Below are 45,439 nucleotides of genomic sequence, written 5' to 3'. Positions count from 1 at the left end.
AGAGGAATATGAGCAGACATATTATGATCTACAAACCGGCCCGTTACCCGACGACGCCGCCAACAAACAGGCGGCATGATTCCCGGGACGGTTCAGGCTGCCGAACATTGTTCCAGTGGACAACGCGCTGGCAGAGGCTCACCCTTGGAGTATCCGCACCGACTGCGCATCGCGCTGACCTCGGGCGGTCGCGTGCCGCCGGTGTCGGGCACCCATGAGATGTCGACTCCGTCGGGTTCGCTTGAATGGCTCCGTGACGAGTGGAGGACCGACGACATGACGAACAGCAACGCTTACGATCATCGCAGGCGACCATCGCGGACTTCGAGGAACGGTGCGCGCCGACGGTGGGCGCTCTGCTTGATCCCGGCATTGACCGCCGCACTCGTTGTGCCGGGAGTGTCGAGCGCCGGCGCCTCGAACGCTCGGAGCGCGGCGCCGGCGAATACGGACGTCCTCATCGAGTGGAGCGCCATCGCCCAAGACCACGTCATCCCACTGCGTCCCACGGCTCACGGCCAGCTCCGCGGCATGGCGATGGTTCAAGGCGCGGTGTACGACGCAGTGAACGCCATCGACCGCGGGTACCAACCGTATCTGCTCGACGGCGAATCGGTCGGCGTCGGGCCGGAGGCATCGTTCGATGCGGCGATCTCGACCGCCGCACACCACATGCTCGTCACTCTGGTCCCGTCGGACCAAGTAGCTGGCCTCGACGCTGCGTACGAAACAACGCTCGGAGGCGTCACCGACGGCCCGAGCAAGGACGAAGGCGTCGCCGCCGGTGAGGCCGCCGCGGCGGCGATGATCCTCGCGCGCACCGATGATGGGTTCATGGCGCCGTTCGAGTTCGACATCGGAGCCGATCCCGGCGATTGGCGGCCCGTCGCGCCCGCTGCGCTCGATCCGGACGCCTGGGTGGCCAATCTCCAACCGTTCATCATCGCGAGTCCCGACCAATTCCGCTCGGAGGGTCCCAACCCGCTGAGGAGCGCCGAGTACACGGCGGACTTCAACGAGGTCAAGGAGATCGGTGCGCTCGTGAGTACCACTCGAACCGACGACCAGACCAATGCGGCCATCTTCTGGCAAGCCTCGCCGGTGGCACTCTGGAACGGCGTGTTCCGCAGTCTCGCCGTGGAGCACGGACTCGACCTGGCCGGCGCGGCTCGGCTCTTCGCGATGACCAACCTCGCCGCCGTTGATGGCGCGGTCGCTTGCTGGAACGACAAGTACTACTGGAACTTCTGGCGTCCGATGGCGGCGATCCGCGAAGCCGACACCGACGGCAATCCGGAGACGGAAGCCGATCCGACGTGGAAACCGCTCTTCGATCCATCGACAGCGACCGTCCCGCCGCTCGGCACACCGCCGTTCCCGGACCACCCGTCCGGTCATGGCTGCGTCAGCGGTGCCATTCTCTATGCGGCGCAGGAGTTTTTCGGCAGGGACGAGGTCGCCTTCGACGTGAACTCCGGTCGGTTCCCGGGCGCGCCACGGCACTTCGACGGATTCTCCGCGGCGATACAGGAGATCGTTGATGCTCGCGTCTGGGGCGGCATTCACTTCCGCACCGCCGACGTACAGGGCGCCGAGATCGGCAACGAGGTGGCGTTGTGGCTCAGCGCTCACTACTTCCAGCCGGCGCCGTGTCAGTCGCAGGGTCGCGACTGACCCGATCATTTTCCCAACCGATTTAATTCATTTGAGGTCAGGATCGGTTGGGGAAATCTGAATCAGACGTCGGTGGCGACCGCCTTGACGTGGGCCATGCGCTCGTCGAGCCCATCGGCGACGCGCTCGTCGCTGCCATCTCGGCAGACCATGAGGGTGTCGCCGTGCCGGAGGGATTTAAGACGGGCGGCCAGCTGGGGGCGGTCGTCTTTCTTCCCGGAAGTCCGGTCTTCGTAGTGGGAGTCCGCGGCACCAGAGTGGGCTCTCGCTAGCTTCTCGGCACGATGCCAGTTCGCACTTGCGTGTCAGGGGCCAACTCCTCGCCAAAAAAAGCAGACGTAAGTGTGGACACTGTCCACACCCCTCTTTGGTAGGACAAAGTCCTTCAGGCGGCTTGCCCGGGCCGGATTGCGTGCCGCTTCCCCGAACGCCTGCACATGGCATGGCCCCGGTCATGTTGTTCTCGCTCCCCCAGCCCATGAAGGGGTGTAGGCCACCCGGCCCACCCGACAGAACCGGAACGAGGAACCACCAAACCCCAATTCAGCAGGCGGAATTCCTACCAGCCAAGGACTTGAACCCGCTACCCACACACCTGCATAGGCTCCAGCGGCAGCCAGGCCAGAGCCCGCACCCTTAGCTTCAGAGGGACGCCACCACTTTGTCAACACGCCAAAGCAAAAACCCCTCTGACGAGGGGTTATGCGTGCCCGAGGTGGGACTCGAACTGCATTCCAGCCCCTTCAAACACTGGGCACCCGCGCAAACATAAGCAATCCGAGCCAGTCCAACCGAAATACGGCCCAGTCCGAAGCCAAAAGTGTTGACACTGTCAACATCCCCAAATTCGCCGATTCAGGATTTTCACCACCGACCGCACCGCGCAACGAAGGGGCCTCGGTTCTTCTTTGCGCCGACATTGCGCTCCTGGGGATGGCCCGCCTGGATTGAGCTTCCAGGCGGCCATTCTCGTTCGGCGGATCGTCGGTGCTGAGTTGACCTGAGATAGTCCTTTGAACATGGACATCCAAAGCTCACTGTGCTGATGCAACGTCGGTCACAACGGGGATTGTCACTAGTCAAGGATGACATCGGTCGCCGTTGAAGAAGGGCGGACGGACGGCTACCGCCTGACCAAGGGGAAACCTAACCCCGGCGTCTACGGCGTCGCGGCACCCATTCTTACCAACCAGAAACAGCCCTGGGCAGTTTGGGGTTCGCGTGGAATGGAGACGAACGGCGCGATGTCGATGTTCAGCATGCGGTGCTCGCCGTCAAGCAGGCGGCAGCGACCATATCGGAGCGCCTGCTGGAGAAGCAGCGCCATTTGTCAATGGCCAACACGTTCTGCCCACCGGCGGCCGGCTGATGTGCCCCAGCGGGCATTTTCCTGGCCGCCTATGGGCAGTTTTTCATGGCCGCTAACACCATTCATGACACGGAAGGGACGGCATGGTAGCGCCAGTCCATTCGCGATGTACTTCAACTCGAAGTATTCCTCGAAGCGCCGGGCCACGCAGCCTTCCTCGATGCAAGGCAATTGTTCACCGTCCGTCTGCGACGGCCTACCCGTTCCCGGCATGGGGTAGGTCCGGCGACACGGTGCGCGGCCCATATTCGATGGGGCAGAAATCGTCTCCGTCGGCTTCTCAGCTGACGCCAAAATTCACCTTCATGCCACGGGGCTGATACACATCAGAAATCAGCAAAGTATGTACTTATCGACACCAAGTGCTGTACAAATGAAACATAGCGGCACATTCTGTCCGACTAGTCCACCTTTTAGACATCCCATCAGTGGGGTGTTCCTCACATCTCGCAAGGGAGCGCACGTGGCTGTTGCAGCTGTCGATCCAGGTTCCACAGACATCACCCCTCTCATTCACCATCCGGTCCTTTGGGCTGCGGCAGTGGGAGTCTTTGCAGTGATCATCCTCCAGTCGGTCATCTACTTCAGGGCCATCCGGAAGGCGGCGCCGGCCGTCAGCCTCACTCCGGCCCAGGTCAGCAGCTCAGTCCGTTCCGGTGCTGTTGCCGCCATCGGTCCCTCGCTCGCCGTGGCGCTGATTGCAGTTTCCCTGCTCCCGCTTTTCGGAACACCTGCGGTGCTCGCCCGGATAGGCCTCGTCGGTTCGGCGGCGTTCGACGTCGCCGCCGCCGGCATTTCTGCCGGCACGCAGGGCGCGCAGCTGGGCGGGCCCACCTACACCCAGAAGATTTTCGCCCTCGCGTTTGCCGCCATGACCATCGGCGGCCTCGCCTGGATGCTGTCCGCCCTGATCCTGACACCCATCCTGAGCAAGGGGGACGCGAAACTCCGCAAGGTCAACCCTGCAGTCATGGCCGTTGTTCCTACGGCAGCGCTGCTGGGTGCATTCTTCACACTGGCATTCACGGAGGTAGTCAAGTCCCCCGCGCACTTGGTCACCATGATCGTGTCAGCGGCCGCAATGGGTCTCTGCCTCCTGCTGGCCCACAGGTTGCGGCGGCCCTGGCTGCGTGAGTGGGGGCTGGGGTTCGCCATCATCGTGGCGCTTGCCGCCGCATTTCTCATGACCGCAGCCTGAAAACCTCCCGAAAGGAGCCAATCCGATGTCCACAACGACTTCATCTGACACATCCGCAGGACTTGCAGCATTTGACCGCACCACATCCGTCTGGGGCCCTATAACGCTGGGGCTTGGGTTGCTCGTTTCCCTGGCTGCTGCCCTGTACGCCGCTTTCGGTTCTGGCATGGGCATCACCGGCGTGGAGCTGGTCACCGCCGTCGTCGCCGTGCTGGCTACCTTCGGCGTCATCGCAATCATTGAGCCCATCTCCTACTTCCCGATTCTGGGCCGGTCGGCAATGTACCAGGCGTTCCTGATCGGCAACATCGCCAACAAGCTCCTCCCCGCAGCCGTCGTGGCCCAGGCCAACCTTGGTGAAAGGCCGGGCACCCGCCGGGCCGAACTCATTGCCGGCAGTGCCATCATCGGCGCGGTGCTGATCCACATCACCACCCTGATTCTCTTTGTGGGCATCCTAGGAACCTGGCTGGTGGGGATGCTCCCCGCGCCGCTGATTGCTACCGCCCGCGGCTATATCCTGCCTGCAGTCTTCGGTGCCGTGGTCCTGCAAAGCGTGGTGGCCATGAAGAGCCGCCGCACTACCATCGTGGCCGTTGTGGTCGCCGCGCTCATCGTTTTCGTGGTGGTGCCGTTAGTCCCGGCGCTGACGTTCTACGCCACCGCACTGGCCGTCATCATCACCATCGTCGTCTCTTGGTTCGCACGGTCCAAAACCCCGCCGTCCGCCGCCGCCACAGCTGACAGCGAAGCCAGCCCGGCGGCCCACATCTCCAAACCGACCCACTGAAAGGGAAACCAGACATGACCACCACCACGAGCGTGCGGCTGACCGCCGCCATAGATGTCCCCGAATCATTTGTGGACGAATACATCACCGTGTACGAGCACCTGCATGCCCATCCCGAACTCTCGGGCCAGGAATTCGCAACAGCCGCGTACATCGAAGCCCGCCTGGCAGACCTGGGGATTGAATCCTTCCGCTGCGGAGTCACGGGGGTTGTAGCTATCCTGAGGAACGGCGACGGGCCCGTCGTCGGCTTCAGGGCAGACACCGACGGACTGCCCATAGCCGAGCAGACAGGCCTGGCTTACTCCAGCGAGACGACTGTCACCCAGCCGGACGGTTCCACGATCCCTGTAATGCACGGCTGCGGGCATGACACCCACATCACGGCAGCACTCGCACTTGCCAACGTCCTCACGGAACGCAGGGAACTGTGGGCGGGAACCCTGGTCCTGATCTTCCAGCCCGGCGAGGAGACCGCGTACGGCGCCAGGGCGATGATCAACGACGGCCTGTGGGACCGGGCGCCAAAACCCGAAGTGGTGCTGGCCCAACACGTCTTGCCCGCGGCCAAGGGCACCCTCTTCATCCGGGACGGCCACATGGCCACCCTGGCAGACTCCTGGAAGATCACAGTCCACGGCAGGCAGGCACACGGCTCCCAGCCGGAGAACTCAATTGACCCGATTGTTGCCGCTTCGGCCATGGTCCTCCGGCTCCAGACCATCGTCTCGCGCGAACTGGCACCGTCCACGCCTGCCGTCATCACCGTGGGCACGTTCCACGCGGGCCTGAAAGAAAACATCATCCCCGACACGGCAGAGTTTTCCATCAACGTGCGGACCCCGGATGAAGACACCCGCGCCAACGTCCTCGCAGCAATCCGCCGGATCATCTCCGCCGAAGCCGCTGCCTCCGCAGCCCCCGAACCAACCATCACGGAACTGAACAATTTCCCCCGCTGCTACAACGATCCGGCGGCTACCAGCCGCATCATCGAAGCGTTCACGGCAGATTTCGGCACGGACGCCCTAACCGAAGCTCCGCTCGGGATGGCTTCCGAAGATGCGGGCTGGCTCAGCGACGCCATTGGCGTTCCGGGTGTCTACTGGGCCTTTGGCGCCTTCTCCCCGGCACTCTTCCAGGACGGCACAACGCCTGCGGGCAACCATTCGCCGTTCTTCGCTCCGGAGGCACACGCAGCCATCGTCGGAGGAACAAGTGCAGCACTTTCCGGAGTGCTAGCCTATCTGGGCCGGAACTGAGATGCCGCGGGGCGACAGGAAAGCCTGCCGCCCCGCGCAGTTCAGGTACCCAGCCTGGCCTGCATCGACGGCCGAAACAGCAATGAAGGAACCAGACGTGGAGCAGCTTGATACGCTCGATCGGCAGATTATGGCCGCACTCGTGCGCAATGGCCGCGCCCCGTGGCGGCTGATCGCCGAAGTCCTCGGCCAACAGGAACGGACCGTGGCGCGCCGCGGAAACAAACTCCTCGAATCCGGGGCTATACGCATCAATGCCTTCATCAACCCCGCAGCAGTAAGTTCCCGTACCTCCTTCCTGCTCCGCGTGCAGGCAGCTCCCAGGGAGCTGCGCCAGATGTGTTCCTGGCTCGCTGACCAGGACGAGTCCTCGTGGGTCAGCGCCCTCTCTGGATCGAATGAGGCAGTGGCCGGAATGTTCCTCGCCCCCCATGCATTAGCGGACCTGCTATACCACCGCCTCGGAAAGGTGGACGGCATCCAGTCGTTCACCATGATGCCGTTGTTCGAGTACTTCCGCACACCCTCCGGCTGGACGCCGGATGTTCTCACCAAACAACAGTACGCAGCGCTCCACTCGGACGAGGACGGCCGCCTCGCCGGCAAGGCGACCGACCGCGCTCCGCTTGATGAGACCAGCCGCATGTTGGCCATGTTGCTGCACGGCAATGGCCGGGCCACCTTGGACGAACTCGCTTCTGAACTGTCAGTCTCCAAAGCAACCGTCAGCCGACGTCTGGATGCGATGACCGGATCCGGAACCTTGTTCATCAGGGCCGTGGCGGACCTAAGAGCGTTGGGCTTCCCCGTCGAATCCCTGATCACGATCACCTGCGCAAACGGATCGACGCGCAGACTGGGGAAATACCTCGCCGACCTCCCCGTCACGCGCTGGGCCGCTGCCTCCGGCGACCAGCTCGTGGCCCAGGTAGCGGTGGCCGCTCTGGAGGACCTCGGGTTACTGCTGGCCGACCTCCAAAAACGCGACGGCGTGGCCTCGGCCCGGTCCTCCATCTATGCGGAGATATTCAAGCGAAGCACCCTGCGCTACCACAACGGAATTCCGGAAGGGCCCACGGCGTGAACTGCTCCCCGAAAATTGGACTGAAAATCCAGTTCTGACTTACGTTATCGGAGGAGCAGCGCGAGGCCGCGGCGCCGTTGTTGCGACCGGTTGGGGATCCAGGGCTGTAGCGACCAGGCTTGGGGTTGGTCGGAAAGCTGTCCTCAGGGTGCACGACAGATGGCGTGTTCGTAGAGATACTGCTCTAGTGACCAAAACAAGGCAAGCGGCTGTATCCGTTCGAACTCAAGCTCAGCGCCGTTCAGCGATACATCTCCGGCGAGAACAGGGTCGGGTTCGATCTGCGGTGCCGGATTGACGTCTGGGTCGATCGACTCGGAACCGGGGACCGTAACTTCCTGAACGTTAATCAGGGAGTGCGGGTCCGGCTTGAGGCTGTCCCGCATGTTGTCATTTAAATCAGAAGCATAGGCCTGGTATAGCTATTCGGTCATGGCACCAATCCCGGGGGTCGGATTTCGTGGGTTAACCAGTGGCGGCTCGCTGGCGGCGTTGGCGGATAGTGGCACGACCTTGCCCCGGCTTCCCGGCCCTACGACCTGCACAGGTTCTTTTCGTGCAGTAGGCCATCGGTCGAACCGAATATCAACAATGAGGGGTAATCAATCAAAAATGATCTGAATGCATATGGGTGACGAACAAGGCCTCGAGCTGTTCAAGTCCATGAAACTCCTGTTGCTGGCCCAGGCCAGCCTGCAGGTATCGCCTAGGAGACTGCTGAATTAGTCACGGGATGTGGAGTCGCTGGCCGGGGAGTTGTTGGTTCCGGGCAGTGTATCGCTTTTCTGGCCAAACATCGGGGACGGTTGTTTCCGGATTCAATGATGGAGGACCTCTTTCCAACGCGGCGTGGCAGGCCGTCGGTTCCGGCGGCGGTGATCGGTTCGGTCCTGGTGCTGCAGGCACTGCAGGGTTTATCGGACCGGGAAACAGCCGAGGCTCTGACCTTCGATCTGCGCTGGAAAGCCGCGTGCGGATACGGGCTGACCGACTCAGCGTTTCAGCCCAGTACGCAGACCTATTGGCGACGGGCGAGCATGTCATAGCGGGTGGCGATGCTTCGCAATTGTTTGAAGAGGCTGAGGGATCTCGCCACCGTGTATCGGCCTTTGTAGGTTTCGGAGTCGAAGTTCACTGGTCGCCCGCCGCGTGAGCCGCGGCGTTTGCGGTGTCCGATCTGCACTGAGAAAGCTCGGAGGCAACGACTTGTGAGGCCCGGAGACGGATGGCCGTCTGTCGGCACTCACGCTAGCCCTGAATCGGGAGTGAAGATCTCTGTAACTGTGGATGAAGAGATCCAGGAAGATCTGCTCGGGCTGCAGCTCGAAGTCATGCCGCTTGATTCCTGGGCGTCGATGGACCAGTAGAAGTTCCATCCATCGCTGCTTGTCATTCTGATATGCCCCATGATCGCTGGGCGGGTCCTCCGCGCAACCAGGGCGCTACCGCGCCGACCCCGGGATCGAAAACTTCTCCAGAGCAGAGTTGAGCGCGCTGTACATGAAGTTTTCGATCCCGGCGCCGGTCCCCCAAGTTGCACTCCGGCCAATCAACGCCGAATTCATCTACCGCGGCAGCTTCATCCAACCCACCAACCACGTCACCCTCCCAACCAGCGGCCAAGAAACAGCCAAGGCCACCGCCGTCCAACACCACATGGAAACCATCAGGACCCAACCAACCGATGCCGCGCTCCAGCAGGCCCGGAAACTTTGGGCCGCCATGCTCGATTCCAAGAACCTCCCCAGCGATGACGACTGCCACGCTCTCGTCGCAAACCTGCAGTTCCCGGCAATCCGGGACAGGCTCATCGCCGACATACCCGGGGTGGACGAACCCATGCAACAGATCCTGTTCGCCCAAACCGACGAGGCCCCGAAATGGCCACGCATTGAATGGGCACAACAACTGCTCCTCCACGCCTACACCCGCACCAGCCCCCAACACGCAGCACCCGTCCTCACAGCCATCGGATACATCAACTGGTGGGAAGGCAGAGGCAGCAAAGCACACCAATTCCTCCAACTCGCCCTCGACACCGACCCCGCCTACCGCCTCGCCCGCCTCAGCGACCAAATGATCGGCTCCGGCATCGTCGCAGGCTGGAACATGAACAAAAACACCGCCTACAAAACACTGCGCTACGACATGCCGTGAGGTAGACGACTCGCTGGCCGAACCACAGCAGTTATGAATTCCGCGGTCACCGTAAATAAGCAAGGCCCTGTTCTCATTCGAATACGACGGAGAACAGGGCCTTCCTTCACTTGGCTCCGAGTTATATGTGAAGGATCGGCATTGCTTTTTCTACGAGGGGTGAGTTCACGACGACACCCGCCTCTCACGACTCGGCGATGAAGCCTTTTGGACGTGTCTAGTAGTCTGCGGACCAGACACGGCTAAGTGGCCTGCCTAGTGCTGTCGGAATCCATGCCAGGGCGCCACCTGCGCAGCGGGGTCCGCGACTCGTAGGCCTGCGGGGACGGATAGGTCACGAGTTCTACTGTGCTGCCCCACGGGGTGCGGGCGTAGAGATACTGGTTGCCCTCCCCTGCATCGCCCCCGGGAAGATCACCTGGCTTGCTCAGCAGTTGCCCGCCAGCCTTTTCCAGCCGGTTGGCGGCCCCCTCGATGTCGTCGACGTAGACGCAGAAGTGCTGAAGGCCGTGGTCGCTCGGCACTACGGGCTCGCGCTGTGCAGCACCGGAGTAAATGAACAGCTCCAGATTGGGTCCTTCGCCGAGACGAAGCATACGTATGGCCTCGATCCGCGCCCCTGTTGGGATACCCAGGCCGGACTCGACGGCGGGTCCTTCCAGGGGTTCGTCGAGCATGTCGTATATCTTTTCGGCACCGAAGGCGTCGGCGAAGAAGTTCGTAGCCTGCTCAAGGTCCGGCACCGTTATGCCGATGTGCTCAATACCGCGAATTGCCATCGTCACTCCTCCTAAACCTCAGCTGCAGCCCAGAAACCAGATTGCGTTGCCTCGTACATTCGGCCGCCCCTGAATCGTGTCCCGATGCTGTGCACCCGATCACCGTCGACTGCCGCCGCCATGACATCGCTGGCCGCGCGGTCCTGCGCCCACACGACTGTCCCACTGGCGGGAGCCGGCTGATCAGTAATAACGGTGACGTTCCGGACCGCGAGGAGCCCGTTCAGGTGGTTGCGCTGCATATCGTTCGTATCGAGTCCAACGTCCGCACTGGGAGAGCTGAGCGTAACCTTCCGACCCTGCTCGGCCAGCCACAAGGCCGCAAACATCGCCGTCTCCGTGTCACCGTGCACAGTCACCTCTTGCGATTCAGGGGCACGGCGGTCCGCCAACATTTGCACGGCGTCGACCGCCCCCTTGGGCGCACCGGAACTCTTAGTGCCGGTCGCGAGGAGGACCTTGTCGTATCCGTTCATGTCGGCTTCCGTGATCTCGGTACCGAGCCGCACCTCGACGCCGGTGCGCTGCAGCTCGGCGCGGTAGAACTCGAGGAATGTCGAGATCTCCTTATTCAAAACCTCAGCAGCCGACCAGGCCCGCAACTGGCCGCCGATCTCCTGCTCGCGTTCGACCAGCGTCACTTCATGGCCACGCTCCGCGGCCAAAATGGCAGCCTCGCAGCCGGCCGGGCCGGCTCCAACTATCAGGACCCGCTTGGCAAGGACGGCCAGTCGACGGGCCTCCGCGGCCCGTTTCTCCTGAGAGAGCGCCGGGTTGATGACGCACTGGGTGTGCTGGCCGTTAAACATCCAGCGCGAGATGCATTCGTTGACAGCCAGACAGCGGCGAATATTGGATGTATCACCACGCCGAGTCTTTTCAACGATCGCGGGATCGGCCAAACCTGCCCGACCCATGGCAACGAAGTCCAGTTCACCAGCGGCGACGTCGTTGTTGAGCTCATCCAGCAACCAGACAAGACGTCCGACGCCGATGACGGGTACGGAGACTCGCTTCTTCACCTCTTTGGCGTAGTGCAGGAGGTTGCCCGGCGGGACCATGGGCAGGAGAACGTCCGCTGTGTCGTAGTTGCCGGCTGAAACGTCCAGCGCATCGACGTACTTTTCCAACATCTGGCAGAACGCCAGCCCGTCTTCCAGTGAGAGCCCGCCCTCATACGGCTCCTCGACACTCAGCCGGTACAGCACCGGAAAATCCGGACCGACCTGTTCGCGTACCGCTTGGACCACCTCGAGAGCGAATCGGGCCCGATTTTCCAGCGAGCCTCCGTACCCATCAGTGCGCTTATTCGTCTTCGGTGAAAGGAACTGCCCCAGCAGGTACCCGTGCGCGCCGTGGAGCTCCACCGCGTCGAAGCCCACTTCCTTGGCGCGGCGGGCGCCTTGAGCATACAAATTAATCAGGCCGGGGATCTCCTCGAGCTCGATGGCCCGCGGCGCAGTCCCGAAGGCGCTGGTAATGCCGGCCGTCGGCGCTATCGGGGGAACGTTTCCTTCAGTATTGCCCTGCGAGTTCTGACGGCCAGTGTGATGCAACTGCACGGCAATCTTCGCGCCCTCATTGTGCACTGCCTCCACCAGGTCGGCCAGACCAGACCGGTAACGGTCGTGGTCGATGCGGATAGGGTGTCCGACCGTGCGGCCAACCTGCCAGTCAACAGAAGTGTTCTCCGTGATGAGAAGGCCCACTCCGCCGCGCGCCCGTTCCCGGAAATACTCGATGAGGCGGGGGCCCGCGTATCCATCGACCTCGGCGTACTGAGTGAAAATGGGTGACTGGACGAATCGGTTCTTCAGTGCCATCCGTCCGATTCGTCCAGGCTGGAATAAGGCGGCGTGCTTCTCAGCAAGCTCGCTAAGGGTGCTGGTCATTGGGACTCCTTCGTCACCGAGAGGTATCTCCTCGCTGCAACTATTATTTGAAACCCGAGGGAGCAAAACATGCCGTCGTGTGCACAGAAATGTTCCTGGTATGCACTAGCTCGCCTGAATCATATTCCGGGGCGGGTGCTCCGTGCTTCGCGGGGCGAAATTCCATAGGCGGCACGGAAGGCTCGGCTAAATGACGAAGGATTGTCGAATCCGCACCGGTGTGCGACCTCCGTGACCGATACACCTACGGGCGAAAGCAGTAGCCGGTAGGCCAATTCCCGACGGCGACGCATCAAAAACTCTCGGCAGGTCTCCCCTGTGCCCTCGAACAGTGCATGAAGGTACCGGTTCGATACTGCGTTAGCACGGGCAATGTCATCCACGGCGAGGCTAGAGTCGCCAAGCCGGGACTCGATGAAGGCCTTGATCTCCATGAGCCGAATGGTTCTACTGTCGAGCACGATGTTGGACGAAGCTCCAATTGCCGATGACAACAGATCGATGGCAATCCGTCCCGCCATCGCAGCTGCATCCTCGTCCAGGTCCGGCGTCTTCATCGACGTATGCAGCCAGTCAAACAGCAGCCGCAGGCTAGGATTCGTGGGCAGTGGTCGGGCGACAAGTAGGTCCAGGCGCGGCAGCGCCTCGAGGCAGAGCTGCCGCGGCAGAAAGAGTGTGGTTTTCACGAGCGGTCCTTCGCTGAAGCACTCTCCAGGCATCACTCCATCCCACATAACCGCTGTGCCGGGTCCCACAGCTGCCTGCCGACCGCCTTGTGAGAACACTTCCCGGCCTTGTCTGACCAACAAAACAGCTGCAAAATCACCGTCGGTATGGTTGATTTCCCGCTGGCCGCGGCGCCCGGACATGCCGCCAAGACGGCAATCCACAGCCCACGGCCCACCAAACCTCGCCGCCCGGTGCTTCAACGCGGCATCCCGAACTACATCCAGCTGCCACGGCAGATGGCTCGTCGAGAAGTCAGAAACCATCTCGTCGGTAACTGCTGGGATAGTCGTCGCGAGGTTCATGAGTCATTCCTTTCCGTGCAAAGTGCAGCAGCCGTTCTGTTCCGATCGAGAACCTCCCATGACAGATCGCGACGATGAAATAGTGGCCACATTCATGGACGGCTAAGGCGTGGACTGCCGGCGTTGATCAGGGTGAGATGGCTCGAAACCTGCAGCGCAGCTCTTTTGGCCAAGCCGTGGGTGGCGCCGATGCCGCCACCCACGGCTTAGTGGCTAAAGGGGCCATTTTCGGCTGGAACCGTTGGGTCAATCTTCAGGATCGAGGATGAAGTCGTACGTGACTTCACGTCCATTTCCGGCCCCGCGGTCTGTAGGAGCGAGGACCAGCTCCGGTTTGACGGCCGAAGCAATGTCGTCTGCAACGTGCTCATCGCCCTGGAAGTACAACTGGGTAGTGATGAGCTGGTGCCCGGGCGCGGAGACCTTCAGGTGCAGGTGGGCCGGCCGCCAGGCGTGCCAGCCGGAAGCGGCGATGAGCGCCCCGCAGGCGCCGTCGGTCGGAATCTGGTACGGGGCCGGCTGAATGGTGTTGACCTGGAACTTGCCCTCATCGTCGGCATTGACGGAGCCGCGAAGATTCCATTCCGGCAGGCCAGGGGCGAACTGGGAGTAGAAACCAAGGTCATCTGCGTGCCAAAGCTCAATCAACGCTCCCGGCAGGGGCTCCCCAGCAACGTTCTTAACCTGGCCTTGGAACAGTAGCGGCGTGCCCGGCTCGTCATCACGCATCGGCAGCGTTGCTGGCGTGTTCTGGGATGGCGCGTTTGGAATGTAATAAGGGCCTTCAATGGTTCCCTTAGAGCCGTGTCGGTTGGCATTGGCTACTTCTTCTACGGAGTGCTCAACCCAGACATCGAGGAACAGCGGCCACTCCCCATCCTCGCCAACTCTTATCAGCCACGACTTCAGCGCGTTGTATTCGTCATAGGTGACTTTTTCGTCGATCACAGTGTCGTTGATGGCCTTGATGATCCTGCCAGCAAGGGCGCTAACGCGCTCCTGGCTTGTGGCGGCAGAGACGTGCTTGTCTTCTCTGAATCGGGCTGTTGCACCCGCACCAGAGGCGGCTGCAGTTGCCTGGGATTCCGTTGTCACGGTGACTCCTTTGTCGTGAAAATTCCGTCGTAGTGTCGTGGACTGCCCGTTGGGGCAGAGCCCCCTTATGGCAGCGTATTCAAAGCTAGGCTTCCTATTCGATTAACAGAAATACCTATTTCAGAAGCATTGGAAGGTTTTCGGTATCAGTTACCTGGCTGGCGCTACGACGGCGGGTGCGTGTTTCGCCAGTGCGGTCACCCTGACGTCCATATACAGGACGAGCGGCAAGGAAAGAGAACAATGAACGAAGCTCGTCGTTGTCGGCAATCTCAATCCACGTATTGGTTTCGCTTGCTGGGGCTTCGGGCGGTCTCAATTTCTTCGGTGGGCTACGCGCACAGCAGGCTCCGCAGTTACACTACCGCGGGTCTTTCACTAGCTATGCTGCCCAAGATAGGCCCAGTGCTCTGCCCGGCCATCACGTTTCACTCCCCCGCGATCCCGGTTGCTACGACTTGTTATGTCCCCGTGAACCGGGGATTGCGTCGGGGCGAAGAAGGCGGCCTTGCCTTCGGCGAATCGTTCGAAAAGTAAAGCTCCCGCTGGGTCTTCCGCTCGGCCTCCAATGCGGAGTCGATATCCAGTCTCTCGCCCGCAAAGAATTCCTTGATGGCAGCCACTGATCGCGGCGCGGCCCGCGAGTACACCGGCGAGCTCCAATACCCGATGCAGGAGAATCCAGGCGGCGTGGCCTCGTCAGCGAGCCCAGCCTGAGCGCTTCTTCAGTGCGTGGTGTTCACAGGCAGCTACAAGGGGACGGCACAGGATTTCGTACAGCTACCTGCTGCCCCGGCATGAGGCTTCCCGGCAGGGGCACAAGGGAACTTCCGCGCTCCTTCCCACGGCTAGCCGCCACCCACACAAAAGGAGTGGCGAGGGTACTCGCGGTGGGGCGCTTACTTCGCGTCGTGGTCGGTTTCGAGGATCTTCACGAGCGTCTCCAAAGCCTGGTCGGCGCCCTCACCTTCTGCTCGGAGGACTACCACATCCCCGTGGGAGGCGCCCAGGCTCATGAGAGACAGGATGCTGGCAGCGTCCATGGCCTCGTCGGCCGGTTCGCCCGCATGGGCGATGGTGACCTCACATCTCAGTTCACCGGCGGCTTCAGCGAAGATGGCGGCGGGGCGGGCGTGCAGGCCGACGCGGCTGGCGATGGTGGCGGTACGTTCAGGCATTCAGGGCTCCTTTGGTGTTCGGTTCCGGTCCAACAAAAAAGGACCCGAGCCCCGGCCCTGGGAAAGCACAAGAGGGCTCGACGATCGGATCCTGCCTGGGAGACCAGTTACATATCCGGTCCCAGTGTGCAGAAATGTGCAGACGTGCGTCAAATCCGCCGGCGGCTCCGGCCTACGGCTGCCCGGACTCCAGCTCGTCCTCTCCGCACCTGTAGAATCCCGGATCATGAGCTCCACGCCAAGCACCCCCACAGCAACCATCCGCGCCGTCTTCCTCGATGTGGACGGCACCTACGCAGACTACGGAATTGTTCCTGAGGGCCATGTGCAGGCGGTCCGTGCTGCGCGGGCGGCAGGACACAAGGTCCTGCTGTGCACCGGACGTCCGGTGTCCATGCTGCCGGAGACCATTCGCGGGGCCGGCTTTGACGGCGTGGTGGCAAGTGCCGGAGCTTATGTAGAGGTGGATGGTGAAGTGCTGGTGGACCGCAGGTTCCCCGCTGACCTCGCTGCCAGGACAGTGGCTGCGCTGGACGCCCACGATGCCGTTTACATTCTTGAAGCCCAGGATTCACTCCATATGGCTCCGGAGGCCGAAGCACGGCTTCGCGCCATCATCGAAGAGCACTTCCGGCGCGCGCCGGACGGCCAGCCGAAGGGCGCCTCGGCGATCCTCGGATCCGTGCGCGTGACACCAAACCGTGCAGCGGCCGCGTTCGCCAAAGTCTCCGTCTTCGAGGCTCCCGTCCCCGTGCAGCGGATCGCTGAAGAAATCGGTCCGGACATCGCCGTCGTCGCGAACTCAATTGCCAATGAGGGGCGACACGCGGGCGAGCTGTTCCAGCGCGGCATCAGCAAGGCCGACGGCGTCGCGGCCGTCATAGCCCACTTCGGCATCGAACGCGAAGACACCGTTGCGATTGGCGACGGCCAGAACGACTTGGAAATGATCGCGTTCGCGGGTGTGGGCATTGCCATCGAGGGTTCCTCCCCGGAACTCCTTGCCTTGGCTGACCGAACGGCCGCGCCGCCGCACAGGGAGGGACTGGTTGGCGCGTTCGCTGAACTGGGCCTCATCTGAGCCACACCCCCTGTGTAATTCTTGAGCGATTTGCCTGTGACCCACATCATGGGATAGCTTATTCCAAGCAGGCGATGCAGCCTGAAGGATTGTTACTCGGACACGAGGCAAGACCTGAGACGTACGGAAACGTGCGGCTTGGGTCTTTTTTTATGCCCGAAAGACGGAATGGACAGAAAGGCCTGCCATGGCTTCCGTGGACTACACAACGTTGGCCGCAGACATCCTCGAGGGTGTCGGCGGCGAAAAGAACCTGGTGGGGGCCACCCACTGCGCAACGCGGCTCCGGCTCCGGCTGCGGGACGACGCAAAAGCCGACACCGCGGCCGTCGAGAAACTGCCCGGCGTCATCGCCGTGATGCAGGCCGGCGGCCAGTACCAGGTGGTCATCGGCAACGACGTCCCGCTGGTGTTTGCCGGGCTCGGCAAGATCAGCCGCTTCGGCAACGAGGACGGCAGCGATGATGCGCCGACCCAGGGCAACCTGTTCAACCGTTTCATCGAGATGGTGTCCGCCATCTTCTCCCCCATCCTGTGGCCGCTGGCCGGCTCCGGCCTGCTCAAGGCGTTCCTCAGCATGGCCGGCACGTTCGGCTGGGTGGCGCCGACCAACAACACGTACGTGATCCTCTCCGCTGCCGCGGATGCCCTCTTCTACTTCCTGCCCCTCTTCCTGGCAGTAACGGCAGCGCGACGCTTCAAGGTCAACCAGTTCACGTCCATGGCCATCGCCGGTGCACTGGTCTACCCAAGCATCGTGGCCCTCGGCACCGCCGGGCAGCCCGTGGACTTCGCCGGTATCCCGCTTGTCATGATGAACTACACCAGTTCAGTGATCCCCATCATCGTGGCCGTCTGGCTGCAGGGATACCTGGAGCGTTTCCTCCTGAAATTCCTGCCGTCCGCCGTCCGGAACTTCCTCACCCCGCTGCTCACCGTTGCCATCATGGTTCCGCTGACCCTCCTGACGGTTGGCCCGGCCACCACCCTGCTCTCGCAGGGCGTCTCCGCCGGTATCACCGCGATCTTCGGCTTCGCACCCTGGCTGGCCGGCGCCCTTATGGGTGCGTTCTGGCAGGTCTTTGTTCTCTTCGGCCTGCACTGGGGCTTCGTTCCGATCATGACGAACGACCTCGCAACCATCGGCTACTCACTCCTGATGGCGCCGCTGGTTCCCGCTGTCCTGGCCCAGGCCGCCGCCATGGTGGCCGTGGCCCTGCGTACCCGCAGCGCCGCCAGGCGCGGTGTAGCCGCTCCCGCTGCGATCTCCGGGTTCCTGGCCGGTGTCACCGAGCCCGGCATCTACGGTGTAAACCTGCCGCTGAAGAAGCCGTTCTACTTCGGCATCGCCGGTGGCGCCGTGGGCGGCGCCATCGCCGCCATGGGCGGCAGCGCATCCAACGCCTTCGTCTTCGCATCACTCCTTGCCCTCCCGGCTTTCACCGCCGTAGGCAACTTCGTGCTGCTCCTGATCGGCACGGCAGTTGCCATCCTCATCGCTTTCGTCCTGACGTTCATCTTCGGTCCCCGCGAAACGGCTGACGCTGTGAAGGACGACGCCGTTGCCAGCCCCGCTGCCGACGCGGAAACCGTTCCGGTTCCGGCCGCAGCAGACACGACGACGGGCGCACCAGCCGGCCAGCGCGCTACCAGCGTGAAGGTGCTCGCCCCCGTCTCTGGCCCGGTGATCGCCCTGGCAGATGTGCCGGACAAGGTCTTCTCCTCCGGTGCCATGGGTGCCGGCGTGGGCATCGTTCCCGAGGAAGACGCCGTCCACTCCCCCGTCTCAGGCACGGTCCACGCGGTCATGAAGACAGGGCATGCCTACGGCATCAAGACCGACGAAGGGGTGGAAGTCCTGGTGCACATCGGCATCGACACCGTCCAGATGAAGGGCGAGGGCTTCGAAGCCGCGGTGACCCGCGGCCAGCGCATTGAAGCCGGCGACCTCCTTGCCACTATTGACCGTGCCAGGATCCAGGCGGCCGGCTACGACGCCACAACGCTCATGGTGGTCACCAACACCCGCAACCTGACCGCCGTCGTGCCGTTGGGCGAAACGCGCCTGACGCGCGGCGCCCCGGCACTCGACGTCGAACTCTAGATTTCCCGCAACGAAAGGACAGCGCAGCATGACGCACGCAGCTACCACACCGGCCACCGGACCGTTTCCCCAGGGCTTCCTCTGGGGCGGTGCCACCGCGGCCAACCAGGTTGAAGGCGCCTACGCCGAAGGCGGCAAAGGCTTGTCCATCCAGGATGTGATGCCGCGGGGCATCACCGAGCAGCCCACCGAGGGCCCCACCCCGGACAACCTGAAGCAAACCGCCATCGACTTCTACAACCGCTACGCGGAGGACATTGCACTCTTCGCCGAAATGGGCTTCAAGGTCTACCGGTTCTCCATCGCGTGGAGCCGGATCTTCCCCAACGGCGACGACGCACAGCCCAACGAGGAAGGCCTGGCCTTCTACGGCCGGGTCCTCGACGAGCTGGAGAAACACGGCATCGAACCGATGGTAACCATCAGCCACTACGAGACGCCGCTGAACCTGGCGCGCGGCTACGGCGGCTGGACCAACCGGCAGCTGATCGGATTCTACGAGCGCTACTGCCGCGTGCTCTTCGAACGCTTCGGCAACCGCGTCAAGTACTGGCTGACCTTCAACGAGATCAACTCGGTCCTGCACGAGCCGTTCATGTCCGGCGGCATCCCCAGCCCGCGCGCCGAACTGACCGACACGGACCTGTACCAGGCCATCCACCATGAACTGGTCGCCTCCGCACGGGCGACGCGCCTGGCCCGGGAGATCATGCCGGCGGCGAAGGTGGGCTGCATGATCCTGGCCCTGCCGGTCTACCCGCTCACCCCGTCCCCGGACGATGTGGTCAGGACCATGGACACAGCGCATGCCAGCTACGCCTTCGGCGATATCCACTGCCGCGGCGCCTACCCGGGATACCTGCTGCGGTATTTCCGCGACAACGGCATTGACTTGGACATCACGGACCAGGACCGCGAAGACCTCAAGAACACCGTGGACTTCGTCTCCTTCAGCTACTACATGAGCATCTGCGAATCAGCGGACCCGGACGTGGAGAAGGGGCCCGGCAACATCATGGGCGGCGTCCCCAATCCCACGCTCGAGGCCTCCGAGTGGGGCTGGCAGATTGACCCGCAGGGCCTCCGCGTGGTGATGAACGACTACTGGGAACGCTGGCAGAAGCCGCTGTTCGTGGTGGAAAACGGCATCGGCGCCAAGGACGTCCTCGTGGAAGCCGACGGCGGACTGACCGTGGAAGACGACTACAGGATCGACTACCTGAATGACCATCTGGTGCAGGTGCGCGAGGCAATTGCGGACGGCGTTGAGGTCCTCGGCTACACCGCCTGGGGCTGCATCGACGTGGTCAGTGCCTCCACAGCGCAGCTGAGCAAACGCTACGGCTTCATCTACGTGGACCGCGACGACGACGGTTCCGGTACGCTCAACCGGTACCGCAAGAAGTCCTTCGGCTGGTACCAGGAAGTCATCTCGAGCAACGGCGCAGCGCTGCGCTGACGCTATTGTGGCGGGGCCCTCTTGGGCCCCGCCCGTCCACCCACCAAGGCAGGAGAAACAACGACGTGGAAGTCCTGCGCGTCTTTAACAACAACGTGGTCCTGGCGCGCGGGGCCGCGGGCCGTGAGGTGATCCTCACCGGCCGGGGGCTGGGTTTCCAGGCGAAACCTGGTCAGAAGGTGGACCCGGCGAAGGTGCTGCGCACGTTCGTTCCCGAAGACGGCCGCGACCCCGACAATCTCGGCGCCATGGTGGCCGCCATCCCGCCGGAACACCTCTTGTTGGCCGAGCAGGCACTTGAGGCCGGGCGCGCCGAACTACCCATTCCGAACAGCTCTGTCCTGTCCGTGGCCCTCGCGGACCACCTCAGCTTCGCCATTAAGCGGCTTCGCCAGGGTATCGCCTTCGATTACCCGCTCCGCGCCGAGGTTTCCCATCTCTATCCCGCAGAGCTGCGGGCAGCACGACTGATCCTCAAACACGTAAACGCTTCACTCGAGGCACCGCTGGCTGACGATGAGGCAGTGGCCATCGCGCTGCACCTTGTCAACGCCGGCTTCGCGACCGGCGATCTGTCGTTCACCTACCAAATGACGGGCGTGTTCACCCAGCTATTCGAGGTTCTTGAACAGGCTTCCGGATGCCCATTCGACCGGGACACCGTCAACGCAGCCCGGTTCATCACTCATCTGCGCTACTTCTTCGTGCGGGCAGGCTCCGGCAAGCAGCTGGAGGAAGGAGCCAACAAGCTGCGCATCGCCATCCGGGATTCCTATCCGGACGCCTATGCCACGGCCCTCAAGCTCCAGGCCGTCCTGGAACTCAGGCTCGGCGAACCGCTCACCGAGGACGAGGTCACGTATCTCACCCTGCATGTGGCACGTCTGGTGGACGAAGACCGTGGCCAAATCTGCTGAGACCAGACCGACTCGCTCCCTGACTCCCGTCACCGGACTGAAGGCGACGGTCGCGATCCCTCGACTAGGCAGCGGAGTCCTAACTTTGCTCTTCCACATGAGCAATTCAGGTGGACGAACTCGCACCTAGATCCGCACTTGGGTGCCGGGAACGGGGCGATCATAGCTTGGTACGACGACGGAGCCCTCGACAAAGATGATGCTGTCACTGCTCGCTGAGCCTCCGCACCGAAGAAGGCGCCTCACCGACCACCAATGGAGGGACATCGCGAACGACTTCGGCGGGCGCCATGGGGTGCACCCAGGGCCAGACGAAAGCCCCGTGCCGGTGGGTCGGGGTCAACCACGGCACGAGCGGCAGCGCGGGTAGCGTCGATACGCAAATCGTCCGAGTTTGCGACGAGGTGAGGACAAGACATTGGTGCAATCGTCCAGCGCCGCTGGATGCTTGCGCTCCGGGCTCCGGGCTCCGGGCTCCACTAATAGTCCACAGCCATGACAGGGCCGCCTGTCGTATTAGGGAGGAACCGGAGCCTCCGGGTGGGTCAACGCCCTGGTCATCTTCGACCATATTGTATTGAACTCTTCAGCGTCCTCCGCAGCGCCGCCCTTTCTCCCACGACCTGCGAGCCGCGGCGTTCGCACACGGTTAGCGGGCGGCACGTTCCATTCCGAAACCCTCGTGTAGAACGTTTTGCCGGCCAAGGTCGAGGGGGACCCGGGAACCCGGCGGCAAAGCGGCTGCAAGCCCAACGGCAGCGCCGCGCCCACAGGTGCGGGGGCGCGGCGCTGGCGGTGCTGCTTGTGCCTGTTTATGCTGCCGGTACTACCTTCAGGGCGGAGTTCCACTGGTATGCGGGGAGCTGGTCGTTGGCAGAGAGCAGGATGTGGAGGAAGCCGGTTTGTTCGAGCTGCTGGGCGCGGCGCTGGGGTCCTACGACGACGGGGTTGAGTCCGGCTGCGGCGGCAAAGTCGACAACGGCCTGGGTTGCGGCTTCGTCATCGCCGGCGATCAGGACGTCCAGGGTTTGCCCCGCTACGGCGCCTTCTCCCAGCGTGGCTGCGAAGGTGGTGTTGAATGCCTTGACGACCTTCGCGCCGGTGGCTTTCTGCAGCTCTTCAGCGGCTGAGCTGCCGGCGGGCACGGCGAGACCGTCGAAGGTGGAGGCCCCGAGGACAGGCGCGCCACCAACGCCCGCCTGGCCGAGGGGGGATGGCGCAAGACCAGCAGACCGCACCCGACACGTTATCGACGCCCTCACTCCCGAACAGCTCGGCCAGCTCAGCGGGATTACCGATGCGCTCCTGGCGCAACTGGACCCTAGTGCGGCCATGACGGCCCTGTATCACCGCCACGGCCCGACTGCATGAGCCCCCGCCTGCCACTCCGTTAGGCCTGATTGACGCGGGCTCAGCCATCAATAGCGCCCATCCCCAGAGAAGAATCACTAAATTGATTGACGCAACAACTAATTCGTCGTAAGCTGTTACTTGAAGATACAACTAACCGAATGGTGGGCACCCTGCTCCCTTCAACTACAGCCAAATACAGAAAAGGAATGATTAGATGACTTCCCAGGCCTTCACTCCCGCCACCCAGTCCACCATCGCACGCACCGTCCTGCGCTTTGCCCTGGGCGTTGTGTTCTTCGCCCACGGCTGGCAGAAGATCTTCGAGTACACCATTCCCGGCACTCAGGCGGCCTTCGCCCAAATGGGAGTTCCAGCAGCCCAGCTGGTGGCTCCTGCAATCGGCTTCCTCGAGTTGTTCGGCGGTGCCGCAATCATCCTCGGTGTTTTGGTCCGTCCGGTCGCCGCCCTCCTGGCGCTGGACATGCTCGGCGCCCTCTTCCTGGTACACGCCCCCGCTGGCCTCTTCGCGGACAAAGGCGGATACGAGCTGGTGCTTGTGCTCGCCGCCGGTGCAGCCGCACTCGCCCTGGCCGGCGCAGGCCGCTTTTCCATCGATGCCCTGGCCTTCGGACGCAGCCAGAACCGCATCCTTGGAGGCCTCGCCTGACACGTACTCGATTGCACTCGTTCGTGAGGAAGTGGTCCCAGCCAGAATGGCTGGGACCACTTCCTTTTGTCATGGCCTGCGGCTGGACTGTTTGCTATCACACGACAATATGATCGGCTGGAGCCTTCCGGTGGCCTGAAGCCGAACGTTGCTGCAGGTCGGGTCGCGGCAACGCTGCGCGGACGGCAAACACCTGCAGGCCTGACAGTTCGGCGTCAGTGCCGGGAGGAGGGTCAGGCCTCCGGATCGAGGCGGAAGTCATATGTTGTGACGCGCCCTTGACCGTCTTTTCGGTCTGCAAGGTCGAGCATGAGCTCTGGCTTTACGGCCGACGCTATGTCGTCCGCATTGTGGGGGTCACCTGGGAAATAGAGCTGCGTGGTGATCAGTTGGTGGCCCGGCGCAGAGACTTTGAGGTGCAGGTGTGCCGGGCGCCATGCGTGCCAGCCTGCGGCCTTGATGAGCTGGCCACAGGCACCGTCTGTGGGGATTTGGTACGGGGCAGGCTGCACTGTGTTGATTTCGAAGTGTCCTGTGTCATCGGCAATAACAGTGCCGCGAAGATTCCACTCGGGAAGGCCCGGAGCGAATTGTGAATAGAAGCCCAAATCATCTGCCTGCCAAATTTCGACTCTGGCGCCCTCCATCGGCGTACCCTCAACATCTGTGACCTGCCCTTGGAAAAGCAGTGGTGTGCCGGGCTCATCATCACGCATCGACAAGGTGGCGGGACTTTTCTGGATCGGGGAGTCCGGCACATAGTAGGGACCTTCGATGGTGCCCTTGGAGCCGTGACGGTCTTCGTTGGCCACTTCTTCGATTGAGTGCTCGAGCCAGACGTCAAGGAACAGCGGCCATTCACCGGTTTCACCAACCGTGATCAGCCAACTCTTCAGAGCGTTGTACTCGTCGTAGGTGACCTTTTCTTCAAGAATGACGTCGTTGAGGGCACGGATGGCGCGTCCTGCCAGCTGCGCAACACGTTCCTGGCTGGAGGTTGCCGACGCGGTCCGGGCGGCCAGGAAGCGGGCCGTTGCTCCGGCTCCGGCTTCAGCTGCTGTGCCAGCGGCTTCGGAGGGGGAAAGGGGGCTGTCAGTGCTCAAAATGACTCCTGTGTCATGCAGGCCGGGCGGAATCCGGCAGGTGTTTCCGCCATTGTCGGCGGAGGTGGGACTTGGGTAATTTGCAAGGTTTCAATTGACCATTATTAACTAGCCCTGTGGTTGCAACTTTCGTGCGGCGGCTGGCGTACTTTGATGCCAGAACGCCGGCGGGCAAAGACGGCTGTTTAGGCGCGTCCGCCACTGCCAAGGATGTCTACTAACGCGTCCGCTGCATCTTGACCCGGCTCAATCGTTTTGGGTTAGGTCTTCGGGGATGCTCGTCGCCGTGGACCTCAGGCTTTGTGACCTCCTTATCTGGGTTTCGTTGCCCTGTTTCCGCCGCGCCGACCAAGACAAGCACAGGGTGGCAGCATCTCGTTGCGGGAAGTCCCCCGACGCCAATGGCGAACTCCCTATTTTTCGAGATCGTCAGCGGTCGGTTCACCAGTGCTTGGTGTTGAGTCGAGGTGCATGGTGGCGCCCGTTGAGGCGGAGCGGTATGAAGCTTCGATGACGGCGCTCAGCTCGATTCCCAGGGCCACGTTTTCGGGGGCGGTGGTGCCGGATCGAATGTGGGTTACCCATTTGTCGAAGGCTTTGGGATGCGGTCCGGCCGGCAGCTCTTGGGGTTCCCAGTCGGTGGACTCCGGGTCGAGCAGATCACTGCGCAGGTACAGCTTGCCATCGGGTCCGTTTTGGGAAGTCGCCCGTTCCGGATGCGGGCTTCGCGAGCGTGCAACGAGTTCCCCGATTCCGTCTTCGCTGTAGAGCAGGCTTCCTTTCGTGCCGTGAGCCTCGATCGAGAACGGCGTGTAGGCGGAAACGTAGCTGGTCTCGGCGACGCCAATTGCCCCGTCTGGATAGTGGAAGGTTACGATCGCGTTGTCTTCGATCTCGCGGCGGGTTACGTAACCGAACGCGGCGCTGACGCTGCTCGGACGGCCGAGAAAATGAGCGAGCAGGTAGACGGGATGACAAAGGTCAATGAGCGCGCCGCCTAGGGATTCTTTGACGTTGTAAAACTGTTCGGGCAGGTAACCGCGTGGATGTTCCGGCGTCGGCACCCCGAGTGGGTGCCCGTCCCGGATGCGCAGCTGGGTGATCGTGCCGAGGAGGCCCCGGTTGAGTATGTTCGTGATCGCTTCGGTGTATGCCTCGTCGGAGCGCCACATCGAGACCATGAATGTCACTCCGGATGCTGCAACCTCGCGAACGATCTCCTGGGTGTCCTGCAGCGTCGGAGCAATCACTTTCTCGGTGAAGATGTGTTTGCCCGCTCTGGCTGCGGCGATGATGACGTCCTTGTGTGCGCTGGTCGGGGTGTCGACAACGACCGCGTCGATCTCCGGGTTGGCGAGCAATTCACCGAGGTCATCGTAGAAGCGGGCTCCCCAGCGAACTGCCTCCTCGCGTCCGCGGGCCGGGTCCTCATCCCAGACAGCGACGATCTTTGTGTCGGGATGTTCCTGGGCGGCCTGGGCGTAGTCCTTGCCATGCAGGTGCCAGAAACTGAGCATTGCCAAGCGGATCATGATTCGTCCTCCGGTACTGACTCCCAGGAGCCGCTGGTATTGGCCGCGAACGCGGTTTCGATGACCTGTTGGACTTTCCAGCCGTCGTAAAAGCTGGGCGTGATTGGTTCGTTGTTGAGGATGGCATCGATGAAGGCGCGGTCGCCGACCGAATGCACCTGGCCCACCATCCCGGGGTTGCTTGGATCGACGCCTTCCCACAGGTCTGCCGGTATTTCCAGAACCCGGAATTCATCCTCGTCCGACCTCGCCCCGCGCAGCACCGCACCGGCAAAGGTGTGCTGGAGTTCGAGGGTCCCGCCTTCTCCCTGCAGTACTACTGTGTTGGTCTGCTTGCGTTCGGCCTGGTGGGCCACAACATTGGTCGACATCGTTGCATGTGCACCGTTGCGGAACTCGACTCCGAGGATCGCCGAGTCGTTGGCCGGCTCGTAGGCGTCGCCTGCGCTGTGTGGCCGGCTGATGGTGTTGCGAAGGCTGGTGCTCACCCGCGCTATATCTCCCACGTACCACCGCGCCTGGTCGATGAGATAGCAACCCAGGTCGCCGAGCGCTCCGGTACCGCGCACGGCGTCAAAGCGCCACTGGTAGTCGTCTCCGCGGAAGAATCCGTGGGTGAGGCTGAACTGAGCCGAGTACACCTGCCCCAGGTACCCGTCCTCGACCAGGCTCCTGAGGTAGCGGTGGTGCATGGAGGTACGCAGCGCGAAAAAACTCATGTGCTTGAGCCCGGTTGTTTCCGCGCGTTCATACATGGCCTGGGCCGCCGCGGCGGTGGTCGCCAGGGGTTTCTCGCACAGGACGTGCAGCCCGGCGCCGAGCGCATCCATAGTGATCGGCAAGTGCATTTCATCAGGGGCCACAATGACGATGGCATCGATGTTCCCGGCGGAAATCATGTCCCGGTAGTCCGTGTAGACGTGCGGAATGCTGAAGCGCCCGGCGACCTCAGTCGCCTTGGCCCGGTCTCGGCCGGTGATCGCCACGAGTTCGGCACCGTGGTGGCTCTGGATGTTCTGCAGATGGGTTTCCGCGTACCAGGTAGTTCCGATCACGCCGAAGCGGACCTTAGATTCCGTCATGACAGTACTCTTCCTTGAGTTAAGGCCCGCGACCGGGCCGAAGTCCGCTCTAGGCGGCGATCATTGAGTCGATGCCCTCGGGTGAGAGCGCATGCTGGATCGAGAGTGTGGCGGCCCCGATGACGGCCGCGTTGGACCCGGCTTGTGACTGCACGATCGACAGATGTTCGGTGGCCAGCGGCGTCGAGCGGGTATAGACGACTTCGCGGACGCCCGCGAGAAGATGTTCGCCGGCCCGTGCCATCGATCCGCCGATCACGATAACGGAGGGATTGATGAAACTGATGCAAGTTGTAAGGACTTCGCCAATGTCCCTTCCCGCTTGACGTACCGCTTGGATCGCCAAAGTGTTGCCTTGCCTCACGAGGTCCAGGACATCCGAGCCTGAGGTCGCATCGAGTCCGAGACCGCGCAATGAAGCAGCTATTGCCGGCCCCGAGGCGATGGCTTCCAGGCAGCCCATATTTCCACAAGGACAGGCAGTCCCCGCCCCACGCTCCACGCGCACGTGACCGATATCCCCGGCAGTTCCCTGGGCACCGCGCTGCAACCTCCCACCGGAGATGATGCCGGCACCGATTCCGGTGGCTACCTTCACGAAGATGACGTCGTCGACCTCCGGGAAGAACAGGGCCCGTTCACCGATCGCCATGATATTCACATCGTTTTCTACGTGTACCGGGACGTGCAAATGGTGGTGTACCCACTCCGGCACGTCAAAACCGTTCCACCCGGGCATGATCGGCGGATTGCTGGGGCGGCCTGTCGTGAACTCCACAGGCCCAGGCAGCCCGATACCGACTGCGATGACGTCTGCAAGATCTCGACCCGCCAGTTCCAGCAGCCGTGCGGCGGAGTCCCGCATGTGGGACAAGACGTGCTCGGGCCCCAGCGCTATGTCCAGCTGTTCGCGGCTTTCCCGGAGGATTGAGCCGGCGAGGTCGGTGATTGCGATAGTGGAGTGGGATGCTCCGAGATCGGCGGCAATGACAACACGCCCGGTCGGGTTGAGCGCAAACTGCGAAGGTGGACGCCCACCGGTTGACATACCGTCCCGTACCGGAGCGACCAGCCCCAAAGTCATCAGACCATCGATTCGGGCAGCCACGGTCGACCGGGCCAGGCCGGTTAACGACGCGAGCTCCGCCCTTGTGCGAGGGCTGCCGTCCCGGAGGTGTTGGAAAAGCTCACTGACACCGGACGGCCCCAGCGCGGAATTACGAGCGATAAGAACCATCCCCACATCTAATCACAGCATCGCGAAACTTGTAAGCCAATAAATCAACTTACGTTGGAGGCGTACCCGAAAGACCTGGAGAACTGATTTTTATATTCCGACTTTTGATTGACATTCGTCACAAGTGCCGTAGAGTCAGCAGCATGCTCAATGACGAGGTGCCGTCGATCGGCGCAGATGCAACCCCTGACAGCACCACAGGCCACCGGGTCCCGATGGGCCCGTCTCCGCGGGTCGAACACGTCGGCATGATGGTCCCCCACTTGGACGAGGGCGTTGATTGGTATGTCGACAACCTTGGTTTCACGCTTCAGGACCGCTGGTCCAACCCGGATGCCGGGATGGAGTGGGCGCACTTGAAACTCGGCGATTTTATGCTCGAACTGGTGACCATGCCCGGACTGGAAGACCTGAAACAGGGCAGGGCCGGATACCACCACCTGGCCATCAGGGTCAGTGACTGCGCCGCAACCGTCGCCGCCTTGGAAGCACGCGGAGTAACCGTGATGTTCCAACCGTCGTACTTTGACCGTCACGACATGGATTGGTCCTTCATTCAGGACTTCCTGGGCAACGTGATCGAGATCGTCAGTTACCGGAATTCCGACAACAAGGCATCCGCCCACTAGCCCTAGTCATCCTCGGCAGAGGATACCGATGAGCCTGCCACCCACAACTCGTACCACTCAGAGCAGAGCGAGCAGCCTTGCCACAGCGATGTGGCTGGCAGCATACCAAGAGGAGAAGAATTTTGATGAAATCATCCAGAATGAGGCCGATGCGCTTCGCGGGGGCCGCAATCGCCGCCGCATTTGTGCTCTCCGCGTGTTCACCGGCGACGGCACCTGCTCCCACAGCTACCGCCGTCGGACCGATTGACAAGGCCGTGGTCTCACTGCCTGCACCCAACCTGAGCTTCGATCCGACTAAATCGGTCTCGGCCACGGACCGGGTCACTTGGTCGATGATCAACGGCTCGTTGATGTCCCTCGAATCCGACGGGACAGTGACTCCCGGCCTGGCCGAGAAGCATGAGTTCAACGCCGATTTCACCACACTGACAGCGCACCTGAGGAAGGACGCCAAGTTCTCCGACGGCAGTGCCCTGACGGCGAGCGATGTGGCGGCGACCTTCACCCGTCACAAGGGAATCGAGGGCAGCACGATCAGCAGGCTGACCGACCGCATCGACAGCGTCGTGGCGACGGACCCCCTTACCGTCGTTTTCACGTTTGCGAAGCCGTACCCATCATTCGTGTCTGAGCTGGCCGCCGGCGCTTTGGGAATCGTTCCTGCCGGGCTGCTCAAAAATGCTGATGGCTATTATGCCTCCCCGACGGTGACCTCTGGCCAGTACACGGTCGCCTCTTCCTGGGCCGGCAACAAGCTCGAACTCAGCGCCAATGAGAACTACTGGGCGGCGAAGCCGGTCGTGGACAACCTCACCCTCTCGGTCGTGGAAGACGCCAACAGTGCCATCAGCCAGCTGCAGAGCGGACAGATCGATTTTGCTGCGGATCTGGCACCGAACTTTGTCACCCAGTTGAAGGGCGCACCCAATGTGAATCTGGTCAAGAGCGACGTCTACGGCTTCTTTGACGTTCGTATGTGGAACCGGTCCGGCCCGTTTGCTGACATCAACATGCGCAAGGCCGTCAACGCCGCGTTGGACCGCAAGGCGATCGTCACGGCGATCTGGGGCGAGGAGAACCAGCCACAGGCGGGTTTCTGGCCGAGCTCGATGCCCGGTCATGACGGCAGCAAGCCCGTGGACCAGGACCTGACAGCGGCCAAGGAATACCTGGCCAAGACAAGCTGCGCCAACGGCTGCTCGGTACGGATGATGTACTCGGACCAGGACTTTCCGTTCTCTGGCCAGCTCGCTCTCATGGTGCAGAGCCAGCTGGGTAAAGTCGGCATCGATGTCAAGCTCGAGAAACTCGACGCCGCCACGATGATTGACCGGTTGTTCGCCGGCGACTACGACCTGGTTCCCGGAGCCATGGCTTCGAGCGGAAACGTACCGGACCAGCTGCTCGCAAATGCCCTGCTGGGAACAGGCTTCCTCAAAGCCGAGTTCACCGGGTACAACTCCGAGGAGATGAACAAGCTGGTTGCAACCGTCTTTGAGACCGACGGTGAACCGCGCCTTGAAGCAGTCAAGAAGATTGAGGCACAGTTCAGTCAGGACCAGCCGTTCGCAACACTCGCACCCTGGGTGCGCGGGTCGGCCACGACCCTTCCTGCAGGCGTCTTCTCCCTCGTGGGCGCCGAAGCAAAGATGGGAAGCCTGAAAGAATGAAACTCCGAGCAGGCTGGGTTCGCGTCGCGAGGATGACGGGCCAAGCACTCCTAACCCTCACATCGATTGTCGTCCTGGTATTCCTGCTCGTGAGGATCATCCCCGGCGACCCGGTAAAGGTGATCCTCGGCGTCGAGTACACGGAAGAGAAGGCCCAGGTCCTGCGGTCCGAGCTCAACCTCGATAAGTCCATCCCGGAGCAGTTCGGCAGTTACATTGCCGGCCTGTTCCGGGGGGACCTCGGGGAGTCCACGGCGCAACGGGGCCGCAGCGTCGCGGACATCATCTTCGAGGCACTGCCCACCACGATGTCAATCGTTCTCACCGGTATCGTCATCGGCGTTGTTATAGGAGTCGCCCTGGGACTCCTGGCCGCGATCAGTAACCGGAGGGGAGTTGACCTCGCCGTTCGTACATGGGGCATGCTCTCGTTCTCGGTCCCGACCTTCCTCGCCGCGTTGCTCCTGATCTACGTCTTCTCCCTCACGCTCGGCTGGCTGCCCGCCGGCGGCTGGCCCAACAGGTGGCCGGAGAACTTTGCCTACCTGCTGCTGCCCGGCATAGCGCTGTCGAGCCACTTGGCGACAACGACCGCACGCACGGTCCGGCAGGGAGCACTTGATGCAAAAGGCCAGCAGTATCTGGAAGCGGCACTCGCCCGTGGCCTGCCCCAAGGAGTGCTCAACTTCCGGCACATCCTGCCCAACAGCATTCTCCCCGTCTTGACACTCGTGGGCATCAGCTTCGGGACCCTGCTCACCGGCGCCATCATCGTCGAAGCTGTCTTCGGGATACCCGGAATCGGCTCAGAAATGACCCGGGCGGTAGGCCGTCGGGACTATCCGGTAGTGCAGGGAATTGCTCTTCTCACCGGCGTCACCGTTGTGCTGAGCAGCTATCTCGTCGAAATCGCCTACACCTTCGTTGACCCCCGTGCGAGGACACTATGAACCACAGCCCAACGCTCTCCGTTAAAGACCCTCAACCGTTCTCCCGGAAGGGCCGAAAACCGATCGCTCTGGGCTGGCTCCGCAACGTTGTCGGAGTATCAGCCAGCCGCACCGTGGGTATCGTAGTTTTCGCACTGGTGGTGCTCCTCTGCATCTTCGTGCCAATACTGTCCCCATATGCCTCCGACGAGTTCGTGGCCCAGGCATTCCAGCCACCGAGCCTGGCCCACCCCTTCGGAACCGATGCCGTCGGCCGCGACCTCTTCGTCCGGACGTGGGAAGGCGGCAGGGTCAACCTCGTCGCCGCGGCAATCGTCACCGGCTTCTCGCTACTGGTCGGCACAACGCTCGGCACCTTGGCCGGATCATCCAAGCAGCGCTGGCTTGACGCGCTCATCATGCGCGTCGTGGACGCCGTCATAGCCTTCCCGCTCGTTATCCTGATCCTTGCTTTGGTTGTTGTGATCGGAACCGATAGCTCCTGGGGACCGGCACCGCCCGGGCTTATCGCATCCATGGCCGCGCTGATGTGCGTCATGTGGGCCGGATATGCGCGGATGGCACGCGGCCAGTCACTGGCCATGCGCGACTCGGACTTCATCCTCGCCACACGCGTCTCAGGCCTGTCCAACGGAAGAATCGTGCTCCGGCACATCGCCCCCGGAGTAGGCCGCATCACCCTGGCCCTCGCGGTCAGTGACATTGTCCTCGTCGTTGTCATCCTGTCCTCCCTCCCGTTCCTGGGCGCCGGCGTACAACCACCAGCCGCCGAATGGGGAAGCATCATGTACGAAGGACGAGGTTTCCTCCGCAACGCCTGGTGGATCACTCTCCTCCCCGGCGCCGTGGTCGCCGTCACCGGCCTCGCCCTGAGCTTCGTAGCCGATTCACTGCTTGACGCAAGGAGCAAGAAATGACCGCCATGCCCCCAGCCCACCAACCACTGCTTTCGGTTGAGGGCCTCTCGGTACACCTCGGCGGCCGCGATGTCCTGCACGACGTAGGGTTTTCCATCGCAAAGGGCGATTCCCTTGCCTTGGTCGGGGAATCCGGATCCGGGAAGACCGTGACAGCCCGGGTCGTCACCGGTCTGATCAGCCGCATCGGCGGTGTCGTCACTGCGGGCAAGGTCACCTATGGTGGACAGGAGCTCGTTCAGGACGACCCTGCCGTGTGGTCCCAGGTTCGAGGACGACGCATCGCACTGGTCCCCCAGGCTTCACTTTCAAGCCTTGACCCGGTCATGCGGATCGGGAAGCAGATCGCCGAAACCATTAGGCATCTTGATCCGGCGGCCGATATCCCGGCGCGGTCCCTGGAACTGCTGGACCACGTCCAAATGCCCCGGCCCGAGCAGATCCTGCGCTCATTTCCCCACGAACTATCCGGCGGTATGCGCCAGCGCATTATGATCGCACTGGCCCTGGCCGGACGCCCGGAGTTCATTGTTGCCGACGAACCAACCACCGCACTGGACGTGACCGTGCAGGCTGGCATCCTGAAACTCCTCAGCAGCTTGCGGGAACAGACCGGACTGACGCTGCTGATGATCGCCCACGACCTTGCTGTCGTGAAGCTCGTCTCAGAAAATGTCGCCGTCATGCGCGGCGGCCGACTGATTGAGTCCGGCCCCACCCGCAAGGTACTCACCGTTCCCAAGCACGCCTATACCCAGGCGCTGCTCGCGGCCCGCCCGGAAACCTCCGCGCCTGGTTCCCCGCTGGCCATCCTGGAGCGGGAAACCGGTGAACTTCGGTTGCCCGAACAGCCGGCCCAGGTTGAGTTCACGGCCGAGCGGATCATGCAGCTGAACGACGTGAGCGTCACATACCGGCACGCCACCGCACCCGCTGTGGCTCCCGTTAGTTTGGACATCCACTCGGGCGCCTCAATCGGGATTGTTGGAGAGAGCGGAAGCGGTAAGACAACCCTTGGCCGCGTCATAGTCGGCGCCCTCGCCCCGACCACCGGGGAGGTCCTTGTCCACGGGAAGACCTGGAAGCAGATCAAGGGCAAGAACCCCCTCCGCCGCAACGTCCAAATGATTTTTCAGGACCCGTATGGATCACTTACGCCATGGCGCACACCCCGGCACGCCGTCGCAGAGGTCCTCCGGCGCTGGAATGACATCTCCCCCAGGGAGGCTCTCACCCGCGCCGGCCGGTTGCTTGATGAGGTTGGCCTTCCGGTGGGCGTGATGGACCGGCACCCGGCCAGGCTCAGCGGCGGCCAATGCCAGCGAGTAGGAATCGCGCGTGCACTGGCCAGTGAACCCCGCTTGATCGTGGCGGACGAGCCCACATCATCGCTCGACATCTCCGCGCAGGCCCAGATCCTGAACCTCTTGATGCGCCTCCGGGCTACGCATGGCCTGTCTTTGGTTATCATCTCGCACGACCTGTCGGTGATCCGTCACATGACCGACTCCGCGATCGTGATGAAAAACGGCATCGTCGTCGAACAAGGCCCTTCGGAAAAGCTGTTCACCGCACCGGAGCACGAATACACCCGACAGCTCGTCCAAGCCACCCCCTCGCTCACCGAGAAAATCACTCTGCCCGCCCTGGTCCAGGAATCCGCCTCGTGATGCTCAGACTGGCGCAGCTTGGCACCTGGCACCTGCATGCTGCTCACCATGTCGAGGCGGCACGCCGCAATCGCCACACGGAAGTGGTCCTCGTCTGGGATGAGAGACGGGCGGCGGGCCGGGCCTTCGCGGCCGAACATGCACTGGATTTTGAACATGATCTGGACGTAATCCTCGCCCGTACCGATATAGACGGAGTAATCATCGACACGGCGACCTCGGACCATCCGGATGTAATCGCCGCCGCGGCCCGTGCGGGCAAACACGTCTTCACGGAAAAAGTCCTCACAATCAGGACCGACGACGCCGTATCCCTCATCAACCTGGCGGCCAACAACGGTGTCGTTCTTGCGGTGTCGCTCCAACGGCTGATTGAAGCTCCTATTCGTACTGTGAAACGGCTGCTTGATGAAGGTGCCGTCGGGAAAATCACAGCCAGCCGCATCCGCTACGAGCACCACGGAGCAGTCGGGGTGCCATGGATCCCCGAGCACTTCTTCGATAAAAAGCAGACCGGTGGCGGGGCTCTGATTGATCTGGGAGCCCACCCGATCTACCTTGCGATGCTTATCCACGGATGTGCGCCGGATGCGGTCACTGCACGGATGAGCTACGTGACGGACCGTGAGATCGAGGACAACGCAGTAGCGGTAATGGACTTCCCCGGCGGTGCCTTCAGCGTCGCTGAGGTTAGCATGGTGGCGAGCTTCTTCGCCTACTCTCTTGAGGTGACAGGCACGGCGGGCACAATCGCCATCGGACCATCCGATGGCAGGGTGCTTCTGCGTCAGGGCGCGGCCGGGGAATGGGTCGAGCAAGAGCCCAGTCCGGCGCTGGCTGATCCTTTCGACCAGTGGGTGAACGCCGTCATGACCGGAGCCGTCGACCCCGGCCACCTCACCACGGCCCTGCGGGTCACACAGATTATCGAGGCCGCGTACAAGTCCGCCGAAAGCGGCCGCACCGTGGCTCTTGAAGCCTTATCCGCCACGCCAGCGTGAGGGCCGCGCCGGGGCCTATTCCTGCCTCCCTTATGCTGAGCCTCGGGGTTCTCACGGCTGTGGGGCCGTTCAGCCTTGACACCTACCTTCCCGCGTTCCCGGCGATCGCCTCTGACCTGCAGGCCGGCCCCGAGGCTGTGCAGCTGTCGCTGACCGCGTGCTTGGTCGGGCTGGCGTTTGGGCAACTCCTGGTCGGACCTTTGGGGGATCGGATCGGGCGCAGGACGCCACTTCTGCTCGGCTCAGTGGGCTTCCTGTTTGCCTCCATTGGCTGTGCCTTTGCGCCTTCCATTGAGATCTTTATAGGCATGCGCTTCGTGCAGGGCCTCGCTGGCGCGGCGGGCCTTGTTATGGCGCGGGCAGTGGTGCGGGATATCAGCTCCGGACGCACGGCCACTACTCTTTACTCACAGCTGGCCATCGTCTCCGGCCTCGCACCGGTCGTTGCGCCCCTGCTGGGGGCCGCCGGACTGGTCTTCTTATCGTGGCGTGGGGTTTTCCTTGGACTCGCCGTGCTGGGCGCCATCCTCACTGTGCTTGTGGCAACCATGGTTCCCGAAACCCACCATCGCGAATCCCGTACCAACGGTGGGCTCTCTGCAACCTTGGGCGCTTTCGGGCAAGTCCTGGCTGACCGGGCCTTCGCAGGTTATGTGGTCCTCAGCGGCCTCACAGCGGCGATCCTGTTCACCTACATCGCCAGTTCGTCGTTTGTCTTCCAAGGAATCTACGGGGCGACGCCTGCACAATTCGCGGCAGCATTCGCCGTCAACGGGCTCGGAATCGCACTCCTAGGCCGCCTCAATGTCAGTCTTGCCCCGCGCCACGGTCCGGCCCGGATGCTCAGGATCGGCGTGGCACTGCAGTTTGCAGGCACCGTCCTGCTCATGATGTTCGTCCTTCTTGAGGTGGACCTCGGCGAGTTCAAGGTCGTCGGCCTTGCCGCGGCCCTCTTCCTTGCAATAGCCCCTCTCGGCCTGAATCTGCCAAATACGATGGCGATCTGCATGGGCCAGTCCGGCGGTCACTCCGGCACGGCCTCCGCGCTGCTGGGTGTCACGACCTTCCTGTCCGGCGCGCTCGTCACACCAATCAGCGGACTCGGCCACCCTGCCACCGCCATGGTCCTCATCATGGGCGGGGCAGCGGCTCTCTCTATCGTGACCGTGCTCGTTCTCAAGCGTCGCGTCCAGCTATTGGAAACCTGATGCCAAGCCGATAGGCCGGTGCGTCCCAGTCCTGCCCGAGAACTTGGCACCGAAACTCGAAACCACACTCTAGGAAAGGCGCACAATGACCGCACCTAACTCCCCAGCGAACACCCGGCGTCCCCTCGGCGTGGCGATGATCGGTTACGCGTTCATGGGCAAGGCCCACTCGAACGCCTGGCGAAACGTGACGGCCTACTTCGACGTCCCGGCCTTCGAGCAGAAAGTCCTTGTGGGCCGCGACGCTGCCGGAGTGGCCGAGGCCGCCGCGAAGTACGGCTGGGCTGAGTCCAGCACGGACTGGCGCGCCGTCATCGAACGCGACGACATCGACATCGTGGACATTTGCGCCCCGGGCTGGATGCACGCCGAAATCGCCATCGCGGCGCTCCAGGCCGGCAAGCACGTCCTCGTGGAGAAGCCGCTTGCGAACACCCTTGCCGAGGCCGAGGCCATGGCAGCGGCCGCGCAGGCAGCCCGGGCCAACGGCGTGCAGTCCATGATCGGCTTCAACTACCGGCGCGTGCCTGCCTTGGCGCTGGCCCGGGAACTCATCGCGGAAGGCCGGGTGGGCACAGTCCGGCAGGTGCGCGCCGCCTACCTCCAGGACTGGCTGGTGGATGAAACGGCACCCATGAGCTGGCGGTTGAACAAGGAAACAGCTGGCTCCGGGGCGCTAGGAGACATCGCCTCCCACACGATCGACCAGGTGCTGTTCCTGCTCGCGGACCAGGTCACCGAGGTATCGGGCCGCCTGCACACCTTCGTGGGCCGGCGCCCCGGGGCAAGTGGTCCCGCAAGCGGGATGGAGGAGGTAACGGTCGACGACGCCGCCTGGGCCACACTCTCCCTCGCCTCCGGAGCAATCGCCTCGGTGGAGGTCTCCCGGGTTGCCACCGGCCAGAAAAACTCGCTGAAGCTGGAGGTCTACGGGGACAAGGGCGCCATCCTGTTCGATCTGGAGAACCTCAACGAACTCCGGTTCCTGGACGCCACGGCCCCGGTCCGGGAGCAGGGATTCCGCCGCATCCTGGTCAACGAGCCAGAGCACCCATACCTTGCGGCATGGTGGCCGCAGGGGCACATCATCGGCTGGGAGCACACCTTCACGCACGAGATCCGCGACTTCCTTACCGCCATCAGCACCAGCACCCCACCTTCGCCCTCGTTCGAGGACGGGCTCGAAGTGCAGCGGATCCTGACCGCCGTCGAGGAGTCCGCTGCCGCGAAAAGCTCCATCATCCATATGGCAGGCGCCCGTGTCGTCCAACCGACAGCACTGACCGCAATCTCTGAAGGAGCCTGACATGCCCCGCCCTTACACCCTGTTCACCGGCCAGTGGGCCGACCTCCCCTTCGAGGAAGTCGCCCGCCTCGCCTCCGGCTGGGGCTACGACGGCCTCGAAATAGCCGTCTCAGGCGACCATCTGGACGCCTGGCGCTGGGACGAACCCGGCTACGTCGAAGCCAAACTCGCCGTCCTGGAGAAGTACAACCTGAAGGTGTGGGCCATCTCCAACCACCTCAAGGGCCAGGCCGTGTGCGATGACCCCATCGACTTCCGCCACGAAGCCATCGTCGGTGCGAAGGTCTGGGGCGACGGCGACCCCGAGGGCGTCCGCCAACGCGCCGCCGAGGAAATGAAGCACACCGCCCGGCTCGCCAAGGCGCTCGGTGTGGACACCGTCGTCGGGTTCACCGGCTCCTCCATTTGGCAGTACGTCGCCATGTTCCCGCCCGTCCCGGCCGCCGTGATCGAGGCCGGCTACCAGGACTTCGCCGACCGCTGGAACCCCATCCTCGATGTCTTCGACGAATGCGGCGTCCGCTTCGCCCATGAAGTCCACCCGTCCGAGATCGCCTACGACTACTGGACCACCGTCCGCACCCTCGAAGCGATCGGCCACCGCGAAGCGTTCGGCCTGAACTGGGACCCCTCCCACTTCATGTGGCAGGGCATCGACCCGGTCTCCTTTATCTGGGACTTCAAGGACCGGATCTACCACGTGGACTGCAAGGACACCAAGCTCCGCCCCACGGGCCGGAACACCGTGATGGGCTCGCACCTGGCCTGGGGTGACCCGCGCCGCGGCTGGGACTTCGTCTCCGCAGGCCGCGGCGACGTCCCCTGGGAATCGTCCTTCCGGGCCCTCGCCGCGATCGGCTACACAGGACCCATCTCCGTCGAGTGGGAAGACGCGGGAATGGACCGCCTCCACGGCGCCCCCGAAGCCCTCGCCGCGCTCAAGAAGTTCGACTTCCCGGCGTCGAACACGTCCTTCGACGCCGCCTTCAAGCAGTAGCGGGCATTAAGGATCGGTGAGCAACCGCCGCGGGGACGGCCACCGGCACGTGACCGTAGCGGAAGCCCGGTTCAGTAATCTTGCCCTCGACGTCGAAGGAAGCACTTATGGCAGCACCGGCCATCGGCGAGGGCAATGACTGGCCCATCTGCGCATCCCGGCTGTATCCGGCTGTGCTCGCGGGTGAGGCCGAAAAGGAGCCTGTCTGGCTCTGCGCCATGCACCGTCCCGCTCCGCCGCTGGGCTGTCCGTTGATTAGTCACTTCCTTTTGGGCGTCGGCTGACACCCCCTGCGTCGTTCTGCGACGATACACACGTCAGGCAACCCCCGGGTGCCCATTGACTGTGACCACGAGCTTGCCTGTGACGGATCCGTCTTCCATGTCTTGGTGTGCCTGCACAATGTCCTCGAGGGGATAGACCTTCCCGATCGGAGCACGCACGTCGCCCGCTTCCACCGCATCGAGGAACTCTTGGAATACGGCCTGGGGGAGATCTTCTGCCCCGCCCGAGTATGCGGTGAGCCGGACGCCGTTAGGGATGTAGTCGATGGGGTAGAAGTCCGGCACTGTCCACTCGTCAGACAGCATGCCGGTAAAGCACACTGTCCCGTGGACCGCCGTGGCCCGGAGCGTATCCTGCAACGTCGGCGTTCCCACGAGTTCAACGGCGCCGCCGACACCTTCGGGAAAGATCATCCGGACGTCTTCGGCAACGTTTCCGTTGTCGATGATGGCGTGGTCTGCTCCGGTGTCGAGGAGGGCCTGCGCTTTGTTGGGGTTCCTGGTGGTGGCGAGGACTGTTAGGCCACGGCGTTTCGCCAGGACAATAAGCGCCAGGCCGATGGATGAGGTGCCGCCCCGGATCAGCAGGCTGCTGCCCGGGGCGGGGTTGACGCCGACCGTTAGCGAGCCGTGGGCGGTTTGCAGCATTTCCGGAACCGCGCCCAGGGTGGCCCAACCGAGGGTGCTCATGAACGGGATGACGTTGAGCGCCGGCACCGTGACGTACTCGGCGTACCCGCCGTCGAACTCCCGCCCCATGCCGCCCATCAAGGCTGCAACCTGGGTCCCTGCCGGGAACTCTCCCCCGGGGGCGTCCACAACCACGCCGGTCGCCTCAATGCCGGGAATGCGAGGGAAGGAGCCGAAGGAACCTAGGCCTTGGCGGAAGTGCAGCTCGGAACGGTTCAGGCCGAAGGCGTGAACCTTGACGAGCACCCACCCGGGCTTGGGAACAGGCCGGGGTACGTCCCGCATTTTGAGGGCGTCCGGTGCCCCGGGCCCGTCCAGGACAACCGCGCGCATCATTTCAGGCAAGATCTTTCACTCCTTGTGTGTCGGTGCTGTGTTTCGTATCAGCTTGTACTGCGTCCATCGACGATGACTCGTCGCTGCCCGCAACCGTCTCCGGCCCACGCCGGATAGCCGGGATAGCCACGAGGGCCACAGCCGCAATCAGGATCCCTGGAACCAGCGGCCAATTGGTCGACTCGATAAGAGTCTGGACGGCGTAGGGTGCGATCCCGCCGAAGATCGTGGTGGCAACGGTCCCGCCGATCGCCAACGCCGTGAGGCGGCCCCTGACATCGAACTGCTCCGGAATCGCCGACGCTCCCACAGCACTGAGGCTGCCCGCAAGGCACGCGAGGACAACGACCGCCGCGATCGCTATGCCTATGTTGGATTGACCGGCGGCAGCGAACATCGGGACGGGCAGCACGACGGCCGCCGCGGCGAGGACCAACAACGTTCGGCGCCGCCCGTGCCGGTCGGACAGCCAACCTGCCAAGGGCGAAGCAAAGACAACGACGACGGCGGCGAGAACTGCCAGCCCCAGGGCCGAGGACTCGCTCCACTTCTGTACCGAGATCAGGTACGTGGGCAGATAGATGATGCCCACGTAGTAGGCAGCCGAGCATAGCCCCGAAATGATAAAGGTCCGAATAACAGCACGCCACTGCCGCCTCAATACACGCACCAAGGACTCGCGCTGTGGATTGAGCTGGCTTTGAAGGAACAGGGGTGTTTCCGGCAGTGCGGACCTAAGAGCCAAGATCACCGCAGCCAGGACCCCTCCGATAATGAAAGGAATCCGCCACCCCCACTCCTCCAACTGCGACGCCGAAAGGGCCATGACCGTCAGAGCCGAGATGCCCGCGGCTAGTAGGGCGCCGACTTCGCTGGCCGCGGCAGCCAATGAGGTAACCAAGCCGCGATTCCTGGCTCGGCTGCTCTCCAGGAGATAGGTCATTACCCCGGTATATTCGCCGCCAACGGAGAACGCCATAAGGCAACGAACTGCCAGAAGCCAGAATGCCGCAGATTCGCCCACTTGGGAAAACGTCGGTAGAGCCGCCATCCCTGCCGTGGCCACGAACATCAAAGCCATAGAAGCCAGAAGAACCGGGCGCCTTCCCCACCGGTCGCCCACGTATCCGAACACCAGGCCACCAATGGGCCGCAGCAGATAGGAGACGGCAAATGTCGCGAGCGTCATCAGGACGCCCGTCGGGCTGTCCCCAAAAAAGACTCGAGACAGCATAGAACTCAGGTAGAGAAACAGGGTGAAGTCGTACCACTCCACGACGGTGGAAATGACAGCTATTGCTAGGCGGCCGCGGGAAATACCCGCATTGGCGGCAGGGCGGACAAGCCTGTTGGGCATGGGAGTTCCTTAGACGACGGATGGAAGACAGTCAGTCTATACCTCGAATCGAGGCAATCAACAGTGAATGCCTCGATTCGACACATTCATTCATGTAGCATGGCGTTCGTGCTGGAACTGATGATTTTGGGCTTCCTCGCAGAGGGCCCCCTCCACGGCTACGAACTGCGCCGCAAAATGAACGAACTGTACGGCTTCGCCCGTGAAGTCAGTGACGGCAGCCTGTACCCCGCGATCCAGAGACTCATCAAAGCAGGGATAGTCGCGCGCCGGGTCGAGAAGGGCCGCGCCGCGCAACGCCACACGCTCGAACTCACTCCCGGGGGGCGGGAGGACCTGCATCACCGGCTGCGGACCGCATCGGCGGGCGACGTATCTGACCTGGGGCGGTTCATGGTGCTCCTTGCCTTCCTGTCCGAGCTACCCTCCGTGGAAGAACAGCACGAGGTGCTCCGCCGACGGCTCCAGTTCCTCGAAGCACCTGCAAGCTTTTTCTACGAAGAGGGCCGGCCCCTTCGTAGGGCCGAAATACAGGATGTCTACCGGCAAGGAATGCTTACAATCGGCCAAGCCACCAGAAAGGCCGAAATCGACTGGATTCGGCACATTTTGGGCAATCAACTGTCAGACGAAGCCGCCCAGCCTAGTGCCCTCTTGCGTGAACAGGGGGAGGCGGGGACGCGGGAATAAAATACCTCGAATCGCTAGTTGTAGCTTAAAGTAGCGATTCGCCTTGATTCGCGAGAATCAGAAAACCAGGAGATGTTAATGGATAGCGCACGCCTCGATCTCAGCAAGACCGCCCTGCTCCTTGTGGACCTCCAGAACGATAACGTCCACCCGGAAGGGGCCTTCGCCTCCTTCGGCGCCGCCGACCACGCAGTCGAGCAAGGACTGATCCCCCACGTACAGCAATTGCTTCTATGGGCCCGCAAGCAGTCCATGCCAATCATCCACAACCGCATCGTGTCTTACCCGGGCGGGAACTTCGGCGGATCAAACGCGCCCATCTTCACGATGATCGGTCCGGAATCCCTGAAGCTCGGATCCTGGGGTGCGGATGCACTGGAAGGGCTGGAGGCACTGGACAACGAGCCCGTACTGATCCGCAATCGGATGAGCAGCTTTAACGGCACCGGACTGGACATGCTGTTACGCAATACGGGCGTTTCCACCGTCGTAGTTGCAGGGGTGTGGACCAACATGGCCGTGGAACATACGGTCCGCGACGCAGCGGACCACGGCTACCGCACAATCTTGGTGACGGACGCAACCTCAAGCATCAACGCAGACTGGCACAAGGCCGCATTGACGTACGCCTTGACCAACATCGCCGAACTTCAGTCAACAGACGAAGTTACCGCGGCAGCTTCATGAGCCAACTGCCCAACCCGATCACCGTGTGGGACTCCCCCGACGAGCCAAACAAACCTCTTGTGGTTCTAATGCATGGCCGCGGGTCACGCGAAACCGACATAATCGCCCTGGCGGATCATCTCCCGACCGGTCCGGTTTACGCTGCTGTACGTGCCCCTCTTGGAGAGGGGCACGGATTCGCCTGGTTCGCGAACCGTGGAATAGGGCGCCCAATAGCCGCCTCCTTGACGGAGACCATGGCTTGGTTCAACGGCTGGCTGGAAGGTGTCGCGCCGGCCGGTCGGAAGGTGCTTCTCGTAGGGTTTAGCGGAGGTGCCGCGTTCGCCGGAGGTCTCATCTTGAGCGATCCGCAACGCTTTGCAGGCACGGCAATTCTTTACGGAACGCTGCCGTTCGACGCTGGAGTCCCTACAACGCCGGACCGGCTCGACGGCATTCCGATGTTCGTGGCTCACGGTGCCGCGGATTCAGTAATACCACCAGAGCTGTTGAAGGCCACGTGGGATTATCTAACCAACGAATCCGGCGCCCAAACAACGGCGATTCGCTCGGTTAATGGTCACAGCATTGGCCAAGACGACGTTGCTGCCCTGAGCGGCTGGATCAGCGGCCTGCTTGAGCTTTAGCCGTACAACGAAAGGGCGGAGCAGAAGTGATCGCCCCCTTTCGGCAGGCAAATTGCGCGCCGCGCGAAAGGGGGCTTCTCAACCTAGAAGATGATGACCGGCTTGATCGCCTTGCCGCTCTTGGAGTCTTCAAATCCTTGATTGATGGCCTCAAGGCTATAGTCCTTGACGAGCTTCTCGAAGGGGAAACGACCTTCCTTCCACAGCTGGATAAGCCGGGGGATGAAGACCTGCGGCACGGAGCTGCCCTGAACCACGGTTTTAAAGGTCCAGCCCTTCACCAGGGAGGCGCCGATTTCGAAGCTGACCTCTGTACCCGGCTTCGCGGCACCAACGAGGGCGACCGTTCCGCGGATGCCCAACGCATCGGCTGCCTGGCGCAGCAACGCTGGAATACCTGTGGTGTCCACTACGTAGTCAACACCGACATCAGCTGTTATGCTGCGCAGCCGCTCCGCTACGTTCTCCGTCCTGGAATTAATGACATGGGTGGCGCCCAGTTCGCGGGCCAGCTCCAATCGGGAATCATGAATGTCGACGGCAACAATGACGGCGCAATCTGCAACACGGGCCGCCATGACTGCTGCGCAGCCGACTGCGCCGGTGCCGAAAACGACTAGTGAAGATCCGATCTCCGGCTTGAGTTCATTGAGGACGGTGCCTGCCCCCGTGTTGATCCCACAACCCAGTGGGCCCAGGTGCTCGAGAGGTATGTCCTTGTCGACGCGGACGATCGACTCCTCAACCACGTTTGCGTACGTCGCGAAAGAGGACTGGCCGAAGAAGTGCGACGAAATGGGCTCGCCGTCCTTACTCAGGGCCGTGGAACCGTCCAGGCGTTGCCCTCCGAAGTCAGCAGCCATGAGGTTCTCGCAGTACGCCATCTGGCCTTTTCGGCAGCGATTGCAGTGGCCGCAGTAGGCAGCTGCCAACACCACGTGATCGCCCGGCGCAACGGAAAGAACGGAGTCGCCGACCGCCTCTACAACCCCTGCGCCCTCGTGGCCAAGAACGGCGGGCAGCGGAGTGGGATAGACCCCGTCACGAACAAGGGTGTCCGTGTGGCATATCCCGGTCGCAACCATGCGGACTCGGACCTCATTGTGTCGCAGACCGTCCAGTTCCAGCTGTTCAATCGTGAATGGCGCACCCTTCGTGCGCGCGACAGCGGCAGTTACTTGCACTGCAATCTCCTTTTTATGATGGCGGGACGACGAAGCACCCCGGCGGCCGCGAAACCGGCTAATTGCGTTTCGCGCGGCGCAGCGCTCTGGTGCGCGTTGCCCTTCCGAGATGGGACTGAAGCAGCAGCAGGCGGGGAACCGCGAAATACACCGCAACGGGGACCACAACAAGGGTTAAGACGAGCGCGCGCAGCACCGGGTGCCACTGAGGAAATAGTGCTCCCAGCGCACACATGCCCGTCGCGGCCAGAGGAAATATGGCCAACCATGTCACCACCGCCCGCACATGTACTGATGCCATGCCGACCGGCGGGCGGTGATGTATATCCGTTTCATCAGCCGCAAGCGCCCTACCCTCGTGTTCCACTCAATCTCCAAACGTTCGGTTGGGGACGATACTAGCCCGCGATTCACCGTAAGTACAAACAAACGGTTGGAGTTAGGATGGTGAGATGGCTTGGGACACGGACGCAACACAGGCGAGACTTCTCGACGCTGCCATCTCCGAGTTTTCAGAGCGGGGATTCTCCGGCGCGCGCATACATGAAATATCCAGAAGGTCGGGTTGCAACAAAGAGCGCATCTATTTCTACTTTGGCAACAAGGCAAAGCTTTTTGAGGCAGCGCTCACCCGTGAACTTGGGTCAGCACTGGACGACGTTCCTATCAAAGGGTCCGGGCCCCAGGCGGTCGCGGACTTTGCCGGTCGATACTTCGACTTCGTCACAAGCCATCCCAACTTGGCGCGCCTCACATCCTGGGAGGGACTCGAGCGCGGCTATCCGGTCGGTGCCGAGAAACGAGCCATCCATTCAGCACTCAAGGTGTCCGAGATCCGCGGCGCACTCCCCCGTATAAGCGAGGCCGTTGCAGAGGATCTCCTGCTCACGATCATCACCCTGTGCCACGCATGGATGTCGAACCCTAACGTCCATCTCGTAATAACGGGCACTCCAAACCAAGACCGCCGGCGCTCAGCCATATTGCGCACCAGCGAACTCCTCGCCCGCGACGCGTCGGATTGCAGCTAGAGAATACGTCAGTGTCGCCGCTTAGTCCGTGCCGGAATGCGGAAGAGGACAACGGCGGGTGCGACTTGAGTTCTAGCGGTCGTTGCAACACCCCGAGATTTTGGGAGTTGCAACGACCGTGCCGTCTTTAATGGAAAGATCGCGTTCCAACAGGAAGTA

The 45,439-nt window shown here is 62.4% G+C and carries 40 protein-coding genes and 2 pseudogenes; 26 read left to right on the top strand and 16 right to left on the bottom strand.

Translation table 11 applies throughout. The annotated features are described in order from the left end of the window. The first annotated feature begins 144 nt into the window (after positions 1-144). Entirely contained in the window at positions 145-1,674 is a 1,530-nt protein-coding gene (locus tag J2808_RS21710) for a vanadium-dependent haloperoxidase (RefSeq protein ID WP_309820848.1), read from the top strand. A gap of 62 nt (positions 1,675-1,736) precedes the next feature. Here J2808_RS21710 and J2808_RS22330 read toward each other — a convergent pair. Both J2808_RS22330 and J2808_RS21700 read right to left on the bottom strand, forming a co-directional pair. Then, positions 1,737-1,889: pseudogene (locus J2808_RS22330) on the bottom strand (hypothetical protein); the annotation flags it as partial. 944 nt (positions 1,890-2,833) lie between these two features. Then, positions 2,834-3,001: a hypothetical protein gene (locus J2808_RS21700; RefSeq protein ID WP_309820844.1), complete on the bottom strand. Its 168-nt coding sequence runs from the start codon at positions 2,999-3,001 to the stop codon at positions 2,834-2,836. Positions 3,002-3,506: 505 nt separating this feature from the next. Between J2808_RS21700 and J2808_RS21695 the strand changes: the two genes are divergently transcribed. The 4 genes from J2808_RS21695 to J2808_RS21680 all read left to right on the top strand — a co-directional run bounded on the left by J2808_RS21695 (position 3,507) and on the right by J2808_RS21680 (position 7,377). Further along, positions 3,507-4,241 carry a DUF5058 family protein gene (locus J2808_RS21695; RefSeq protein WP_309820842.1) on the top strand — a complete coding sequence of 245 codons (735 nt, stop codon included), beginning with the start codon at positions 3,507-3,509 and terminating at the stop codon, positions 4,239-4,241. 25 nt (positions 4,242-4,266) lie between these two features. Further along, positions 4,267-5,031 (top strand): hypothetical protein, encoded by a 765-nt coding sequence (locus J2808_RS21690; RefSeq protein ID WP_309820840.1) that lies wholly within the window; start codon positions 4,267-4,269, stop codon positions 5,029-5,031. A gap of 14 nt (positions 5,032-5,045) precedes the next feature. Continuing rightward, complete coding sequence (locus J2808_RS21685; RefSeq protein WP_309820838.1) at positions 5,046-6,293, top strand: amidohydrolase; 1,248 nt, start codon at positions 5,046-5,048, stop codon at positions 6,291-6,293. A gap of 97 nt (positions 6,294-6,390) precedes the next feature. After that, positions 6,391-7,377 carry an Lrp/AsnC family transcriptional regulator gene (locus J2808_RS21680; protein ID WP_309820837.1) on the top strand — a complete coding sequence of 329 codons (987 nt, stop codon included), beginning with the start codon at positions 6,391-6,393 and terminating at the stop codon, positions 7,375-7,377. Between the two features lie 143 nt (positions 7,378-7,520). Here J2808_RS21680 and J2808_RS21675 read toward each other — a convergent pair whose 3' ends face one another. Next, a complete protein-coding gene (locus tag J2808_RS21675) occupies positions 7,521-7,763 on the bottom strand; it encodes a hypothetical protein (RefSeq protein ID WP_309820835.1) in 243 nt (80 codons plus the stop codon). Positions 7,764-8,112: 349 nt separating this feature from the next. Here J2808_RS21675 and J2808_RS21670 point away from each other — a divergent pair. Beyond that, positions 8,113-8,408: pseudogene (locus J2808_RS21670) on the top strand (transposase); the annotation flags it as partial. Positions 8,409-8,877: 469 nt separating this feature from the next. Continuing rightward, complete coding sequence (locus J2808_RS21665) at positions 8,878-9,534, top strand: DUF4192 family protein (protein ID WP_309820833.1); 657 nt, start codon at positions 8,878-8,880, stop codon at positions 9,532-9,534. A gap of 242 nt (positions 9,535-9,776) precedes the next feature. Here the strand turns inward: J2808_RS21665 and J2808_RS21660 are convergent, their stop codons facing one another. The 5 genes from J2808_RS21660 to J2808_RS21640 form a co-directional block, all read right to left on the bottom strand. Beyond that, positions 9,777-10,313 (bottom strand): VOC family protein, encoded by a 537-nt coding sequence (locus tag J2808_RS21660; protein WP_309820831.1) that lies wholly within the window; start codon positions 10,311-10,313, stop codon positions 9,777-9,779. Between the two features lie 11 nt (positions 10,314-10,324). Beyond that, positions 10,325-12,205, bottom strand: a complete 1,881-nt coding sequence (locus tag J2808_RS21655) for an oxidoreductase (protein ID WP_309820829.1) — start codon at positions 12,203-12,205, stop codon at positions 10,325-10,327. A 119-nt stretch (positions 12,206-12,324) separates the two neighbouring features. Then, positions 12,325-13,236 (bottom strand): helix-turn-helix domain-containing protein, encoded by a 912-nt coding sequence (locus tag J2808_RS21650; protein ID WP_309820827.1) that lies wholly within the window; start codon positions 13,234-13,236, stop codon positions 12,325-12,327. Between the two features lie 246 nt (positions 13,237-13,482). Beyond that, entirely contained in the window at positions 13,483-14,331 is an 849-nt protein-coding gene (gene catA, locus J2808_RS21645) for a catechol 1,2-dioxygenase (protein ID WP_309820825.1), read from the bottom strand. Between the two features lie 899 nt (positions 14,332-15,230). After that, positions 15,231-15,509: an HPr family phosphocarrier protein gene (locus tag J2808_RS21640; RefSeq protein WP_309820822.1), complete on the bottom strand. Its 279-nt coding sequence runs from the start codon at positions 15,507-15,509 to the stop codon at positions 15,231-15,233. Between the two features lie 226 nt (positions 15,510-15,735). On the opposite strand from J2808_RS21640, the gene J2808_RS21635 reads away from it, so the two are divergent. The 4 genes from J2808_RS21635 to J2808_RS21620 all read left to right on the top strand — a co-directional run bounded on the left by J2808_RS21635 (position 15,736) and on the right by J2808_RS21620 (position 21,070). Continuing rightward, a complete protein-coding gene (locus tag J2808_RS21635; protein ID WP_309820820.1) occupies positions 15,736-16,590 on the top strand; it encodes an HAD family hydrolase in 855 nt (284 codons plus the stop codon). Positions 16,591-16,777: 187 nt separating this feature from the next. After that, on the top strand, positions 16,778-18,694 hold the full coding sequence (locus J2808_RS21630) for a beta-glucoside-specific PTS transporter subunit IIABC (protein WP_309820819.1): 1,917 nt from the start codon (positions 16,778-16,780) through the stop codon (positions 18,692-18,694). Between the two features lie 28 nt (positions 18,695-18,722). Beyond that, the gene (locus J2808_RS21625) at positions 18,723-20,153 is read left to right on the top strand and encodes a glycoside hydrolase family 1 protein (RefSeq protein WP_309820817.1); all 1,431 of its coding nucleotides are present in this window, start codon (positions 18,723-18,725) and stop codon (positions 20,151-20,153) included. Positions 20,154-20,218: 65 nt separating this feature from the next. Next, on the top strand, positions 20,219-21,070 hold the full coding sequence (locus J2808_RS21620) for a PRD domain-containing protein (RefSeq protein WP_309820815.1): 852 nt from the start codon (positions 20,219-20,221) through the stop codon (positions 21,068-21,070). A gap of 812 nt (positions 21,071-21,882) precedes the next feature. Here the strand turns inward: J2808_RS21620 and J2808_RS21615 are convergent. Beyond that, entirely contained in the window at positions 21,883-22,308 is a 426-nt protein-coding gene (locus tag J2808_RS21615) for an NAD(P)-binding domain-containing protein (protein WP_309820813.1), read from the bottom strand. A gap of 329 nt (positions 22,309-22,637) precedes the next feature. On the opposite strand from J2808_RS21615, the gene J2808_RS21610 reads away from it, so the two are divergent. Next, positions 22,638-23,090 (top strand): DoxX family protein, encoded by a 453-nt coding sequence (locus J2808_RS21610; RefSeq protein WP_309820811.1) that lies wholly within the window; start codon positions 22,638-22,640, stop codon positions 23,088-23,090. Positions 23,091-23,323: 233 nt separating this feature from the next. Here J2808_RS21610 and catA (J2808_RS21605) read toward each other — a convergent pair whose 3' ends face one another. The 4 genes from catA (J2808_RS21605) to J2808_RS21590 all read right to left on the bottom strand — a co-directional run bounded on the left by catA (J2808_RS21605) (position 23,324) and on the right by J2808_RS21590 (position 28,044). After that, complete coding sequence (gene catA / locus J2808_RS21605) at positions 23,324-24,193, bottom strand: catechol 1,2-dioxygenase (protein ID WP_309820810.1); 870 nt, start codon at positions 24,191-24,193, stop codon at positions 23,324-23,326. A 413-nt stretch (positions 24,194-24,606) separates the two neighbouring features. Next, positions 24,607-25,725 carry a Gfo/Idh/MocA family protein gene (locus J2808_RS21600; protein ID WP_309820807.1) on the bottom strand — a complete coding sequence of 373 codons (1,119 nt, stop codon included), beginning with the start codon at positions 25,723-25,725 and terminating at the stop codon, positions 24,607-24,609. Next, positions 25,722-26,807, bottom strand: a complete 1,086-nt coding sequence (locus J2808_RS21595; protein WP_309820805.1) for a Gfo/Idh/MocA family protein — start codon at positions 26,805-26,807, stop codon at positions 25,722-25,724. The genes J2808_RS21600 and J2808_RS21595 overlap by 4 nt, the downstream gene beginning before the upstream one ends. 49 nt (positions 26,808-26,856) lie before the next feature. Then, complete coding sequence (locus J2808_RS21590; RefSeq protein ID WP_309820803.1) at positions 26,857-28,044, bottom strand: ROK family transcriptional regulator; 1,188 nt, start codon at positions 28,042-28,044, stop codon at positions 26,857-26,859. 143 nt (positions 28,045-28,187) lie between these two features. Between J2808_RS21590 and J2808_RS21585 the strand changes: the two genes are divergently transcribed. The 10 genes from J2808_RS21585 (at position 28,188) to J2808_RS21540 (ending at position 38,679) form a co-directional block, all read left to right on the top strand. Then, positions 28,188-28,673 (top strand): VOC family protein, encoded by a 486-nt coding sequence (locus J2808_RS21585; RefSeq protein WP_309820801.1) that lies wholly within the window; start codon positions 28,188-28,190, stop codon positions 28,671-28,673. 125 nt (positions 28,674-28,798) lie between these two features. Further along, positions 28,799-30,346, top strand: a complete 1,548-nt coding sequence (locus tag J2808_RS21580; RefSeq protein WP_309820799.1) for an ABC transporter substrate-binding protein — start codon at positions 28,799-28,801, stop codon at positions 30,344-30,346. Further along, positions 30,343-31,296 (top strand): ABC transporter permease, encoded by a 954-nt coding sequence (locus J2808_RS21575; protein WP_309820798.1) that lies wholly within the window; start codon positions 30,343-30,345, stop codon positions 31,294-31,296. The genes J2808_RS21580 and J2808_RS21575 overlap by 4 nt, the downstream gene beginning before the upstream one ends. Then, positions 31,293-32,213: an ABC transporter permease gene (locus J2808_RS21570; protein WP_309820796.1), complete on the top strand. Its 921-nt coding sequence runs from the start codon at positions 31,293-31,295 to the stop codon at positions 32,211-32,213. The genes J2808_RS21575 and J2808_RS21570 overlap by 4 nt, the downstream gene beginning before the upstream one ends. Then, a complete protein-coding gene (locus J2808_RS21565) occupies positions 32,210-33,883 on the top strand; it encodes an ABC transporter ATP-binding protein (RefSeq protein ID WP_309820793.1) in 1,674 nt (557 codons plus the stop codon). The genes J2808_RS21570 and J2808_RS21565 overlap by 4 nt, the downstream gene beginning before the upstream one ends. After that, positions 33,883-34,884, top strand: a complete 1,002-nt coding sequence (locus J2808_RS21560; RefSeq protein WP_309820852.1) for a Gfo/Idh/MocA family protein — start codon at positions 33,883-33,885, stop codon at positions 34,882-34,884. The genes J2808_RS21565 and J2808_RS21560 overlap by 1 nt, the downstream gene beginning before the upstream one ends. A gap of 32 nt (positions 34,885-34,916) precedes the next feature. Next, positions 34,917-36,092, top strand: coding sequence for a multidrug effflux MFS transporter (locus tag J2808_RS21555; protein WP_309820791.1), 1,176 nt, complete (start codon positions 34,917-34,919; stop codon positions 36,090-36,092). Between the two features lie 85 nt (positions 36,093-36,177). Beyond that, positions 36,178-37,398, top strand: coding sequence for a Gfo/Idh/MocA family protein (locus J2808_RS21550; protein ID WP_309820789.1), 1,221 nt, complete (start codon positions 36,178-36,180; stop codon positions 37,396-37,398). Between the two features lies 1 nt (position 37,399). Beyond that, positions 37,400-38,395 carry a sugar phosphate isomerase/epimerase family protein gene (locus tag J2808_RS21545; protein ID WP_309820788.1) on the top strand — a complete coding sequence of 332 codons (996 nt, stop codon included), beginning with the start codon at positions 37,400-37,402 and terminating at the stop codon, positions 38,393-38,395. 107 nt (positions 38,396-38,502) lie between these two features. Further along, entirely contained in the window at positions 38,503-38,679 is a 177-nt protein-coding gene (locus J2808_RS21540) for a hypothetical protein (RefSeq protein ID WP_309820786.1), read from the top strand. Positions 38,680-38,712: 33 nt separating this feature from the next. Here the strand turns inward: J2808_RS21540 and J2808_RS21535 are convergent, their stop codons facing one another. Beyond that, entirely contained in the window at positions 38,713-39,705 is a 993-nt protein-coding gene (locus J2808_RS21535; protein WP_309820850.1) for a zinc-binding alcohol dehydrogenase family protein, read from the bottom strand. A 1-nt stretch (position 39,706) separates the two neighbouring features. Next, positions 39,707-41,062, bottom strand: a complete 1,356-nt coding sequence (locus J2808_RS21530; RefSeq protein WP_309820784.1) for an MFS transporter — start codon at positions 41,060-41,062, stop codon at positions 39,707-39,709. Between the two features lie 99 nt (positions 41,063-41,161). Between J2808_RS21530 and J2808_RS21525 the strand changes: the two genes are divergently transcribed. The 3 genes from J2808_RS21525 (at position 41,162) to J2808_RS21515 (ending at position 43,065) form a co-directional block, all read left to right on the top strand. Further along, positions 41,162-41,752, top strand: a complete 591-nt coding sequence (locus J2808_RS21525) for a PadR family transcriptional regulator (protein WP_309820782.1) — start codon at positions 41,162-41,164, stop codon at positions 41,750-41,752. Between the two features lie 78 nt (positions 41,753-41,830). Continuing rightward, positions 41,831-42,439: a cysteine hydrolase family protein gene (locus J2808_RS21520; RefSeq protein WP_309820780.1), complete on the top strand. Its 609-nt coding sequence runs from the start codon at positions 41,831-41,833 to the stop codon at positions 42,437-42,439. Between the two features lie 236 nt (positions 42,440-42,675). Next, on the top strand, positions 42,676-43,065 hold the full coding sequence (locus tag J2808_RS21515; RefSeq protein WP_309820778.1) for an alpha/beta hydrolase: 390 nt from the start codon (positions 42,676-42,678) through the stop codon (positions 43,063-43,065). A gap of 83 nt (positions 43,066-43,148) precedes the next feature. Here the strand turns inward: J2808_RS21515 and J2808_RS21510 are convergent, their stop codons facing one another. Then, a complete protein-coding gene (locus J2808_RS21510) occupies positions 43,149-44,249 on the bottom strand; it encodes an NAD(P)-dependent alcohol dehydrogenase (RefSeq protein WP_309820776.1) in 1,101 nt (366 codons plus the stop codon). A 452-nt stretch (positions 44,250-44,701) separates the two neighbouring features. Here J2808_RS21510 and J2808_RS21505 point away from each other — a divergent pair, with 452 nt between their 5' ends. Continuing rightward, positions 44,702-45,280 carry a TetR/AcrR family transcriptional regulator gene (locus J2808_RS21505; protein WP_309820774.1) on the top strand — a complete coding sequence of 193 codons (579 nt, stop codon included), beginning with the start codon at positions 44,702-44,704 and terminating at the stop codon, positions 45,278-45,280. The last annotated feature ends 159 nt before the right edge of the window (positions 45,281-45,439 follow it).

This window comes from Pseudarthrobacter sulfonivorans (assembly GCF_031454915.1).
Taxonomy (GTDB): domain Bacteria; phylum Actinomycetota; class Actinomycetes; order Actinomycetales; family Micrococcaceae; genus Arthrobacter; species Arthrobacter sulfonivorans_C.
This window is presented reverse-complemented; position numbering and strand designations above follow the sequence as displayed.

Excerpts from the sequence above, each read along its gene's own strand:
- J2808_RS21700 (WP_309820844.1), bottom strand. The coding sequence starts at position 3,001 with ATGGCGCTGCTTCTCCAGCAGGCGCTCCGATATGGTCGCTGCCGCCTG.
- J2808_RS21690 (WP_309820840.1), top strand. The coding sequence starts at position 4,267 with ATGTCCACAACGACTTCATCTGACACATCCGCAGGACTTGCAGCATTT.
- J2808_RS21685 (WP_309820838.1), top strand. The coding sequence starts at position 5,046 with ATGACCACCACCACGAGCGTGCGGCTGACCGCCGCCATAGATGTCCCC.
- J2808_RS21675 (WP_309820835.1), bottom strand. The coding sequence starts at position 7,763 with ATGCGGGACAGCCTCAAGCCGGACCCGCACTCCCTGATTAACGTTCAG.
- J2808_RS21665 (WP_309820833.1), top strand. The coding sequence starts at position 8,878 with ATGAAGTTTTCGATCCCGGCGCCGGTCCCCCAAGTTGCACTCCGGCCA.
- J2808_RS21660 (WP_309820831.1), bottom strand. The coding sequence starts at position 10,313 with ATGGCAATTCGCGGTATTGAGCACATCGGCATAACGGTGCCGGACCTT.
- J2808_RS21655 (WP_309820829.1), bottom strand. The coding sequence starts at position 12,205 with ATGACCAGCACCCTTAGCGAGCTTGCTGAGAAGCACGCCGCCTTATTC.
- J2808_RS21650 (WP_309820827.1), bottom strand. The coding sequence starts at position 13,236 with ATGAACCTCGCGACGACTATCCCAGCAGTTACCGACGAGATGGTTTCT.
- J2808_RS21640 (WP_309820822.1), bottom strand. The coding sequence starts at position 15,509 with ATGCCTGAACGTACCGCCACCATCGCCAGCCGCGTCGGCCTGCACGCC.
- J2808_RS21635 (WP_309820820.1), top strand. The coding sequence starts at position 15,736 with ATGAGCTCCACGCCAAGCACCCCCACAGCAACCATCCGCGCCGTCTTC.
- J2808_RS21630 (WP_309820819.1), top strand. The coding sequence starts at position 16,778 with ATGGCTTCCGTGGACTACACAACGTTGGCCGCAGACATCCTCGAGGGT.
- J2808_RS21625 (WP_309820817.1), top strand. The coding sequence starts at position 18,723 with ATGACGCACGCAGCTACCACACCGGCCACCGGACCGTTTCCCCAGGGC.
- J2808_RS21610 (WP_309820811.1), top strand. The coding sequence starts at position 22,638 with ATGACTTCCCAGGCCTTCACTCCCGCCACCCAGTCCACCATCGCACGC.
- J2808_RS21600 (WP_309820807.1), bottom strand. The coding sequence starts at position 25,725 with ATGATCCGCTTGGCAATGCTCAGTTTCTGGCACCTGCATGGCAAGGAC.
- J2808_RS21595 (WP_309820805.1), bottom strand. The coding sequence starts at position 26,807 with ATGACGGAATCTAAGGTCCGCTTCGGCGTGATCGGAACTACCTGGTAC.
- J2808_RS21590 (WP_309820803.1), bottom strand. The coding sequence starts at position 28,044 with ATGGTTCTTATCGCTCGTAATTCCGCGCTGGGGCCGTCCGGTGTCAGT.
- J2808_RS21585 (WP_309820801.1), top strand. The coding sequence starts at position 28,188 with ATGCTCAATGACGAGGTGCCGTCGATCGGCGCAGATGCAACCCCTGAC.
- J2808_RS21580 (WP_309820799.1), top strand. The coding sequence starts at position 28,799 with ATGAAATCATCCAGAATGAGGCCGATGCGCTTCGCGGGGGCCGCAATC.
- J2808_RS21575 (WP_309820798.1), top strand. The coding sequence starts at position 30,343 with ATGAAACTCCGAGCAGGCTGGGTTCGCGTCGCGAGGATGACGGGCCAA.
- J2808_RS21570 (WP_309820796.1), top strand. The coding sequence starts at position 31,293 with ATGAACCACAGCCCAACGCTCTCCGTTAAAGACCCTCAACCGTTCTCC.
- J2808_RS21565 (WP_309820793.1), top strand. The coding sequence starts at position 32,210 with ATGACCGCCATGCCCCCAGCCCACCAACCACTGCTTTCGGTTGAGGGC.
- J2808_RS21560 (WP_309820852.1), top strand. The coding sequence starts at position 33,883 with ATGCTCAGACTGGCGCAGCTTGGCACCTGGCACCTGCATGCTGCTCAC.
- J2808_RS21555 (WP_309820791.1), top strand. The coding sequence starts at position 34,917 with ATGCTGAGCCTCGGGGTTCTCACGGCTGTGGGGCCGTTCAGCCTTGAC.
- J2808_RS21550 (WP_309820789.1), top strand. The coding sequence starts at position 36,178 with ATGACCGCACCTAACTCCCCAGCGAACACCCGGCGTCCCCTCGGCGTG.
- J2808_RS21545 (WP_309820788.1), top strand. The coding sequence starts at position 37,400 with ATGCCCCGCCCTTACACCCTGTTCACCGGCCAGTGGGCCGACCTCCCC.
- J2808_RS21540 (WP_309820786.1), top strand. The coding sequence starts at position 38,503 with ATGGCAGCACCGGCCATCGGCGAGGGCAATGACTGGCCCATCTGCGCA.
- J2808_RS21535 (WP_309820850.1), bottom strand. The coding sequence starts at position 39,705 with ATGATGCGCGCGGTTGTCCTGGACGGGCCCGGGGCACCGGACGCCCTC.
- J2808_RS21530 (WP_309820784.1), bottom strand. The coding sequence starts at position 41,062 with ATGCCCAACAGGCTTGTCCGCCCTGCCGCCAATGCGGGTATTTCCCGC.
- J2808_RS21525 (WP_309820782.1), top strand. The coding sequence starts at position 41,162 with ATGGCGTTCGTGCTGGAACTGATGATTTTGGGCTTCCTCGCAGAGGGC.
- J2808_RS21520 (WP_309820780.1), top strand. The coding sequence starts at position 41,831 with ATGGATAGCGCACGCCTCGATCTCAGCAAGACCGCCCTGCTCCTTGTG.
- J2808_RS21515 (WP_309820778.1), top strand. The coding sequence starts at position 42,676 with ATGGCTTGGTTCAACGGCTGGCTGGAAGGTGTCGCGCCGGCCGGTCGG.
- J2808_RS21505 (WP_309820774.1), top strand. The coding sequence starts at position 44,702 with ATGGCTTGGGACACGGACGCAACACAGGCGAGACTTCTCGACGCTGCC.